This is a genomic window from Chryseobacterium sp. HNCC26DJ239, assembly GCF_057180445.1.
This window is the reverse complement of the sequence record NZ_JBXUGJ010000008.1, coordinates 1-57,671: the sequence shown is the minus strand read 5'-3', so window position 1 is coordinate 57,671 and position 57,671 is coordinate 1. Positions and strand designations below refer to the sequence as shown.

Annotated in this window: 51 protein-coding genes, 1 tRNA gene and 1 pseudogene (1 of these 53 running past the window's edge); 31 read left to right on the top strand and 22 right to left on the bottom strand. The window is 33.7% G+C overall.

The features are described from left to right. On the top strand, window positions 1-463 hold the 3' portion of the coding sequence (locus AC2A1D_RS16505) for a Mov34/MPN/PAD-1 family protein (RefSeq protein WP_484044680.1). The gene continues 23 nt to the left of window position 1, outside the view; 463 of the gene's 486 nt are visible here — the last part of the coding sequence; its start codon lies off the left edge, out of view; it ends in the stop codon at window positions 461-463. A gap of 173 nt (window positions 464-636) precedes the next feature. On the opposite strand, the gene AC2A1D_RS16500 is transcribed toward AC2A1D_RS16505, so the two are convergent. Next, entirely contained in the window at window positions 637-1,866 is a 1,230-nt protein-coding gene (locus AC2A1D_RS16500; protein WP_484044679.1) for a site-specific integrase, read from the bottom strand. Window positions 1,867-2,256: 390 nt separating this feature from the next. Between AC2A1D_RS16500 and AC2A1D_RS16495 the strand changes: the two genes are divergently transcribed. From AC2A1D_RS16495 to purF, 5 genes are all read left to right on the top strand, one after another. Continuing rightward, complete coding sequence (locus AC2A1D_RS16495; protein WP_484044678.1) at window positions 2,257-2,862, top strand: SatD family protein; 606 nt, start codon at window positions 2,257-2,259, stop codon at window positions 2,860-2,862. A gap of 2 nt (window positions 2,863-2,864) precedes the next feature. Continuing rightward, on the top strand, window positions 2,865-3,560 hold the full coding sequence (locus tag AC2A1D_RS16490) for a DUF3307 domain-containing protein (protein WP_484044677.1): 696 nt from the start codon (window positions 2,865-2,867) through the stop codon (window positions 3,558-3,560). 31 nt (window positions 3,561-3,591) lie between these two features. Then, window positions 3,592-4,314 (top strand): phosphoribosylaminoimidazolesuccinocarboxamide synthase, encoded by a 723-nt coding sequence (gene purC / locus AC2A1D_RS16485; RefSeq protein ID WP_484044676.1) that lies wholly within the window; start codon window positions 3,592-3,594, stop codon window positions 4,312-4,314. 37 nt (window positions 4,315-4,351) lie between these two features. Beyond that, window positions 4,352-4,711: a four helix bundle protein gene (locus AC2A1D_RS16480; RefSeq protein ID WP_484044675.1), complete on the top strand. Its 360-nt coding sequence runs from the start codon at window positions 4,352-4,354 to the stop codon at window positions 4,709-4,711. A 64-nt stretch (window positions 4,712-4,775) separates the two neighbouring features. Beyond that, window positions 4,776-6,275 carry an amidophosphoribosyltransferase gene (purF, locus tag AC2A1D_RS16475; protein WP_484044674.1) on the top strand — a complete coding sequence of 500 codons (1,500 nt, stop codon included), beginning with the start codon at window positions 4,776-4,778 and terminating at the stop codon, window positions 6,273-6,275. A gap of 70 nt (window positions 6,276-6,345) precedes the next feature. Here purF and AC2A1D_RS16470 read toward each other — a convergent pair whose 3' ends face one another. The 3 genes from AC2A1D_RS16470 to aroB all read right to left on the bottom strand — a co-directional run bounded on the left by AC2A1D_RS16470 (window position 6,346) and on the right by aroB (window position 9,039). Beyond that, complete coding sequence (locus AC2A1D_RS16470; RefSeq protein WP_484044673.1) at window positions 6,346-6,927, bottom strand: porin family protein; 582 nt, start codon at window positions 6,925-6,927, stop codon at window positions 6,346-6,348. 123 nt (window positions 6,928-7,050) lie between these two features. Continuing rightward, window positions 7,051-7,737: a porin family protein gene (locus AC2A1D_RS16465; protein WP_484044672.1), complete on the bottom strand. Its 687-nt coding sequence runs from the start codon at window positions 7,735-7,737 to the stop codon at window positions 7,051-7,053. Between the two features lie 255 nt (window positions 7,738-7,992). Next, on the bottom strand, window positions 7,993-9,039 hold the full coding sequence (aroB, locus tag AC2A1D_RS16460) for a 3-dehydroquinate synthase (protein ID WP_484044671.1): 1,047 nt from the start codon (window positions 9,037-9,039) through the stop codon (window positions 7,993-7,995). A 99-nt stretch (window positions 9,040-9,138) separates the two neighbouring features. On the opposite strand from aroB, the gene AC2A1D_RS16455 reads away from it, so the two are divergent. Next, a complete protein-coding gene (locus tag AC2A1D_RS16455; RefSeq protein WP_484044670.1) occupies window positions 9,139-10,269 on the top strand; it encodes a pseudouridine synthase in 1,131 nt (376 codons plus the stop codon). 451 nt (window positions 10,270-10,720) lie between these two features. Then, the gene (locus AC2A1D_RS16450) at window positions 10,721-11,443 is read left to right on the top strand and encodes an NUDIX hydrolase (RefSeq protein WP_484044669.1); all 723 of its coding nucleotides are present in this window, start codon (window positions 10,721-10,723) and stop codon (window positions 11,441-11,443) included. A 114-nt stretch (window positions 11,444-11,557) separates the two neighbouring features. Here the strand turns inward: AC2A1D_RS16450 and AC2A1D_RS16445 are convergent, their stop codons facing one another. Continuing rightward, the gene (locus AC2A1D_RS16445; RefSeq protein ID WP_484044668.1) at window positions 11,558-12,154 is read right to left on the bottom strand and encodes a hypothetical protein; all 597 of its coding nucleotides are present in this window, start codon (window positions 12,152-12,154) and stop codon (window positions 11,558-11,560) included. 158 nt (window positions 12,155-12,312) lie between these two features. Between AC2A1D_RS16445 and AC2A1D_RS16440 the strand changes: the two genes are divergently transcribed. From AC2A1D_RS16440 to AC2A1D_RS16430, 3 genes are all read left to right on the top strand, one after another. After that, window positions 12,313-13,185 (top strand): AraC family transcriptional regulator, encoded by an 873-nt coding sequence (locus tag AC2A1D_RS16440; protein WP_484044667.1) that lies wholly within the window; start codon window positions 12,313-12,315, stop codon window positions 13,183-13,185. Between the two features lie 108 nt (window positions 13,186-13,293). Continuing rightward, the gene (locus AC2A1D_RS16435; protein WP_484044666.1) at window positions 13,294-14,109 is read left to right on the top strand and encodes a Cof-type HAD-IIB family hydrolase; all 816 of its coding nucleotides are present in this window, start codon (window positions 13,294-13,296) and stop codon (window positions 14,107-14,109) included. A 127-nt stretch (window positions 14,110-14,236) separates the two neighbouring features. Continuing rightward, window positions 14,237-14,324: transfer RNA gene (locus AC2A1D_RS16430), tRNA-Ser, on the top strand. Window positions 14,325-14,746: 422 nt separating this feature from the next. Here AC2A1D_RS16430 and AC2A1D_RS16425 read toward each other — a convergent pair. Further along, window positions 14,747-14,830: pseudogene (locus AC2A1D_RS16425) on the bottom strand (hypothetical protein); the annotation flags it as partial. Between the two features lie 394 nt (window positions 14,831-15,224). After that, the gene (locus tag AC2A1D_RS16420; protein WP_484044665.1) at window positions 15,225-15,677 is read right to left on the bottom strand and encodes a ferritin-like domain-containing protein; all 453 of its coding nucleotides are present in this window, start codon (window positions 15,675-15,677) and stop codon (window positions 15,225-15,227) included. Window positions 15,678-16,205: 528 nt separating this feature from the next. On the opposite strand from AC2A1D_RS16420, the gene AC2A1D_RS16415 reads away from it, so the two are divergent. From AC2A1D_RS16415 to AC2A1D_RS16355, 13 genes are all read left to right on the top strand, one after another. Continuing rightward, window positions 16,206-16,616, top strand: coding sequence for an RrF2 family transcriptional regulator (locus AC2A1D_RS16415; RefSeq protein ID WP_484044664.1), 411 nt, complete (start codon window positions 16,206-16,208; stop codon window positions 16,614-16,616). Window positions 16,617-16,704: 88 nt separating this feature from the next. After that, a complete protein-coding gene (locus AC2A1D_RS16410; protein ID WP_484044663.1) occupies window positions 16,705-17,418 on the top strand; it encodes a phosphoadenylyl-sulfate reductase in 714 nt (237 codons plus the stop codon). 12 nt (window positions 17,419-17,430) lie between these two features. Beyond that, window positions 17,431-18,333 carry a sulfate adenylyltransferase subunit CysD gene (gene cysD / locus AC2A1D_RS16405; protein WP_484044662.1) on the top strand — a complete coding sequence of 301 codons (903 nt, stop codon included), beginning with the start codon at window positions 17,431-17,433 and terminating at the stop codon, window positions 18,331-18,333. A 145-nt stretch (window positions 18,334-18,478) separates the two neighbouring features. Further along, on the top strand, window positions 18,479-19,717 hold the full coding sequence (locus tag AC2A1D_RS16400; RefSeq protein ID WP_484044661.1) for a sulfate adenylyltransferase subunit 1: 1,239 nt from the start codon (window positions 18,479-18,481) through the stop codon (window positions 19,715-19,717). Window positions 19,718-19,720: 3 nt separating this feature from the next. After that, the gene (gene epsC, locus AC2A1D_RS16395; RefSeq protein ID WP_484044660.1) at window positions 19,721-20,554 is read left to right on the top strand and encodes a serine O-acetyltransferase EpsC; all 834 of its coding nucleotides are present in this window, start codon (window positions 19,721-19,723) and stop codon (window positions 20,552-20,554) included. A gap of 33 nt (window positions 20,555-20,587) precedes the next feature. After that, window positions 20,588-21,499, top strand: a complete 912-nt coding sequence (cysK, locus tag AC2A1D_RS16390) for a cysteine synthase A (protein WP_484044659.1) — start codon at window positions 20,588-20,590, stop codon at window positions 21,497-21,499. A 21-nt stretch (window positions 21,500-21,520) separates the two neighbouring features. After that, window positions 21,521-22,366: a uroporphyrinogen-III C-methyltransferase gene (gene cobA / locus AC2A1D_RS16385; RefSeq protein ID WP_484044658.1), complete on the top strand. Its 846-nt coding sequence runs from the start codon at window positions 21,521-21,523 to the stop codon at window positions 22,364-22,366. Further along, window positions 22,356-24,056 carry a diflavin oxidoreductase gene (locus AC2A1D_RS16380; protein ID WP_484044657.1) on the top strand — a complete coding sequence of 567 codons (1,701 nt, stop codon included), beginning with the start codon at window positions 22,356-22,358 and terminating at the stop codon, window positions 24,054-24,056. Before cobA ends, AC2A1D_RS16380 begins: the two co-directional genes overlap by 11 nt. Window positions 24,057-24,087: 31 nt before the next feature. Continuing rightward, the gene (gene cysI / locus AC2A1D_RS16375; RefSeq protein ID WP_484044656.1) at window positions 24,088-25,761 is read left to right on the top strand and encodes an assimilatory sulfite reductase (NADPH) hemoprotein subunit; all 1,674 of its coding nucleotides are present in this window, start codon (window positions 24,088-24,090) and stop codon (window positions 25,759-25,761) included. A gap of 139 nt (window positions 25,762-25,900) precedes the next feature. After that, window positions 25,901-28,774, top strand: coding sequence for a TonB-dependent receptor (locus AC2A1D_RS16370; protein ID WP_484044655.1), 2,874 nt, complete (start codon window positions 25,901-25,903; stop codon window positions 28,772-28,774). Window positions 28,775-28,779: 5 nt separating this feature from the next. Continuing rightward, the gene (locus AC2A1D_RS16365) at window positions 28,780-30,315 is read left to right on the top strand and encodes a TSUP family transporter (protein WP_484044654.1); all 1,536 of its coding nucleotides are present in this window, start codon (window positions 28,780-28,782) and stop codon (window positions 30,313-30,315) included. 173 nt (window positions 30,316-30,488) lie between these two features. Next, on the top strand, window positions 30,489-31,265 hold the full coding sequence (locus AC2A1D_RS16360; RefSeq protein ID WP_484044653.1) for an XRE family transcriptional regulator: 777 nt from the start codon (window positions 30,489-30,491) through the stop codon (window positions 31,263-31,265). 13 nt (window positions 31,266-31,278) lie between these two features. After that, window positions 31,279-31,920: an alpha-ketoglutarate-dependent dioxygenase AlkB family protein gene (locus AC2A1D_RS16355; protein ID WP_484044652.1), complete on the top strand. Its 642-nt coding sequence runs from the start codon at window positions 31,279-31,281 to the stop codon at window positions 31,918-31,920. A gap of 86 nt (window positions 31,921-32,006) precedes the next feature. On the opposite strand, the gene AC2A1D_RS16350 is transcribed toward AC2A1D_RS16355, so the two are convergent. Beyond that, window positions 32,007-34,226, bottom strand: coding sequence for a TonB-dependent receptor (locus tag AC2A1D_RS16350; RefSeq protein WP_484044651.1), 2,220 nt, complete (start codon window positions 34,224-34,226; stop codon window positions 32,007-32,009). 497 nt (window positions 34,227-34,723) lie between these two features. On the opposite strand from AC2A1D_RS16350, the gene AC2A1D_RS16345 reads away from it, so the two are divergent. Then, window positions 34,724-35,797 carry a hypothetical protein gene (locus AC2A1D_RS16345; protein ID WP_484044650.1) on the top strand — a complete coding sequence of 358 codons (1,074 nt, stop codon included), beginning with the start codon at window positions 34,724-34,726 and terminating at the stop codon, window positions 35,795-35,797. 87 nt (window positions 35,798-35,884) lie between these two features. Here AC2A1D_RS16345 and AC2A1D_RS16340 read toward each other — a convergent pair whose 3' ends face one another. The 14 genes from AC2A1D_RS16340 to AC2A1D_RS16275 all read right to left on the bottom strand — a co-directional run bounded on the left by AC2A1D_RS16340 (window position 35,885) and on the right by AC2A1D_RS16275 (window position 51,467). Next, complete coding sequence (locus AC2A1D_RS16340; RefSeq protein WP_484044649.1) at window positions 35,885-37,165, bottom strand: HupE/UreJ family protein; 1,281 nt, start codon at window positions 37,163-37,165, stop codon at window positions 35,885-35,887. A 154-nt stretch (window positions 37,166-37,319) separates the two neighbouring features. Next, the gene (locus tag AC2A1D_RS16335) at window positions 37,320-38,441 is read right to left on the bottom strand and encodes a DUF3500 domain-containing protein (protein WP_484044648.1); all 1,122 of its coding nucleotides are present in this window, start codon (window positions 38,439-38,441) and stop codon (window positions 37,320-37,322) included. Window positions 38,442-38,494: 53 nt separating this feature from the next. Next, a complete protein-coding gene (locus tag AC2A1D_RS16330) occupies window positions 38,495-39,958 on the bottom strand; it encodes a DUF3500 domain-containing protein (protein ID WP_484044647.1) in 1,464 nt (487 codons plus the stop codon). A gap of 93 nt (window positions 39,959-40,051) precedes the next feature. Next, on the bottom strand, window positions 40,052-40,741 hold the full coding sequence (locus tag AC2A1D_RS16325) for a LytR/AlgR family response regulator transcription factor (RefSeq protein WP_484044646.1): 690 nt from the start codon (window positions 40,739-40,741) through the stop codon (window positions 40,052-40,054). Beyond that, window positions 40,738-41,772 (bottom strand): sensor histidine kinase, encoded by a 1,035-nt coding sequence (locus tag AC2A1D_RS16320; protein ID WP_484044645.1) that lies wholly within the window; start codon window positions 41,770-41,772, stop codon window positions 40,738-40,740. The genes AC2A1D_RS16325 and AC2A1D_RS16320 overlap by 4 nt, the downstream gene beginning before the upstream one ends. A 493-nt stretch (window positions 41,773-42,265) precedes the next feature. Next, window positions 42,266-43,204, bottom strand: a complete 939-nt coding sequence (locus AC2A1D_RS16315) for a tetratricopeptide repeat protein (RefSeq protein ID WP_484044644.1) — start codon at window positions 43,202-43,204, stop codon at window positions 42,266-42,268. A gap of 185 nt (window positions 43,205-43,389) precedes the next feature. Further along, window positions 43,390-43,611 (bottom strand): helix-turn-helix domain-containing protein, encoded by a 222-nt coding sequence (locus AC2A1D_RS16310; RefSeq protein ID WP_484044643.1) that lies wholly within the window; start codon window positions 43,609-43,611, stop codon window positions 43,390-43,392. A gap of 2 nt (window positions 43,612-43,613) precedes the next feature. Then, window positions 43,614-44,093 carry a DUF2975 domain-containing protein gene (locus AC2A1D_RS16305; protein WP_484044642.1) on the bottom strand — a complete coding sequence of 160 codons (480 nt, stop codon included), beginning with the start codon at window positions 44,091-44,093 and terminating at the stop codon, window positions 43,614-43,616. A 191-nt stretch (window positions 44,094-44,284) separates the two neighbouring features. Beyond that, on the bottom strand, window positions 44,285-44,683 hold the full coding sequence (locus AC2A1D_RS16300; protein WP_484044641.1) for a VOC family protein: 399 nt from the start codon (window positions 44,681-44,683) through the stop codon (window positions 44,285-44,287). A 209-nt stretch (window positions 44,684-44,892) separates the two neighbouring features. Then, window positions 44,893-46,407 carry a peroxidase, FMP-type gene (locus tag AC2A1D_RS16295; protein WP_484044640.1) on the bottom strand — a complete coding sequence of 505 codons (1,515 nt, stop codon included), beginning with the start codon at window positions 46,405-46,407 and terminating at the stop codon, window positions 44,893-44,895. Window positions 46,408-46,537: 130 nt separating this feature from the next. Beyond that, window positions 46,538-48,034: a ferritin-like domain-containing protein gene (locus tag AC2A1D_RS16290; RefSeq protein WP_484044639.1), complete on the bottom strand. Its 1,497-nt coding sequence runs from the start codon at window positions 48,032-48,034 to the stop codon at window positions 46,538-46,540. 4 nt (window positions 48,035-48,038) lie between these two features. Next, window positions 48,039-50,093, bottom strand: a complete 2,055-nt coding sequence (locus tag AC2A1D_RS16285; RefSeq protein ID WP_484044638.1) for a GMC oxidoreductase — start codon at window positions 50,091-50,093, stop codon at window positions 48,039-48,041. After that, window positions 50,090-50,533 carry a hypothetical protein gene (locus AC2A1D_RS16280; protein ID WP_484044637.1) on the bottom strand — a complete coding sequence of 148 codons (444 nt, stop codon included), beginning with the start codon at window positions 50,531-50,533 and terminating at the stop codon, window positions 50,090-50,092. The genes AC2A1D_RS16285 and AC2A1D_RS16280 overlap by 4 nt, the downstream gene beginning before the upstream one ends. Window positions 50,534-50,867: 334 nt before the next feature. Next, on the bottom strand, window positions 50,868-51,467 hold the full coding sequence (locus tag AC2A1D_RS16275) for a Crp/Fnr family transcriptional regulator (RefSeq protein ID WP_484044636.1): 600 nt from the start codon (window positions 51,465-51,467) through the stop codon (window positions 50,868-50,870). 747 nt (window positions 51,468-52,214) lie between these two features. On the opposite strand from AC2A1D_RS16275, the gene AC2A1D_RS16270 reads away from it, so the two are divergent. From AC2A1D_RS16270 to AC2A1D_RS16245, 6 genes are all read left to right on the top strand, one after another. Further along, on the top strand, window positions 52,215-52,754 hold the full coding sequence (locus AC2A1D_RS16270; RefSeq protein WP_484044635.1) for a phage tail protein: 540 nt from the start codon (window positions 52,215-52,217) through the stop codon (window positions 52,752-52,754). Between the two features lie 41 nt (window positions 52,755-52,795). Beyond that, window positions 52,796-53,332, top strand: a complete 537-nt coding sequence (locus AC2A1D_RS16265; protein WP_484044634.1) for a phage tail protein — start codon at window positions 52,796-52,798, stop codon at window positions 53,330-53,332. A 35-nt stretch (window positions 53,333-53,367) separates the two neighbouring features. Then, the gene (locus AC2A1D_RS16260) at window positions 53,368-53,910 is read left to right on the top strand and encodes a phage tail protein (protein ID WP_484044633.1); all 543 of its coding nucleotides are present in this window, start codon (window positions 53,368-53,370) and stop codon (window positions 53,908-53,910) included. Window positions 53,911-53,962: 52 nt separating this feature from the next. After that, the gene (locus AC2A1D_RS16255; protein ID WP_484044632.1) at window positions 53,963-55,084 is read left to right on the top strand and encodes an ABC transporter substrate-binding protein; all 1,122 of its coding nucleotides are present in this window, start codon (window positions 53,963-53,965) and stop codon (window positions 55,082-55,084) included. Then, window positions 55,081-56,019: a formyltransferase family protein gene (locus AC2A1D_RS16250; RefSeq protein ID WP_484044631.1), complete on the top strand. Its 939-nt coding sequence runs from the start codon at window positions 55,081-55,083 to the stop codon at window positions 56,017-56,019. The genes AC2A1D_RS16255 and AC2A1D_RS16250 overlap by 4 nt, the downstream gene beginning before the upstream one ends. An 18-nt stretch (window positions 56,020-56,037) precedes the next feature. Further along, a partial coding sequence (locus AC2A1D_RS16245) for a SprB repeat-containing protein (RefSeq protein WP_484044630.1) occupies window positions 56,038-57,671 on the top strand: 1,634 nt, incomplete at its 3' end.

Sequence of the window (57,671 nt, the reverse complement as noted above, 5' to 3'; positions counted from 1 at the left end):
CTTTGATAAAGTAATGCTCCGAATTCATTCCGAAGTAATTTTAATATTCGAAAAATATAAGCAAGAAGGCATCAATAAAAAAGAGTCTGGTGGTGTTTTGTCAGGATTCTATCTTGATGATTATTCATATAGAATTACTGATGCTTCTGAACCTTCTAAATTAGATAAATCTAGTAAATTTTCTTTCAATAGAGCTAAAGAGAGTGCACAAGAATTTATTAATAATCTTTTTAAAAAAAGTAAAGGAAAAAAAATTTACTTAGGAGAATGGCACACACATCCAGAAGATATACCAACTCCATCATATATTGATATAAAATCAATAAAACAACAGATAAGGACTGTAAACTTAAATACAACCAAAATATTTTTAATTATTATTGGACGTAAAAAATCTTATGTAGGGTTATATAATGACAATGGTAAATTAATTGCAGAAAGGTATATCTCTATAGAATATTAATTTAACATCAAAAATAAGAACTTTAAGAATTCAATGTCTAAATGAACATACCTTTTGGATAAATTCAACCATATCTTATTTTTTATAGGTGCTGGGTTATGTGTTTATAAATGGAAAAAAAACAGAAACAGCTTTTAAAGCCATTCCTGTTTTTGCATTAAAACTAAATTTGCTTAAAAATTTACCACAAATTTTCTTTCGGTTTCCTTAATGCTTTCGGCAAAAATTGCCATATCCCTGCCAACCTTTTCGGTAGTCATTTTAGCATAAATTTGGGTAGTCTGTATATTTTTATGACCCAGCATTTTGCTTACACTTTCCAATGAAACACCTTTTGACATTGTTAAAGTCGCAAAAGTGTGACGAGAAAGGTGAAAAGTCAGATGCTTTTTTATACCGCAGATTTCAGCAATTTCTTTTAAATGCCGATTTACTGTTAAACTTCCTTTTACAGGAAGGAGTTTTCCATCTTTGAAGATATGGTTTTTATATTTTTCTAGAATTTTCTTTGGTATTTCCATCATAGGGATAAAATAATCCATATCCGTTTTTTCTCTTTTTCCCATAATCCATTGCTGTCCGTCAATGGATAGCTGGATTTGCTCTTTGGTTAATTTAAAGACATCAATATAAGATAAACCGGTAAAGCAGCAGAAAATGAAAACATCCCTTGTACGTTCCAATCTTTTATCCAATTTCCAATTCATTAAAATTTCGACTTCTCTTTGGGAAAGGTAACCTCGTTCTGATTTTTCATCTTCTATTTTATAATTGATAAATGGATTTCGGAAAATCCATTCGTTTTTATAAGCCAGCTCAACAATCTTTTTCAGGTTAATCAGATATTGGGCAATGGTGCTTTGTTTGTTTCCCCGAACCGTCAGCAAATACATCTCAAAATCTCGGATAAACTGGTAGTTGATTTCTCGGAGTGGAATATCTGAAAGATGATATTTTTCCGTTAGGAATTCTGACAACCTGATTCGTAGATAATAATATCTATGATAGGTAGATTTTACAATTCTTTTACCTATAAGATTAAATTTTTCCTCAACGTGTTCATCAAATGCTTTCATCAGCATATATTGCTTACTGTCTATTCCCAAGAAAATATTTTTTACTTTCTCGGCTGAAACTGCATTTTCCCGTTCCTGAACATCCCTGTAAATTTTGTGAATTCCTGCTTTTGTTTTTTCAAGCAGAGCATTGACTTCAGAAGATTCTACACTTTTCCCTGTTGCTTTTCCTTCTTTAATGTTCCATAGTTTCGGATCAATATATTTCTTCATTCCGAAACGGGCTTCTTTTCCGTCAATTGTAATCCTGCAATATACAGGTACACTTCCATCTTTTTTTTGTTTGTCTCTTTTCAAAAAGAAAAGGACTTTGAATGTACTTCTCATACGCTACATTTTTATTGTTGTAAAATTAAATTCAACCTCTAAAAATGAGCGGTTTGCAGGGTGGACAATATCAGTCTTTAATCGGTCAAACACAGCCATTTCAGCTCTTTTTGTGTCTCCCTTTTGTCTGCATAATAAAGGGGTACGATTTAGAGCGTCATCTTTGTCACTCACTGGCTGTTTTATGGCTTTTTATGTCTAAATTTGTACCCTATGAAATCATTAATATGTTGACACTTTCCTCTTTTTGTCGGGGTTTGTCTACATATAGGTGATTATTTAGTAATTTTAATACCAAATATAATATAAGCAAAATCGCTAATAATCATCAATTATAAGTGTTTTTGCTTATATTTTTTATTTATAAGTAATAATGCTTATATTTGCAAAATGATAGCGGTCATCACTGGCGATATTATCAATTCGCAGCAAACTGAAACAGAACTTTGGATTACGCAGCTTAAAAATCTTCTCGAAAAATGGGGAAGTGCACCCGAAATATGGGAAATCTACCGAGGCGACGAGTTTCAGTTGAAATGCCGTATAGACGATGTTTTCTGGCGTTTTCTTGCCATCAAATCTCTGATAAAAAGCAACGAAAATCTTGATGTAAGAATGGCAATTGGTATTGGAGACGAAAATTTTTCTTCTGAAAAAATCACCGAATCTAATGGATCTGCTTACGTAAATTCTGGAAGACTTTTGAATGATTTAAAAAGCGACGGGCATACCGTTTCGATTAAAACGTCAAACAGTTCTGTAGACCGCGACCTTAATATTCTTCTTAAATGGTCTTCAAAAGATTTTGATAGTTGGACGATGGCTACTGCAGAAATTATTCATGAAATGATTATGAATAAAGATACCACACAAGAAGATCTTGCAAAGAAATTCAGTATTTCACAATCCTCAATCAGCCAAAGATTGAAGCGTGCAAACTATGATCTAATCGTAGAAACCAACGAATATTTTAAAAAGAAAATCTCTGAGCTCTAAACATGATTTTTATTAAACTCATACTGGCACATTTACTTGGAGATTTTATTCTTCAGCCAAACTCTTGGGTTGCAGATAAGGAAAGAAGAACCTTCAAAAGTCCTTATCTTTATCTTCATGTTTTTATCCATGCTGTATTATGTTTTATATTGCTTTGGGATGTTCAGCTTTGGTGGGTTACGGCTTTAGTGGCTGTCTCACATTTTATAATCGATCTTTCAAAGCTTAGCTTTCAGAAACCTAATAATAAAAAGCTCTGGTTTTTTATAGATCAGATTCTACATATTGCAGTTATTTTTGGTATATCAGTTTACAGCAAAGAGTTTAGTTTTGATTTTGTAAACAATAAAAACTTTATGAAAATATTGGTAGGCGCGATATTTTTAACAGTTCCTTCTTCCATTTTCATTAAAACTATTTTAACATCTTGGTCGCCAAATCCTGAAAGCCAAACCAGCATACAAAGAGAATCTTTAAGTAGCGCCGGAAAATATATAGGTATCCTTGAAAGACTTTTGGTTTTTACCTTTATTATGGTAAATCATTGGGAAGGTGTGGGTTTTATGGTAGCTGCAAAATCTGTGTTCAGATTTAGTGATTTGGCACAGGCAAAACAGAGAAAACTTACAGAATATGTGCTTATCGGAACGTTATTAAGCTTCGGTACAGCAGTATTAACAGGAATTTTAATTAAATAAATAGAAAATCTAAAATAAGAAAAGTAAAATTATGAGTCAAAAGCTAGAAATGTTGTACGAAGGGAAGGCAAAACAAGTATTTGCGACAGATAACCCGGAAGAAGTTGTAGTACGTTTTAAAGACGATGCTACAGCATTCAATGCTCAGAAAAGAGGTCAAGTAGACTTGAAAGGTGAGATGAACAACGCTATTACCACTTTGATCTTCGAATATTTGAACGAAAAGGGAATCAAAACTCACTTCATCAAAAAAATCGACGAAAGAGAGCAGTTGGTAAGAAAAGTATCAATTATTCCTTTAGAAATGGTGGTAAGAAACTATTCTGCAGGAAGTATGGCTCAAAGATTAGGAGTAGAAGAAGGGATTAAATCTCCGGTTACTATCTTCGATATCTGCTACAAAAAAGACGAATTGGGAGATCCGCTAATTAACGATCACCACGCCGTTTTCTTAGGTGCTGCAACGTATGAAGAGTTAGATGAAATGTATGAGCTTACCAACGATATCAACGAAATTCTTATCGAGCTTTTCGATAAAATGAATATCATCTTGGTAGATTTCAAAATTGAATTAGGAAAAACTTCTACAGGAGAGATTATCCTTGCAGACGAGATTTCTCCAGATACTTGCAGACTTTGGGATAAAGATACTATGAAGAAGTTGGATAAAGACAGATTCAGAAGAGATCTTGGCGAAGTTACTGAAGCGTATGTGGAAATCTACAACAGACTGAAAACTGTACTTAATAAGTAAAGTTTTAGAGGTTAGAAGTTAGATATTAGAATGTAATATGAAATCGCATCGAATTGAAGATTTGAAAGTTTGGAGTAAATCAATGGCTTTAGTAAAAGAAGTTTATTTGGTTACTGCCGAATTGCCAAATGAAGAAAAATTTGGTTTATTTTTCCAGATCAGAAGATGTGCTGTTTCAATACCTTCCAATATTGCAGAAGGAGCGGGAAGAAATAATAAGAATGAATTTTATCAATTTCTTGAAATTGCGTTTGGTTCTACTTACGAATTACAAACTCAGCTACAATTATTAATAGATTTAAATTTTATTTCTGAAACTAAAATAGTTCCTCTAAAACAACTTTTAACTGAAATACAGAAAATGATTTATTCATTGAAGACAAGTTTAAAATTATAATTGAAGTTAACTTAGACTAATTTCTAACATCTAAAATCTAACTTCTAATTTAGAAAAAATAGAAATGAAAAGTTTAGACATTCATAAAAGTGAATATTTAAAACAATTTGAAACTGAAACCTACGGAAGAAACCTTTTCAGAACGCAGGAAGAAGAAAGATTAGACGCTCCAAATGAAGAGTGCGGTATCTTCGGAATGTATTCTGATGGAGATTTGGACACGTTTTCTCTTTCACAGTTTGGTCTTTTTGCTTTACAGCACAGAGGTCAGGAAGCTTGTGGTATTTCTGTTTTAAAAGACGGAAAAATAACCAACATGAAAGATGAAGGTTTGGTTTTGGACGTTTATAAAGAGATTCAAGATCCAGAAACTTTTATGGGAAACTCTGCAATTGGGCATACTCGTTATACCACTGCAGGAGATAAAAAGAAGTATAATTTCCAGCCGTTTTTCGCGAAAAACGAATACGACCAAATTATACTTTCGATTGCACACAACGGTAACCTTACCAACGCAAAAGAGCTAAAAGCTGAATTGGAAGCAGAAGGCGTTGTGTTTAGAGCAACTTCAGATTCGGAAGTAATCTTAAGATTAATTCAAAAAAATCTTGATTTAGGACTTCGTGGAGCAATTAAAGCTACAATGGAGAAAATTGAAGGAGCATATTCTGTTGTAGGAATGACGAGAAATAAATTCTTTGCATTTAGAGATTTCAACGGAATCAGACCTTTGGTTTTAGGAGCGATCAACGAAAATTCTTACGTTGTTGCTTCAGAATCTGTTGCATTAGACGCTGTTGGAGCACAATATGTACGTGATATTTTACCGGGAGAAATAATTTATACGAATGAAAACGAGCCAGGGAAACTTCACTCTGTAATGGTAGATGAAGCAAAAGCGAAGCAAAGAATTTGTTCTTTTGAGTACATTTATTTTGCAAGACCAGACTCGTCTTTAGAAAATATTAATGTATACGAAATCCGAGAAAAATCTGGCGAAAAAATTTGGGAGCAGTCTCCGGTAGATGCAGATATTGTAATTGGTGTACCAGATTCTGGTGTTCCGGCTGCCATTGGTTTTTCTAAGGCTTCTGGAATTCCGTTCCGACCAGTTTTAATTAAAAACAGATACATCGGAAGATCTTTCATTGTTCCAACTCAGGAAATGAGAGAAAGAATCGTAAACTTGAAACTGAACCCTATTATTTCTGAAATTAAGGATAAAAGGGTAGTTATTATCGACGATTCTATCGTGCGTGGAACTACTTCAAAAAGACTGGTTAAGATTTTAAAAGAAGCAGGAGTAAAAGAAATTCACTTTAGAAGTGTTTCTCCGCCCATTATTGCTCCTTGCTATTTAGGAATCGATACGCCTTCAAAAGACGATTTGATTTCTGCAAATATGACCACAGAAGAATTAAGAGATTATTTAGGAGTAGATTCTTTAGAATTTTTAAGCACAGAAAATTTGAAAGTAATTTTAGGTTCTGCAAACCATTGCTTTGGATGTTTCACAGAAGAATATCCTGTAGGTAAAGGTGAGGAGATTGAATTATTTAATTAATTTTCTTCCTATACAAACAAAAAGGTCAGGTTTTACAACAAAACCTGACCTTTTTTTAGACTTATTTATTTTAGAATTTATAAGCTAAACCAATTTGGAAAACACCATTTTTTACAGCATCAGCATCATTATTTTCAACAATATCTGAAGCTCCAGCAACATATCTAGCTGTAATTCCGTATTTGTTCATAAAATAGTAACCAGCTCCTAAACCAACTCCAAAATCGAATCCTTTGTAATATTGGTCTACATCCATAGAAGCTCCACCATCACCTTTTATTTTTCTGCTGATTGCAAAACTAAATTGTGGCCCTGCTTCTAGATAAAATTCCGGTAGAACATTATATTGGAACATTACAGGAACTGAAATATAATCAAGATTTAGTTTTATGCTAGAATAATCTTTGTTTTTTGCACCCATACCGCTGTATAAAACTTCTGGTTGTACACTGAAAGAAGTTGCAACAGGAATATTTGCAAAAGCACCACCATAAAAACCAGCTTTAGATTTTGCATCATCTGTATTAATAGTAGAAAGATTAAGACCTGCTTTGGCTCCAAATGTAACTCCTGTAGATGAAGTTTTTTTGCTTTCTTGCGCTAAAGTAAATGTACTTACCACTACTGTAAGTGCTAAAATGATTTTTTTCATTGTTTTAATGTTTATTATTTTGAGACTCCAAAGGTAGTGAAATTTGATACTCCGAAAATATGAAAAAGGTCAGGTTTCATTATAAAACCTGACCTTTTTTATTGAAATAAAGATTGTTTCTTATTAGAATTTGAATGCTAAACCAACTTGGAAGTTGTTATTTCTAATAGCATCAGAACCATTTGGTCTGTCTTTAGCCACATCTGTAACACCTGCTGTATATCTTGCTGTAATACCAATGTTATCTGTAAAATAATAACCTGCACCAATACCCACTCCGAAGTTGAATGTATTTAAGTTATCTTTATTGATATCATCTGTGTAACTAGATGTAGTTGTTGTACTATTAGATCCACTTGTTGTAGTAGTCGTTCTGTCTCCTTTGTTTTTAGCACTAATCATGAATCCGAATTCTGGCCCTGCTTCTAAATAGAAATTTGGTACAAAGTTGTACTGGAACATCAACGGAACTGTGATATAATCTAATTTAGTAGAGTAAGACTCAACATCTCTTGTTGTAATACCTGCAACAGTGTATTCGTTCACGTCTTCTACTTTAGCACCCAATTGGTTGTATAAAATCTCTGGCTGAATGCTGAATGACTGTGCAACAGGGATATTAACAAACGCACCTGCGTTTAATCCTATTTTAGAACTTTGATCTTCAAGACCTGCATCTTTAGATAATGAAGAAACGTTCATTCCGGCTTTAATACCAAATCTTGGTCCTGCGTTCGACGTTGATGGTGATGTTTGCGCAAATGCAAACGTACCTGCTGTAACTGCTAAGCTTAAGATTAACTTTTTCATAACTTTAAATTTTAATGTTTACTATTTCTAATTTTAAATTTTACTATTCTGTCTTTCTTCGAGTAAGACGTTTGCAGTCTTTCAAATACTTTGCCAAAAAGTAAATTTTATTGAGAAACAAAAAATAAAACCATCTGAAAATTCAAATGGTTTTATTTTTAAATAATTAAAAATCAGTATTTTAATTATTTTTTAAAAATTATGTTTTTAACATAACTTTGAGTGAACTTTAATCTGAAAATTGAATGCAATTTTTTAAAAATTGCTTAGTTTTTTATAATAATCTAACGATTTTAGTATGTTTTCGGTACTGCATTGATGGTCAAAAACACAAGATCCAATGCTATTAAGTAAAGAAAAATTGATTTTCTCGTCTTGATTTTTCTTGTCATTTAATAGTAATTCGAAAATTTGCTCCTCAGAAAAACCTGTAATATCTATATAGCAGAAGTATTTTGCAATATTATCAATAATAAATTCGGAATCTTCCAAACTCAACAGACCTTCTAAATAAGAAAGATGGGCTTCACATATCATTCCTAAAGCAACAGCTTCGCCATGAAGAACAGGATTTGCTGATGAAAGACATAGACTTTCGATTGCATGCCCAATTGTATGCCCGAAATTAAGAGTTTTTCTGATGTTTTTCTCGTAAAAATCGATATTTACAACTTTTTGCTTTATTTCCATAGATTTTTCAATAAACGGTTCAACACCTATAGGTTCTAAATGCTGAAGCTGAATTAAGTCTTCCCAATGTTTTTTATCGGCGATTAAACCGTGTTTCAACATTTCTGCAAAGCCACTTTTCAATTCTTTTGCAGGAAGTGTGTCTAAAAACCTTGGATAAGCAAAAATTTGCTCAGGAAAAGCAAAAGTTCCGACCATGTTTTTATAATTCATAAGATCGATCCCTGTTTTACCACCAATTGAGGCATCGCAAATAGACAATAAAGTCGTCGGAATATTAATGAAGCTAATTCCTCTTTTATAAGTAGAAGCTACAAAACCTCCCATATCGGTAATCACGCCGCCACCAAGGTTTATCATTAAAGATTTTCTGTCGGCTTGCATTTCGGTAAGAATTTCCCACAATTGATTGGCGGTTTGTATGTTTTTCATCTCTTCACCGGGTTCTACCTCAAGAATTTCGAAAGCAATATCCGTTTCAAGATTTCCTAAAAGAGTAGGAAGGCAATATTCATGCGTGTTTTCATCAACTAAAATAAAAATTTTGCTGAAAGAATTTTCAGATAAAAATTGGTTCAATTGAGAAAAATTGGAGTCTAATATCGTAATCATAACTATGATTTTGTATGTAAATGCTTTTTAATTCTACAAAGTTATGATTCTAAATTTTTAACTCGTTACTAAATTACTATCTTTGCACAAATATTTAGCATGAGCAGAGACAATAATTCAGGAAGACCAAAGAAACCAAGAAGTTCAACAAGAAATAATTCTGATGAATCTCGTGCTTCAAGATCTGGAAATTCCGGAGCTAAACCCTTCAAAAAATCTTTCCCAAAAACTGGTGAGAGAACTACCGATTCTAGAAAAAGTGGTACAAGCTACCAAGATCGAATGGATAAAAAATTCGGAAAAACCGAAAATGAGCCATTCATTACCAGTTCTGGAGAAGGTAAAAAATCTTTCGCACCAAAAAGAGGAGGAAGTAGACCGAATAATTTCGACGCTAGAGATAAGTACGAAAGAGGTAGCCTAAAATACGGAAGAAGACCAGGATCGGAAAGCAAAGAAGATAAAAACAAATCTTTTGTTCAGAAAAGAAGATTGAACAAAATCGACAAAGATATTCATAAAGATACTATTCGTTTGAATAAGTATATTGCCAATTCTGGTATCTGCAGCCGTAGAGAAGCAGATGATCTTATTGTGCAAGGTCTTGTAGAAGTAAACGGAAAAGTGGTTAATGAAATGGGATACCAAGTTCAGAAAACTGATAAAGTAGTTTTCGACGGACAAAGTATTACGCCAGAAAAACCTGTTTACGTTCTTTTAAATAAACCTAAAGGATATATTTCTACAACAAAAGATGATAAGGCCAGAAAAACGGTAATGGATCTTGTGGCAAATGCGTCACCTTACAGAGTATTTCCTGTAGGAAGATTAGACCGTTCTACAACGGGTGTTATTTTGTTAACAAACGATGGTCATATGACGAAGAAATTAACGCATCCATCATTTGATGCTAAAAAAATCTATCATGTAACTTTGGATAAAAAACTTACACATGAAGACATGAAACTTATTGCGGAAGGTATTCGTTTGGATGAAGGTGTTGCTGTGGTAGATCAAATTTCTTTTATTGAAGGAAAGCCTAAAAATGAAGTAGGAATTGAAATCCACATCGGATGGAATCGTGTTATCAGAAGAATTTTCCAAAGATTAGGATATGAAGTAGAAGCTTTAGACCGAGTAATGTTTGCTGGTTTAACGAAGAAAAACATTAAACGTGGACATTGGAGAATTCTTACAGAGCTTGAAGTAAATAACCTTAAGATGTTATAAAACTTAAAAGAAAAATAATACTTAAAACTGTCTCGATAGAGGCAGTTTTTTTATTTTTAAACAACAGAAAATTTTTTATTTTATCCTGAAGAGTTGTTTAACTGCTTTTTTAGGGATTTTTTTTGGAATAAAACAAAGAAGATTAATGTAAAATTGGCCTTAAAACAATTTTTGAAGTGGTTTTTCGTTAAAATGAAGCCAGATAATTATCATTATTTTCACGAAATAATGAATTTTATTTTTATGATAAGTAAAAGCTTTAAATAATTGTAAATGATCGTTTTTCTGATTAAAATATATGTGAGAAATGAAGGGGCTTATCATAAAATTTTAAGCTTTTGTATCATATAAAATAGATATATAATTACTTGATAAACAATATATAAGTAAATCCTATTCATTAATTAAATGGATTTTTTATATTTGTGATATTACGAAAATATTAATAACCATGATCCCCAATTTTATTCATACCTATGTTTCTGTAGACTGTGTTGTTTTTGGATTCGACAACGAAAACAGGCTCAACATTCTTTTGGTGCAAAAGCATTTTGAAGATACACCAGACGAAAAAAGCAAGAAACTTCCAGGTAGTTTAATTATGAGCAATGAAGATGTAGATGATGCCGCACAAAGAGTACTTACGGAGCTTACAGGGATTAAGAAAATGGTTTTAAAACAGTTTAAATGTTTTGCAGATCCCAATCGTGCTAATGAAAGCGATGTAAAATGGATGGACAAAGAGTACAGCCATCATATCGATAGAATCATCACGGTTGCTTATCTTTCTCTGTGTAAAATAGATAGAAAAATAAATAGTACCAAGTACGAAACTGTAGATTGGTTTCCTATTGAAAGTGTTCCAGATTTACCTTTTGATCATAATAAAATCATCAAAGAGGCACTTGTAGAAATAAGAAAGTGGATAGAATCTGATTTTTCTATCATATTTGAACTTTTGCCTAAAAAATTTACCATTAGACAATTATATCAGTTGTACAGTGCCATTAGTGAAAAGTATATCGATATTAAGAATTTTCATAAAAAAATATCATCATTTCAATACATAATTCCGCTTGATGAGATCGAGATCAATGTAGCGCATCGTGCAGCAAGATATTACAGGTTTGATCCCAAAATTTTTAAAAAAAATTACACTAAGCTCATTAAATAGTCTCTTTTTTTAGATTGCTTCGAATAAAAAAGAAAAATCAAGCTGGATACTGAAACTCAGAGCCAACTTGATTTTAAGAAACTATATAAAATTTTTGATTTTTTTGAAATACTACTATTTCAAAGAAATTATTTTTGTGAAAATATTGCCGTCTTCCTCTACGCTAATTATGTATTTGTCTGCGATCAAAGGATTTAGTTTAAAAATAAGGGAAAGATTTCCTCCTTCTGTATTTTTTATTTCGTTGTAATAAACATTACCGGCAAAATCGCTTACAGAAACTGTAGCAGGATTTTGTAGACTTTCCATCACTAGATTTACAGAGTTTTCTGAAATGGTATAAGAAGGTTTTTTAATCTGCGATACAGGTTTCTTATCGATGCTTACTTTATTTTGGTAGTCGATAGAGATTTTATATTTTTCAACTTTATTATCAGATTCTGCTATCAGATAATATGTTCCCATTTCTAGAGTTCTTAAGTCATAAGATTTTATAACAGTATTCGCAGCCTCTATTTTTTCCGAAAATACTTCACCACTTTTGTCGCTGTAAATAGAAAGGGAAATATTTTCCGCATTCATTACTTCAAAATTTAATGTGGTAGACGTAATTGCGCCAATAGATAAAGAAAAATCTTTGTCTTTGCTCATAAAACTTCCCGAAATTAATAGTGAACCGGTAAGCAAAATAGATTTTAATAAACTTTTCATAATAATAGGCTTTAGTATCAGTTAATTATAAGGCAAAATTACTTCAGTGAATGTATTTATTCTACCATCATGTTTTCATATTTATGTGCTATTTTAACTTCATTATTAATATGATTAAATAAAATTGTTAATTTTGTATATGTGTAAAAAGCGTAAAGATGAAACATTCCAATCCATCATTCGAAGCGATAAAACCCAATATTGGCAGTAGTTTCACAAGTTTAAAGTTTTTAAAAAATGAAAACTTAAAATCTCATGTTTGGCATTATCATCCAGAAATTGAGCTAATTTTTGTTTGCGGCGGTTCTGGGAAAAGACAAATTGGAAGTAATATTTCTTATTTTTCAGATGGTGATTTGGTTTTAATAGGAAGCAATTTGCCTCATTGTGGTATGACCAACGAAAATACCAATAACGATTACGAAATGGTTCTTCAGTTCAAGCCAGATTTTTTAGGTGATTCTATTTGGGAAATTCCTGAAATGCAAAAAATCGTAAGCTTGTTGGAAAGAGCTAAAGCAGGGATTGTTTTTTCAGATCAATTAAAAAAAATGGTGGGTAAAAAGATTGTGGAAATGCATGAGCTTTCTTCTTTGGAAAGGCTTTTGAAGTTTTTAGAAATTATAGAAATTCTCGCAACAACACAAGAATATAAAGTTTTAAATGCAGGGAAATATTATCTGCAAACTCAGATTGAGGATAATGAACGAATTAATGTTATTTTTAATTACGTAAAAGATCATTTTAAAGACCCAATCACTTTAGAAGAAGTTGCAAATTTAGCAGCGATGAAAGTGCCTTCTTTTTGCCGATATTTTAAAAAAATTACCAATAAAACATTCACGCAATTTGTGAACGAATATCGAATTACTCATGCTCTAAAATTACTCGCAGAACAACCTTTAAGCATTACGGATGTTTGCTTTGAATCTGGATTTAACAATTTTAGTTATTTCAACAAAACATTTAAAGAATATATGAAGAAAAGCCCATCTCAATACAGGAAGGAATTCAATCATTTAATTGAATAAATAGGAGAGAGGAAGCTTGTTTTTGGCTAAAACTTAACATAATAGAAATGGGATACTCAATATTAAAAGATATATTTGTATAGAATTCTAAACCTTTGAACAGAAAATATGAAAATGAACGATATTAGAATGATTGTAACCGACATGGATGGAACTTTTCTGAATTCTAAATACGAAGTAAGCCCAGATTTCCCTGAAGTTTACCAAGAACTTAAGAAAAGGAACATTGTTTTTGTTCCAGCAAGTGGAAGACAGATGTCCGGAATTACAAAATATTTTGGCGATATTGAACATGAAATAGGTTTTATTGCAGAAAATGGAGGCTATGTTGTGTATCAAAATCAAGAAATTTTTGCGGATCGCCTTAGTCAAAACTCTATTTCGGATATTATAAAAACAATAAGAGAAATTCCAGATGCAAGAGCTGTTTTAAGCGCAAAAGAAAGCTCTTATTATGAAAGTGATGATGAAGGTTTTGTAGAATATTTTAGTCGTTATTACATTAAAAATAAGAAGAGAGAAGATCTTACAGAAATCGTTGACGATTCTGTGTTTAAAATCGCGGTTTATCATCCTATAAGTTCAGAAGAATACCTTTATCCTGCTTTGAAAAAGTTTGAAAACGAAGAGTTAGTAGTGGTAGTTTCTGGTAAAAACTGGCTAGATATTATGAACAAGCACACCAATAAAGGTATTGCCATAGAAAAACTACAGCAATCATTAAGCATTCTTCCCGAGCAAACGATGGCATTTGGCGATTATCTGAATGATATTGAAATGCTCAAGAATGCGCAATATTCTTTTGCAATGAAAAATGCACACCCATCTGTAAAAGAGGTGGCCAAATATGAAGCATGTTCTAATGATAATTTTGGTGTTTTAGAAACTATCAAAAATTTTCTCGGAAAATTTGATGATATTTAAATCCTTAATATTCAACTGGAAAGCTATTTTAAGAAAATAAATTTTAAAATTTTCTTTGAAAAAGTTTGTAGAATACAAAAAACTTCCTATTTTTGCACCACTGAAAACGAGAGATCGTAGCAAGTAAGGAGAGTTGGCAGAGTGGTCGATTGCGGCAGTCTTGAAAACTGTTGACTGTAACAGGTCCGGGGGTTCGAATCCCTCACTCTCCGCCAGTTGGGAAACCAAAATAAGCTAAAACGCTGTAAACATAATGTTTACAGCGTTTTTTTTTGATATAGTGTCAAAATATATCAAAATATATCAAAATAAAAGTGACCTATTTAGTGACCTATTTGAAAATAGTAAAACAGGTCACTGAAATTTCTGGAAAACCCGCCTAATAGGCTGTTTAGTGATTGTACATCTTGCAAAAAGTGGTAACAAAAAGTAATTTATTAATCAATTAAAGTTATCACAAAATGAACAAAACATTCAACCTATTATTCTTTCTAAATCAGATGCAGAAAAGAGTAGAATGTAGCAGAAGTAAGATGTTGAGTTGAATATTTTCTGCCGTTCAACTCAAAACTCCCGATGTAAAAACCAGGTAATATATGCTATTAATTTTTGTATTTTTTGTGGTTGAATTTTTAAATCAGATGATTAGAAAAACAAAAGAAATTGCTTCATTTATGTTTGTAGAGCCAATCTTTTCAAACAATTTACTTCTATGAAATTTTACAGTACTTTCGAGAAGCTACTTTATCTATAAAGCTGAAATTCTGTAAATTATAGTTTTTAAACAAATCTTCGTGATACCATTTTTTTAACGTTAAGAAAGGTATCTGTAAAATTTGAGCAAGTTTTACTCTGGTGAGATTGTTTTTCTTTCGTGCTATTGCTTTTTTATGTCCTATATTTTTCACCATCATACAGTTAAAAAACCTTAGTTAATGAGCCAAATATAGCTGAATGTGTGCTTTTAACCGCTGTACTTTAATATAGTTTTTTTTGAAGGAATTTAGATTCACAAACTTTTAAAAAATTTGATCTAGTTTAAATCAAAAATCAATTATGATTTTAGTTTACATAAAAAAAGGCATTCACTCTAGAGAATGAATGCCTTTTTCTTTTTAATTTTTCAGCTCTTCCAAATTTTTAAATTTATGGTAAGAAGCTTTTAGATTTTGCAGTTGATCGAGTACTACGTGAGTGCTTTCCGAGCAGAGATTTCCGCTGTCTAAAGCGTCCTGATAAGCGTCGATTGCAGCTTTCTCTCCATATACCACATTTCCCAAACTTGCAGAGGCGTTATCGCCAGCAAAAGCATTTTTCACATCTATCCATGCACGATGTATAGATCCCGCTGCAGAACCCGAATTGTCGGGATCTCCGCCACGTTCTGTGATCAGATCAGATAATTCATTTTTCATATTTAAAGACTGCGAAACCATTTCATCGTAATCGGTGCGCAAAACAGGATAATGATCCCATACTTTGTCTTCAACTTTTGAAAATCCCTGAATTCTGTCGTTCGTAATGTTCAGTAAATCGTTTAATACTGAAACTGTTTTCGTATTGTCCATATTAATATTTTTTTGGTACTATTCACTTTACAAGGAGTGTGCCCTTCGTTGCGAAATGATAAAAGTGTGGTATTTAAAGTTTTTTTATAAAGAAAAAAATAACAGAGGAGATTTGAAAATAAAAAAACCTAGCCGAAGCTAGGTAAAAACTAATAACCATGAAAACTCAAATTAAACATGAGAATCGTTTCTATAAGAAGCAATAAAAATGCCGTAGATTCTTAAAAAATTATAATTATTTGTTATAACTTGTTAAAGTTTTATTTTTATTAGATAATATAATTGAATATGGATTGTCATTATGTTTAAAAAAAAATCGACTGTTAATTCTTTATTTCATTACTTTTCAATGGGGATTTTCATCTCGTTAAACATTCTTATAAAATGTATCATCATTAAAATAATATGAAATTATAGCTGAATTGTAAAAAATTATTCAGCAAAAAATATAATAGTTACGTTTCAGAAAAAATTCTTTTCGCGGATGAATTTTCAGAATCAAATAAATTATTATAAATTGCAAGGATTATGATGTCGAAACGTTGTAAATATGCTTTAAAAGCAATGGTAAGATTGGCAAGAAACTACAATAAAGGGTTTCTTTCTACTTCTATTATTGCTCAGGATGAAAATATTCCGAAAAAATTTTTGGAGCAAATTCTTCTTGAACTTAAAAGAGCAAAATTAGTAAACAGCAAACAGGGAAGTGTGGGTGGTTATTACCTTTTGAAATCTCCCGACGAAGTTTCTTTAGCAGACCTTTATCGTATTTTCGATGGCCCAATTGCACTTACTCCTTGTGTTTCTTTAAATTTCTACGAATCTTGCGATGATTGTGTAGACGAAGCTTCTTGCTATCTTAGAAATGAATTAATTAACGTTCGAGAAAAAACCAGAAAAAGCATGATGGAAGCTACTTTAACATCGTTTTTAAAGTAAATCTATATTTTTTTTGAATTAAATTCTACTAAATTGATAGGAGATATAGAAATAAGTTTTATATTTGCACCATCAAAATGTAAAATATATGGAAAACAGCCTGAAGTTAGAATTTGAAAATTTGATAAAAGAGTGGTCGGAAACCAATGAAAAAGACCATTTCTTATCTGAATTGGTTACAAGGTTTTCTGGAGAAACAATTTTTTCAACAAGTTTTAGCTACGAAGATCAAGTAATTACTCATCTTTTAAAAGATCTGGATACCACCATTTTTACCATCGATACCGGAAGATTGTTTGAGCAAACCTATGAAACTTGGGCTACAACCAAAGCATTCTTCAAAAAAGAAATTAAAGCATATTATCCAGATGCGGTAGAACTTCAGAATTTTGTTTCAGAAAAAGGTCCAGATTCTTTCTACCAGTCTGTAGAAAACAGAAAGCAATGTTGTACGATTAGAAAAGTACATCCTTTAAAAAAAGCACTTAAAGGATATAAAATTTGGATCACAGGTTTACGGGCAGAGCATTCTTTAAACCGACAAAATATTCCTCAGTTAGAATGGGATGAAGCGCATCAAATCATCAAGTTTCACCCTATTCTTCACTGGTCTACAGAAGAAGTGATTGAATATGTGAAAAAAAATCAATTGCCTTACAACTACCTTCATAAGCAAGGTTTTGCAAGTATTGGATGCGCTCCTTGTACAAGAGCCATACAGGAAGGAGAAGATATGAGAGCGGGACGATGGTGGTGGGAAGATGCCAATAAAAAGGAGTGTGGGTTGCATATTCATCAATAAAAAACAGAGAAAATGTCAAGATTAAATTATTTAGATCAATTAGAATCAGAATCTATTTACATATTACGAGAAGTTGCAGGACAGTTTGAAAGACCTGCGTTATTATTCAGTGGCGGAAAAGACAGTATTGTTTTGGCGCATTTAGCAGCAAAAGCTTTTAGATATGGGAAAATTCCTTTTACGTTTGTTCATATTGATACCGGTCATAATTTCTCTGAAGTGCTTGATTTTAGAGATCAATTGGTGAAAAAATTGGACGTTAATTTAGCCGTTCGAAAAGTGGAAGACACCATTAAAATTAAAAATTTAGCAGAACCGAAAGGTAAATTTCCCAGTAGAAACTGGTTGCAGACTTTCACATTATTAGACACCATTGAAGAGTTTGAATTTGATGCCTGTATTGGCGGCGCTCGTAGAGACGAAGAAAAAGCCAGAGCCAAAGAAAGAGTGTTTTCTGTACGAGATGAGTTCGGGCAATGGGATCCTAAACTTCAACGTCCTGAATTATGGGATATTTTCAACGGAAAAATTCACAAAGGTGAAAACGTACGTGTATTCCCAATCAGTAACTGGACAGAATTAGACATCTGGAATTACATCCAACGAGAAAAAATACAGCTTCCATCCATTTATTTTTCGCACGAAAGAGAGGTGATAGATTTGAATGGGCAGTGGATCGCCAATTCTTTATACGTTGCACTAGAAGATGACGATGTGATTACAACCAAAAAAGTACGTTACAGAACAGTTGGAGACATGACTTGTACTGCCGCAGTAACTTCAGAAGCCAATACGGTAGAAGAAGTTATTAACGAAATTATCGCAACCAGAATTTCCGAAAGAGGCGAAACCAGAATTGACGACAGAGTAACCGAAGCCGCAATGGAAGACCGAAAAAAGGGAGGCTATTTTTAAATAAGTAATGAGAAATTGGTAATCAGTAATGCCATTTTTCTGAAAATTTATTTTAAAAATATTTTTAAAACAAAGCAACAAAAAAGATTAATAGACTGGTAAATTACTCACTACCTATTAATTATTACTCATAACAAAACAACACATGGATATTTTAAGATTTATAACTGCAGGAAGTGTAGACGACGGGAAAAGTACGCTTATCGGAAGATTGTTGTACGACAGTAAAAGCATTCTTCAAGACCAGTTGGAAGTTTTAGAAAAACATTCTAAAAATAAAAACGAAGATGGAGTAGATTTAGCTCTTTTAACCGACGGTTTACGTGCCGAAAGAGAGCAGGGAATCACCATTGATGTGGCGTACAGATATTTTTCAACGCCGAAAAGAAAGTTTATCATTGCAGATGCTCCAGGTCATGTTCAATATACGAGAAATATGATTACAGGTGCTTCAAATTCAGATTTAATGATTATTCTTTTAGACGCAAGAAAAGGCGTTATCGAGCAAACCAGAAGACATTCCATCATTGCGTCGCTTCTTAAATTGAAGAAAGTAGTAGTTGCGATCAATAAAATGGATATGGTAGATTATTCTGAAGAAATTTATGAAAACATTAAGCAAGAATATGCAAAAATTGCAGAAAATTTAGGCTTACATGATGTTACCTATTTTCCGATTTCGGCTTTAAAAGGGGATAATATCGTTTCACTTTCCTCAAGAACAGATTGGTACCAAGGAAATACACTTTTAGAATATCTCGAAAATGTAGAATTTGATGAAGATTTAGGAAGCGGAAATCGTTTTCAGGTGCAATATGTTATTCGTCCGCAAACCGAAGAATTGCATGATTACAGAGGTTATGCAGGGAAAATTTTAAGCGGAGAATTTAAGAAAGGTGAAGCTATTCATATTCTTCCCGCAGGAATTTCAACTGAAATTTCGAAAATAGAAATCAACGGAATAGAAAGCGATATAGCCTTTGAAGGACAGCCGGTCGTTCTACATGTAAAAGACGATATAGACATTAGCAGAGGAGATTTTTTTGTAACGGAAGACCAAATTCCGAATGTAGAAAAAGAGGTCGAAGTACTGCTGTGTTGGCTGGATCAGAAATCATTGCAACCAGGCAATAAATATTTGCTTCAGCATCATAGCAAATTAATAAAATCTGTCATTAAAACCATAGAATATAAAATTAATGTCAACACGCTTGAAAAAGAAAACGCCGAAGAAGGAGTAAAACTGAACGAGATTGTAAAAGTGACTCTAAAAACCGCTCAACCTCTTGTTTATGATAGTTTTATCACCAATAAAAAAACAGGATCGGCAATTTTGGTAGACGAAAACTCCAATTCAACCGTTGCGGCATGTATAATACAGTAAATCATGCAAAATCAGTTTGATGACTTTATTAAAAAAGTCTTTCAAAAAAAGAAAAATAATTCTTTAGAATTTTTTGATAAAAAAGCTGCAGAACACTTTGTGGAAGAGCTTTACAGAATCGTTTTTCTTCCCGTTTCAATTGATACTCAAAAGCAATTAGAGCAAGATTTTAAGGCACTTCAACAGTTGCTTTCTGATGTTCTTTTAAATATTTCTCAAGATCAAAAAAGTACAGAAAAAAATGTAAAATTATTCTTTAATGCTTTGCCTGAGTTGTATGAAAAACTGAATTTGGATGCAGAAGCAATTTTAGAATTCGATCCTGCAACCGAATCTTTAGAAGAGATTTTGTTGTCGTATCCAGGTTATTTTGCGACTTATGTTTACCGTATTTCGCATCAACTTTGGAAACAAGGAATTAAAATTCTGCCTAGAGTTCTTTCTGAATACGCTCATTCTAAAACCGGAATCGACATTCATCCCGGAGCTGAAATTGGTGATTATTTCTTCATCGATCACGGAACCGGAATTGTAATTGGTGAGACTTCCATCATCGGAAATCATGTGAAAATTTATCAAGGCGTTACTTTAGGAGCTTTGAATGTTTCTAAACAAAATGCCAAACAAAAAAGGCATCCGAATATCGAAGATCACGTGATTATTTATTCGGGAGCCACCATTTTAGGCGGAAATACAACGATTGGAAGAGAAAGCGTCATTGGTGGAAATGTTTGGATTACCCAAAATGTGCCGCCGTATTCTCTTGTGTATCACAAAAGTGAAATTAAAATAAAGGATAACAGCAATTTACCTGAATCCTTAAATTTTGTAATATGATAAAAATAAAATTTAATATAAAAATCAACAGATATGAAATTCCAAAACGCACTAGAAACGATAGGGAACACCCCGATCGTAAAAATTAATACTCTTTTCGATTCAGACCATGAAGTTTGGATAAAACTCGAAAAAAGCAATCCCGGAGGAAGCATAAAAGACAGAATTGCTTTAGCCATGATTGAAGATGCAGAAAGTAAAGGTTTGCTAAATAAAGACACCGTAATTATTGAACCAACTAGCGGAAATACGGGTATCGGTTTAGCACTTGTTGCCGCAGTAAAAGGCTACAAATTGATTTTAGTAATGCCTGAAAGCATGAGTGTCGAGCGCAGAAAAATAATGCAAGCTTATGGCGCAGAATTCGTTCTTACACCAAGAGAAAAAGGAATGAAAGGAGCAATCGCAAAAGCTAGCGAATTATCTGAAGAAATCAAGAATTCTTGGATTCCGAGACAGTTTGATAATCCAGCCAACGTAAAAGTTCATGAAGAAACGACTGCCCAAGAAATCATCAACGATTTTCCTGAAGGTTTAGATTACCTCATTACAGGGGTTGGAACTGGTGGTCACATTACAGGAATTTCTAAAGTTTTAAAGCAAAAATTTCCGAATCTTAAAGTTATCGCTGTTGAACCAGAATTATCACCTGTTTTAAGCGGAGGCGAAGCTGGTCCGCATCCTTTACAAGGTTTGGGCGCTGGTTTTATTCCTTCTATTTTAGATACCAATTTATTAGATGAAGTGGTTAAAATTGGGAAAGATCATGCTTTTAAATTTGCCATTGATGCAGGTAAAAAAGAAGGACTTTTTGTAGGAATTTCTACAGGAGCTGCTTTGGCTGCCGTTGCTCAAAAACTTCCTGAACTTCCTGCGGGTTCAAAAATCCTTACCATTAATTACGATACAGGTGAAAGATACCTGTCTGTAGAAGGTTTGTTCTAACCTCAAAAAACCGTTACAAAAATGAAAACGAATATCAATTCACCAAAGGTTTACCTTATTGGTGCAGGACCCGGCGACCCTGATCTTATCACTTTAAAAGCCATAAAAGCCATTGCAAAAGCAGATGTAATCTTGTCTGACAGATTGGTGAGCCCAGAAATTCTGGAGCAATATGCCAACAAAAATTCTGAAATAGTCTATGTAGGGAAAGAATGCAGCAAAAATGCTTCTACACCTCAATCGATGATTAATGAAATGATGGTTGAATATGCTTTGCAAAATAAAACTGTGGCAAGATTGAAAGGTGGTGATGTCTCTATTTTCTCTAATATTTTGGATGAACTTCAAAGTTTAAAGCAAAACAAAATTCCTTACGAAATTATCCCGGGAATTACCGCTGCTTTAGGAGCTGCTGCATACGCTGGAATGCCTTTAACGGCTAGAAATCATGCCACTTCTGTAAGATTTCTCACCTATTATAAATCTGAAATTTTAGATGAAAAATATTGGCAAGAATTGGCTGTTACCAACGATACCATCGTTTTCTATATGTCTAAAGGAAATTTATCAAAATTAGTAGAAAAGTTTATCGAGCTGAACGTTTCAGGTGAAAAGAAAATTGCCATCATCGAACAAGCAACAACGCCATTCCAAAAGGTGTACACCTCATCTTTTAAAGAATTCGAAACAAAATTTGGCGACAAAGAATTTGCGTCACCATCTTTGGTTGTGATTGGCAAAGTGGTGTCGTTGCATGAAGAATTCTTTTGGCAAGAAAACTCAGAATTTGAAGGACTTTACTTTAAATCGGTTACCAACGGAAGTTTAATCCCTAAAACACAAAATTTTTTCCAATATGCTGTCTGAAAATCAATTAAATATTTTAAACCAAATCACAGAAAATTTTTCTAAAGAAGAAATTATTTGGACGAGCGGTTATCTTGCTGGTTTATTGAAAACACCTTCCGAAAGTGCAATTACAGCACTTTCCAATCAAGGAAATATAAATCATAAAATCACTTTAGCCTACGGAACCGAAACAGGAAATAGCAAAAAACTGGCAACAGAACTTGCAGGAATTATTAAAAAGAAAGGCGTAAAAGTAAAACTTGCTGATCTTTCACAATATAAGCCTAAAGATTTGGCTAAAGAAGAGTTTTTCTTCGTTATTATAAGTACTCAAGGTGAAGGTGAACCTCCAATTTTAGCTAAAAAATTCTACGATTATATTCATGAAAATGAATTGCAACTTACTCAATTAAAATATGGCGTTTTGGCATTGGGAGACAGCAGTTATCCTCTGTTTTGCAAAACCGGAGAAGATGTAGATGCGCGTTTTGAAATCTTAGGGGCAGAAAGAGTTTTGCCTCTGAAAAAGTGCGATGTTGATTATGAAACTGAAGCTCAGCAATGGATAGAGCATATTTATAATGTTTTGTCTAAAACTTCGGTTAATAATCAAGTGAATATTTCAGTTGCAAAAGTAAATTCAGGAAGAAAAAAATACATTGGAAAAGTTTCAACCATTATCAATCTGAACGATATTACTTCGGAAAAAGAAACCTATCACATAGAGATTGAAGCCGAAGAACCTATATCTTACAAACCAGGAGATGCTTTAGGTGTTTTACCATTAAATCCAAGTGATGTGGTGGAAGAAATCATTCAAATTACAGGGATTGATCCTGAAAAACAGATAGAAACTTCAAAACTTACCGCAACAGCAGAAGAGCTTTTGAAAAAGCACCTCAACATCAGCTTTCTTCTAAAAACAACAGTCGCTCATTATGCGGAAATTACTGGAAATCAAATTCCGGAAGTACGATTAAGTCTTCTTGATTTAATTAAAATTTACCCCGTAAAAAATGCGGAGCAATTTGAAGAAATTATTAAAATTCTTACGTTTCAATCGCCTCGATTGTATTCAATTTCTTCGTCGCCGGAAGCGCATGGAGATTCAGAAATACACATTACGGTGGCAAAAACTGAGTTTTTAATCGACCATAAAAAACAAAACGGTTTGTGCAGCGGATTTTTAAGTGAATTTAAAGAAGAGGAAGAACTTGAATTTTACATTCAAGAAGCGAAACATTTTAAACTTCCAGATCCTGAAAAAGACATCATTATGATTGGTCCGGGAACAGGTATTGCGCCATTCCGTTCATTTTTATGGGAAAGAGATGCGGTTGGAGGTTCAGGTAGAAATTGGCTGTTCTTTGGTGACAGGAATTTTACTTCAGACTTTTTGTATCAAGCAGAAATTCAGGATTTTCTGAAAACAGGAACGTTGACGAATCTAGATACCGCATTTTCAAGAGATACCGATCAGAAAATTTATGTTCAGAATAAACTTCAGAAAAAAGGGCAGGAAGTGTTTCAATGGCTTGAAGCAGGAGCTTCACTTTATGTGTGTGGAACGAAGGATCCGATGAGTAAAGATGTGGAAGAAACCCTTTTGGATATCATTCAGGAACAAGGAAACAAAAATAGGGAAGAAGCGCAAAATTACCTCGAAGAAATTGAACTGAGCGGAAGATACGCCAAAGATGTTTATTAATTGTAACCGACTTAAAATCTAAAACAACAACATGAATCATAAAGAAAATCTTTCTCCGGTAGAAAGGATAAAAACCGAAAGTAATGGACTTCGAGGAACGCTGAAGCAAAGTCTTGAGGATGAATTTACAGGTGCCATTCGTGAAGACGATCAAACGCTTATCAAATTCCACGGAATGTATCAGCAAGACGACAGAGACAGAAGGGAAGAACGTGTGGCTAAAAAACTAGAGTGGCTCTATTCTTACATGATTAGACTGCGACTTCCAGGAGGATTTTTAACACCGCAACAATGGGTAGGTTTAAACCAAATTGCTGAAGATCATTCCACAGGAACGATAAAAATTACGACAAGACAAACGGTACAGCTTCATGGGATTTTGAAGTCACATTTAAGACCGACCATTCAACAGTTTAATCTGCAACATTTAGATTCTATCGCAGCTTGTGGAGACGTTAATAGAAATGTGACTTGTACTTCAAATCCATCAGAATCTCCTGTTCATCAGGAAGTGCATGATTTGGCTGGAAAAATCAGCGAAATGTGTCTTCCAAAAACCAAATCTTACTATGATATTTGGATTGATGATGAGTTGTTGATCGACAGAAAAGCAGAGGAAGATCCTTTATACCAAGACCGATATTTACCTCGAAAACTGAAGATTGGAATTGCAATTCCACCCAATAACGATGTTGATGTTTTCATTAACGATATTGCTTTAATTGCGATTGTTGAAGAAGATAAAATTGTAGGTTACAATATTGCTGCAGGTGGCGGTTTGGGTGCAACAAACGGAAATGCTTCAACTTACGCTCGTCTTGCGTCTGTTTTAGGTTTTGTAGATTCTGAAGAGAAAGCCTTGAAAGCCGTTTACGAAATTATAACCGTACAACGCGATTTTGGAAACAGATCCGACAGAAAATTATCTAGGCTAAAATACACCATCGATAAATTAGGGATTGAAGGATACAGAACCGAAGTCGAAAAACGTACGGGTTTCAATTTTGAACCTGCAAGAGAATTCAAATTTACTCAAAGAAAAGACCGTTATGGTTGGGTTAAAAATCATGAAGGAAATTGGTTTTACACGCTTTTTGTAGAGCACGGAAGAGTTTTAGATATCGAAAACTATCCTTTAAAATCCGGTTTGTTGAAAATTGCTGAGACGGGAAAAGTTAATTTCAGATTTACGAGCAATCAAAATTTAATTCTTTCAGATATTAAAGAAGAAGATAAAGCTGAAATTGAAAGACTTCTGCAAGAATTCGGAATTTCTGAAGCCACCAACAGCGCAAGTGCTCTAAGAAAAAATTCAGTGGCTTGTGTTGCTTTAAATACGTGTTCGCTTGCTTTGGCAGAAGCACAACGATATTTGCCTTCTTTGGTCACGAAAATAGAGCCTATTTTGGAGAAATATGGTTTGCTTGAAGACGATATTACGATAAGAATGACGGGTTGTCCGAACGGTTGCGGAAGATCTCCAAATGCAGAAATTGGTTTTGTAGGAACAGCCTACGGAAAATACAATCTGCACATCGGTGGCGATCGCTTAGGACTTCGTCTCAATACAAAATACAAAGAAAATATCGGTGAAAACGAAATTCTGGAAACCTTAGATGAGCTTTTCAAAATTTATGTAAAAGACAGAAAATCAGAGGAGACTTTTGGAGATTTTTCTTATCGTTATTTACAAACTTTAGAATAATATATATATGAAAACAATTCTGTTTCAACAGATTAATATAAGGCAATTACATCTACAAATTTTAGGAAAACGAATGTGTATGTGCTGTTTAGAAATAAACAGCACATCAGATTCTCATTAACCTAAAAAATGTTATTCAATGAAAACCCACATTCAAAATAAATTATTTACAAAATTACCTTTACTATTTTTCACCTTTTTATTTTTCTCTTTTTTACCTGCGCAACAACTTATAGAGCTGAGTGGTACAGTACATCATATTGATACTCGTAAAGCTGTTCCGGGTGTAAAAATAACAGTAGAAAACACCCAGGATTCTGCTTTTTCAGATGATGAAGGAAACTTTGTCATTCGGACAAGAGTTCAGATTCCTTTTAGAATAAGCATCAACAAGCAAGGTTTCACAAATCAAACTATTGAAGTTCTTTCGCTTTCCAATAAAATTGCTGTTGAACTTAATCCGCAAAATACAATTATTAATGAGGTTGTTATTTCTGCATCGAAAGTTCCTGAAAAAGTTTTAAAATCGCCCATTGCCATTGAAAGAATTGATATTAAAACAATTCGAGAAAGTCCTGCTTCATCATTTTATGAAACTTTAGAAAATGTAAAAGGATTACAGCTTTTAACATCCAGTCTTACCCTTAAAGTACCCAATTCTAGAGGTTTTAATTCTCCGAATAATTTTAGATTTATGCAGTTGGTAGATGGAGTAGATGTACAGTCGGCAACACTGGGAGTTCCTTTAGGAAATGCAATCGGACCTACGGAGTTAGACATTCAATCAATGGAAGTTACTCCTGGTGCGGGTTCTGCACTTTACGGAATGAATGCCATTAATGGTTTGGCAAGCCTTCAAACCAAAGATCCTTTTACTTCGCAAGGTTTGAGTGTTTATTTTCGAGGAGGGGTAAATCATGTAGATAATTTGCGACATCAAATTTCGCCTTTAGGAGAAAGTGCAGTACGTTTTGCGAAAGCTTTTAATGAAAATTGGGCTGTAAAGATTAATGCATCCTATTTTAAAGGTGTAGATTGGATTTCAGATAATCAGACAGATCAAAATCCTAATTCGTTGTTAACTGCCAATCCTGGTTTTGCGCTTTCCAATAATCCTGCTGAAGATTTATGGAATAAATATGGTGATGAAAGAAACAACCGAGTTGCCGTAAAAGTAAATTATAACGGAAAACCAACTACTTTCAATGTTTCACGAACTGGTTATTACGAAAAGGATTTAGTAGATCCTGAAGTAAAGAATATTAAATTTGATGCTGGTTTATATTACAAATTTGGAGATCAATGGAGAAGTTCTTACGTGTACCGTTACGGATTATTGGACGGTACTTTCCAAAGAGGAAATAAAATTCGTCTTCAGAATGCAACGGTTCAAAATCATAAAGTAGAACTTACAGGGAAAGAACTTACGTTAAGAGCCTACGTTTCTATAGAAGATACTGGAGATTCTTACAATTTAAAACCATTAGCAGATAATCTCGATCTCACAAATCTTTCGAATGCAAATTGGAGAAATCTTTTTCAAAATTCTCTTCAAAATAGTCTTAATGCAGGTGTAAATCTAAATGAAGCTTTTATTCTTGCAAGACAGGAAGCCGACAAAAATAGAGTAGTTCCCGGAACTTTGGCATTTGAACAATTAAAAAATACAATAATAGGCATTAATAATTGGGACTCTGCAAATGGAGGTGTTGCGGGAGCTCCTTCAACTGGAGGTGCAAAATTACAACAAAAATCACGTTTTTATCAAGGAGAGCTTACGTATGATTTTAGTAGAATTGTAAAAGTTTTCAGTCTTTTGGCTGGTGTTGATTACCGTTTATACAGTATTATTCCCGATGGAAATAATTTTGTAGATTTTGAAAGACCTGTTGCAGAACGAAATATACCTTTAAATGATGGGAGCTTCGGAAACGATGTGATCTATCAGAAATACGGAATTTTCACTCAGTTTACAAAACTATTTTTTGATGAAAAGCTAAAGCTTAATATTGCTTTTAGATTTGATAAAAATCCAGAGTTTGAAGCAAAATTCAACCCAAGGTTTAGCATTGTTTATTCTCCTGTAAAACAGCATAATTTTCGTGCATCTTTTCAAAACGGATATCGTTTTCCATCATTATTTGAAGCTCTTTCGTTCGTAAACAACGGAAATGTAAGAAGAGTAGGTGGCTTAGCAAAGGTAAATGAAGGTTTAGGATATTTAGAAAATTCTTATACCTTAACTTCGATTGATGCTTTCACTGCTGGTGTAAATGCTTCTGTAGACGGAGGTTTAAGCCAAAATCAGGCGGCTTTAAATAACAAAAATCTTTTGGTAGTTGCTAATTTACAAAAGTTACAACCGGAGAAAATTAATTCTTTTGAAATTGGTTACAAATCGATCTTTCTTAATAACAAGCTTGCCTTAGATTGGGATTTTTATTACAATATTTATGAAGGATTTTTAGGGCAGGTAGAAGTTTCGGTTCCGAAAAATGTAAGTGTTGGTACAGATCAAGCTGCTCTTGCTATGTTAGACCGTTCACAACAAGATCGCTATAGAGTGTACACCAATAGTAATAAAGCGTATAAAAGCTACGGCTCATCTTTGGGAATTCGATACAATATTGTAAAGAATTATAATGTGAATGCCAATTTTTCTTACAACAATTTAATGAGTTCAAATACAGCAGATATTTTTATCACAGGATTTAATACTCCAAAATGGATTGTAAATGTAAGCGTTGGAAATAGAGAAATTATTAAAAATATTGGTTTCACGGTTGTTGCAAGATGGCAAGATCAATTTTTATGGGAAAGTCCTTTAGCAACAGGAAAGGTTCCTTCATATTACACCCTAGATTTACAGGCTACATGGAGAATTCCGGAAATTAATGCTCAGGTAAAAGCAGGAGCAACCAACTTGCTTAATCGTCGTTATTTTCAATATGCTGCAGGTCCGGAAATTGGAGGTTTATATTATTTATCATTCACTTACGATTTAAAACTTTAATAAAAATGACAAATACTTTGTATCCTGTATTTTTACAGCTCGAAAAACTGTCGTTATTAATTATTGGCGGAGGAAAAGTGGCTCTTGAAAAACTAGAATCTGTTCTCGCCAATTCCCCACAAACATCGATACGATTGGTAGCAAAGGAAATTATTCCTGAAATTAAGTTGCTTACAGAAAAGTTTCCCAATCTTAAGCTTGATGAAAGAGCTTATGAAAAAGAAGATTTCGAGAATACAGAATTGGTTATTGTTGCTGTAAATAGTATTCAATTATCTTCACAAATTCGAGCCGAGGCGCATGAATTTAATTTGCTGGTAAATGTTGCCGATAAACCTGATTTATGTGATTTTTACTTAGGTTCTATTGTACGAAAAGGTAATTTGAAAATCGCAATTTCTACCAACGGAACATCTCCAACGGTTGCTAAAAGAGTTCGTGAAATTTTAACGGAAACTATTCCTGAAGAAATCGATCAACTTTTAGAGAATATGCAGGAAATCCGAAATCAATTAAAAGGAGATTTTAATTATAAAGTAAAAGAGCTAAATCGTTTAACGACGGAATATTTGCATAAAGATTCTCATATTAATGTTTCACCCAACCCAGAAATAGAAAATCTACTGAAAATAACACAATCTGTACAAAAAAGAGCTAATATTTACCTGGGAATTATTGGTTTTTTTATCTTATTTGGAATTCTTGGAATCCTCATTCACGAGTTTCATCTTTCAGCAGACATTCAACAATTTTTAAATAAAGACAATTATATTTTTTATTGGATGTTGTTGGCTGGTTTTTTGGCAGAAATTGTAGCAGGATCCATGGGAATGGGGTATGGTGTAATATGCACCACTATTTTACTTTTGCTGAATGTACCGCCACCCGTAATTAGTGCAAGTATTCATTCTGCAGAATCTTTTACCACAGCAGCAGGAAGCTTCAGTCATTACAAACTTGGAAATGTGAACAGAAAATTGGTTTTTGCATTATTTCCTTTAGCAATAGTGGGTTCGGTTGTGGGAGCTTTAGCTCTTTCGCACTACGGAGAGCATTATGCACATATAATAAAACCCATTATCGCGTGTTATACTTTATATCTTGGATTAAATATTTTGAAGAATTCTTTTAGAGAAAAAAGAGAGAATTTTATAGACAAAAAACCAAAAACGAATTTGAAAATCTTAGGATTTACAGGTGGTTTTATTGATTCTTTTGCAGGTGGAGGATGGGGTCCACTCGTAACGGGAACTTTAATAAAAGAAGGACGTACACCAAGATTTGTGGTTGGTAGTTCTACAGTTGCAAAGTTTTTATTAACCATTACCAGTGCAGTTACTTTTATTTTCACCATCGGAATTCACCATTGGAATATTGTTTTAGGATTGCTTTTGGGAGGAGTTATCACAGCGCCATTTTCTGCAATGCTCACATCTAAATTACCTTCTAAAAAAATGTTTTTTGTAGTGGGAGTTGTTGTGGTTTGTATGAGCGTTATTAGTATTTTAAAATCAGTGATCTCTTACAATAAATTTATTTAGATTTTTTTACTCGTATAGAGTTTTACTTATCTGTTTATCAATAATTTAAGTTTATCGGATATAATTATTCGGTAAACTTTTTTTTGGTGGAAAACTAAAAAAAGGAGGAAAATACTTTTACTTGTGATACTTTTTGTATCATTTTTATTATATTTGCTGATACAAATTGTATCATGTCTATATTTTCAGATAATATTAAATTTTTAAGAACGAAGAAAAACATTACGCAACAAGAGTTTGCGGATAAAATTTCTTTGAGCAGAGTGCGCTATTCTAAATATGAAGATGGGCGTTCTGAACCTCCGTTTGAGATTTTAATTAATATCTGTAATTTTTTTCATGTAAGTATAGATTTGCTTTTAAAAGTAGATATTAGAAAGTATTCTATAGCCGATATTCTGAAACTTCCAGAAAACAGAACCGTACTTCCTGTGGTAGTAGATAATGACGGAAATAATTTCATAGAAGTGGTTACACAAAAGACTTCTATGGGATACTTGAACGGATACAGCGACCCTGAATATATAGAAAGTCTTCCAAGAATGGTTCTCCCTTTTTTGCAAAACGGAAAATATCGTGGCTTTATGGCAGAAGGAGATTCTATGCCGCCTTTTACCGACGGAACTTGCGTTATTGGCGAGTATGTAGAAGCTCTTGCCGATTTAAAAAAAGGAAAAGAATATATTTTTATTACATCTAATGGAAGAACTTTTAAAACCTTTGTAATGCAAAATGAAACGGCCATTACAGTAGCGGCAGATAATTCTTTTTATGAGCCCTATGAAATTCCGTTGGAAGATATTGTTGAAGTGTGGAGGTATAAACAAGGAATTTTACCTCAAGAATATAAACCCAATTTTTCTAATGAAACTCAAGAATTAAAGGAAATGATGATGGATATGAAGCGAGAAATTCAAGTATTGAGTTCTAAAGTTTCCCAATCCCGTTAATGTTTTTTTAATCATGAAGCAACTGAGTTTATTTGAAACAGGAGAGTACTACGAATTTCCAGAAAATCTCCTAGAATATCGAGAAAATTTTCTTACCATTGAAGAAGCAAACCAACTTCAACACTTACTTTTATGTGCAACTCCCTGGAAGCAGAAAGACCAAAAAATGTATTCCAAATCTGTCTTAACTCCTCGATTAACGGCTTGGTACGGAGACGAAAAAAAAGCATACAAACTGGGTGGAAGCGAGTTTGAAGTAAACAACTGGACCCCACAATTGCTTTCCGTAAAAGCTAAAATAGAAGAGCAGTTCGGATATGAATTTAATTCTGTTTTGTTGAATCTTTATCGGGACGAAAATGATTCTGTTGCATGGCATCGAGACAAAGATAGACAATATGGAAGCCGTCCTGTAATAGCTTCTATTAGCCTTGGACAAACCAGGAAATTCGATTTTAGAAACCTCGATAATCATCAAAAAAAATACAGTTTACCGCTTCCTCATGGTTCGCTCTTAATTATGAAAGGCGATTTGCAGGAACATTGGGAACATAGAATTGCCAAATCAAAACAGCCGATGAAGGAGCGAATCAATCTTACTTTTCGTTGTGTGAAAGAACTGTATTGTTCGGATTCCCAAGCTTCATTAAATTAATGATGTATTTATTGAAAAAAGTTATTTTTTACATTGGGTGAACTTTTTTTTTGTCTAAAATTTAGATGATTTTAATCTTATATAAACTAAAAATTATATTGAATCATACCCTTTAAAAAAAACGGAGTTCCTGGAGTAAAATGTATTTCTTCTATCGAATTGGGTTCGTTTTGTAATCGTGATTCTGTAGCAAATTGTGTCTCGTTCCAAACTGTGTTGAAAAGATTTTGAACCTGTATGCCTAAAGTTATACTTTTCCATCGATAGCCAATATTAAAATCTGCAACGGTGTATCCTTTTGCTGTAATTGAATAATCTTCGTTTGCAGGGCGATTACCTAAATGCCGGAGATTGAGACCTCCATAAAGACCAGATTTAAAAATAAAATTTAAACCACTTACGAAAGTAAAATCCGGTGCTAAAGGAATGTAGTTTTGTCCTTTAGGCGCTTCAATAGATCTTGCGTGCGTGTAATTGGCATCAACATTCCAGTACATCCAAGAAAAAGGTTGGTATCGGTAGCTTAAATCAAAACCTTGTCGACGGGTTTTTCCGCTGGGCTCTACAATACCTTCATCTCCCACGTATACAAATTCTTGTTTAAGGTAAAGATACCAATATGCAAAATTGAATAACATTTTAGGGGTAGGTTTCCAGATAAAACCAGCATCAAATCCGTAAGCCGCGGGTAGAATTTCGTGCCCTTTTTGCTCAACCACAACTCTGGTGTCATTAGAATGAAAACCTTTACCCATTTTTAAATACAACTGAATTTTAGATAGAGGTGTGTAGAGAATATTCAGTTTTGGACTTACAGTAGCTTTGTTTTCTTCTTGAGTTTTGTAAGTGTCAGAAAGTTTATCATTGTATTGAAAATCAAAATAATCTAAACGAACTGAAGGATTAAATGTCCATTTATTGATTGTAATATCGGTTCCAGCATAAGCTGCAAGATTGGTTTCATTAATGTCTCCCAATTTTATAGAATGTAAAACTGTAGTTCTGTTTAAGGTATGAGAAAGCTCATTGTCATTGATTTGATCATTTCGTAAACTGATTCCTGCCTGCCAATTTCCTTTTATCTTTTCATCAGAAAAAGCTTTGTTGTACTCAGAATTGAAACCATAAATTAAGCGGTTTTCTTTTTGTTTAATTTGATCTCCATTTATAGGATCTTCTAAGAAAAATGTGAAATTTGAATAGAGTTCAAAATTATATTCATTTAAAAAGATTTTATTTTTTATAATAGAGTTTTCGGTAATAATCTTGTCGTAAGTAAACAATATATTTTTACGGGAAGTACTTCCGCCTTCTTTATCATCAATAGCTCCAAAACGGGTAATAAGGCCACTATCCACAGCTCTTTGCGGAATTTGTCCTGAAGCATCCCATTTACTGTCGAAGTAAGACACGGTAACCCCAATTTTATTTTTATCATTAACGGCTCCGTTATATTTCCCGAAGATATTGATTCTGTTAAAGTTTTGCGGACTAACAAAAAAACCATCTGTAGATAGAAATTCTGTGGCAATATAAGCGTCTTGATTATTTTGGTTCAAAATATTAAACATGCCTAAAAAGCGATACGTGTTAAATTGCCCTGCTTCTAATTTTATAGAACTGTTCTGCAGTTCATTTTTAGTTAAAAAGTTTACGTATCCAGCAGTGGTAAAATTACCTTTATTCTCGTAATATGGGCCTTTCCCAAAATCTATTTTATCGATTGTTTCAGGAATTACAAAATGTAAATCTGCATAACCTTGCCCGTGTGCGTGAGACACCATATTTACCGGCAAACCATCTACTGTTACGCTTATATCTGTACCATGATCAATATCAAAACCTCTTAAAAATATTTGTTCGGCTTTTCCTCCACCTGCGTGTTGACCAATAAAAAGACCAGGAATTTTTCGCAAAATATCTTGCGAAGAATTTACAGGGTTGGTTTGGATATCAATATCTGTAATAATATGCAAAGCATCAATTTTTAAAGGAATTTGCACTTCGTGGATGTCTGTAGTTTTTTTATATAGAACAATTAAAGGATGTTCAGAGATACTTTTCACTTCAAACAATTCTGTTTGATATCCATTAAAAGAAATTTGCAAGATATCTCCTTCTTTGCAGTTTTCTAAAAGAAAATCTCCTTTTTCATTAGAATGGGTATGTGCTCCCGTTGTTTTATTTAAAATATTAACTTCTTGTATTGGATACCTTGATTCATCTTCTATTTTTCCTGAAATTGTCTGTGAGAATAAAAAAGTGCACGATCCTAATAAAAAGAAAAATGAAAGCTGTTTCTTCATAGCTTAGTCTTTAGGTTTCTTGGTAAAAGATTTATAATGCTAAATAACTTATTATTGAATCTCGAAAAATTTGAAATAGAAAATATACTGCAGTTTTAAATGAGCTTTCATGGTTATATTAATGTTTGGTTTAGAACTTTAAATATAGGAAAAAATCTCTTTATAGAGATTTTTTTAATAAAAAGTAAGGAAAACGTCCTGATATTATCGCGATAAATATTATTTGTTCACAATAAATAATAAGAAGACTTCAGATTTATTTCGTTTTAGTAAAAGCCAATCAAAGGCTAATAGTAAGAAAATCAATTAATAAAATAAAAAAAATGTTCTTTTTATTGTTTTTTTTCATAACTTAGAGAGTAATGAATAAGACTAAATGCAGACTTTAAAAATCATTAAAAACTATTACCATGAAAATCTGTAAAAATTGCTTTTTGCTTATTCTCTTTTGCCTCTTTACACAATCAACTTATGCACAGAAAAAAAACAAGGTTTCATTGAAAGATTCATTGGATGGTGCTGTAGATTTAAGTGATTTTTTAATGAATTCTCATGGTTTTGTGCCTGTAATTTCTCCCATTACAGAACCTGCAGTTGGCTTTGGTGGTGCTATTGCACCCATATTTATAGAAAAATCTAAATATGAAATGACCAATCGTGATGGCGAATCCGTTTATGTGCCACCAACTTTAAACGTTGCAGCCGCAGGTTGGACATCTAATAAATCTCAGTTTTATGGTGTGGGAAGAATGAGTAATGCTTTAAAAGGAAATCTACGATACAAAATTTTCGCAGGATATGCCGATGTTTTTATGAATTATTATCCCAACGAAAGTATTTTAAAAGGAAAAGAGATCGAACTTAATATGAAGCAAATTCCGGTTTATCTGGAAGGTACATACAGGATTAACAAGTCGCCTTTTTATGTAGGAGCTTCTTTTTTATATCGAAAAAATAAGGTTGAATTTTCAAATGTAAACTTACCTGTGGAGTTACCAGAATCTTTGCAACCCAAATTTTTAGACGGAACCAATTCTGGAGCGGGTGTGGTTTTTCAGTTTGATAATTTAGATAATACTTTGTCACCAACAAAAGGAACCCGCATCAATACTCATTTTAATTTTTATGGAAATTATTTGGGCGGAGATTTCAATTATCAAGCAGGTTCTGCATTTTGGATGTACATGCATCCTCTTGGCAAGAAATGGTTTGGAGCTGTACGAGTTTTGGGTCAGTTTGCGACAAAAGAAGTTCCTTTTTACTACAAACCCTATATTCAATTAAGAGGAACACCATCAATGCGATATCAAGGAATGCAAACTATAGAAATTGAAACGGAGGAGCGTTGGAATTTCTACAGACGTTGGAGTGTTGTTCTTTTTACCGGCGCAGGAAAAGCTTTTGAAGATAAAAAAGGTTCTGAAAATACTGAGCTCGTTTGGAATGCAGGAACAGGATTTCGTTACTTACTCGCTCGCAAATTTGGCCTTCAAATGGGTTTAGATGTTGCAAGAGGACCTGATCAATGGGGATATTACGTTGTTTTTGGCTATTCTTGGATGAGGAATTAATCAGATGACATAATTATAAAACTAAAAAACTCGACTATAATTTTTCTATAGTCGAGTTTTTTATGATGTTTTTCTTATGAAATTAGTTTAATTATTTACCTTCTTTTTCATCATTAAAGAATAAATAAGCGTAAAACATGCAAAAGCAAAAATGGCATAAAGACAATTCTCCGGTCTGATTTTTTGAAAGAAAGCTGAAATTATATTAGCTTTTCCGGAGTATCTTTCCATCATCCATGCAATCGCTGCGATTCCGGCAAGTAACGCGCCTAAAACTCTTACCCATTTATAAATTTTGAACGGACTCAAAAGAATTAACCACGGAATAATGATGATAATTACGAAGATTTGCATCAATTCAATCCCGATGTTGAAGCCTAAAAGACTTAAAATAAATTTTCCGGAATCTAAATGCAAATTAGAAAGTATCGTTGCGAAAGCCAATCCATGAATTAATCCAAAACCGGCAGCTACATAGATTTCTTTGTTCGGGAAAAGTGGTTTTATGGCGTGAATTGCCGTCACCAAAATTGAAAGTGCAATCAAAATTTCTACCCATTTTGTATTTGGATTTAACCAACCTAAAGAACCGATTAATAGCGTTATTGAATGTCCAATTGTGAAGGCAGTAACGATTTTCAGAATCCTCATCAAACTGTATTTTGCATCTCCAGTTTTCACCCATTTTCTACCTTCTGCAATTAACGGTGCGGAAAGTAAAAGAACCAATATAAATAATAAATGGTCGGTTCCTTCGGAAATGTGTTCCATTCCTAGATTCACCATTCTTTTGAAACCTGTCCAATTACTTCCTTCGGTAAGATTGACTTTAAATGGCGGAACTTTTGCGGTGTTAATATTTGCCATAATCGAACCAACTTCCGTATTTCCAATTTCTACTTTTCCGTTTTCCCAATCTTGACGAATTGCGACTAAAATTTTGTGCGTAATGACTTGATGAGCAATTCCGTCGTAATAAATGGTAAATTTTCGGATGTTGTCATTTTCCTTTGGAGTAATCGCGATGAAAGCAATCAGTTCCTGATATTGTCCTGTAGCTTCTTGTTCATCTGTTTTTACTTCGAGTTTATTCAACTTGATGTCCCAATTATTTCCCGATTGTCCTTTGATTTTGAAATGAGAAAGAATGTACTTTCTCAAATCATTTTCATGAATTTTCAATAAATTATCGGTTTTTTTGGTCACATCATACGGAACGGCAAATTGCATTTCTTTTAAAGGAAGTTGTAATTCACAATTGATATTTTTGGAATGAACATCCAACAACATCATCGTATTCGGCATTGGATGAGCTACAAAAACACAAAAGGGAAGAATGAATAGAAGAAAGGAAAAAACTTTTTTCATAAAGCTGTTTTTAGCTAAGTTATTTATTATTTAAAATTGATTTTGAAAAGCAATCGGAAAAAGGTAAATTTCAAATAAACCCCAAACAATAATTATTATGCTTGGGGTTTTTTAATGTTAAAAATGATATTAACTAGTGAATATGAAAGCAATTTTATTGATATGTTGTAGCGTAATCATTTACTTTATCTCTCCAGATCGAGTGATAGTGAACTCCGCTTAAAATAACTCCGCCTTGTGCACTGTATTCAATCCAAACGTGAGGGCCATTGATTCTGAAATAATCTCCCTGAGTTGTCATTGAAGTTGTTCCACTGTATAATACATAAGTGCTGCTTAATTCTGAAGAATAAGTCGACAAAATCGTAGCTGCATTGGTATCATCAATGTCGTTAACATACGTTTTGATGGCATTCAACAACAATGTTTGTTGAGTAGATGTCAAAGCACTTCCCACTAAACCTGAATACGTTGTAGGAAAGCTCCAGTTTGCAGTTGGACCGCAAACCAAATCTCCAAAAGATGAACTTGATTTTGCCGTTGCCAATTGAGTACTCGTTAAACTTGCTAAAAACGCCACGAAAGCATCTTTTTCCTGAGAAATTGGAGAATACGAAGTTCCGCTAGATGTAAATGTAGTTGGTTCAACTGCTGCAAAATGCGGTGTTGCTGCAACCAAAGAACCATTGTTGTATGTATTTGCTACGGTTTTATGGTGACCAGTCCACATAATTTCAAATTTCCCTGTTGTAGATGGTGTGCCGAAGAAAGCAATGTAGTAATTTCCAGAACCATACGTACTTCCACCTCCGTTTGCATACAAATAATCATCAGCCAAAAGAAGTTGTTGTACTTCTTCATAGCCTTCATTAGAAGTAGTTCCGCTCATTTCTTTTACAATAGCTTTTGCTAAAGCAACTTGTGTAGAATTCAAATCTCCTAAACGAAGTCCTAATCTTGATGACATTGCTGCTGGTAAATTAGACCATGTTTTAATGTTAGACCAATTATAACTTTGGTATAATGTAGATTGCTGACTTGTTGAAAGGGATGCTTTAAATTGCTCACACAAGCAAACTAATTTTGAAACACCACTTAAAGAGGTACACGATGAAGGCGAACTTGCCGTTACTGCCGAAACTCCTGTTGTTCCTACTGCATTGGTAGAAGTTGTAGAAGAGTCGTCTGTAGAACTACTACTTTTGTCTGGGTCGCACGATACTATAAAAATCGTGCTTATCATACCGATGATTGCGAATAATTTTAATTTTTTCATTGTATTTTAATTTTAAAACTTTATTCCTCAACATTTATCAATCTGAAAAGTTTTTACTTCTTGATAAATTTCGAGTTGAAATTCATTCCTTTATTTTGAATTTGGATAAGGTATGTACCGTTAGCTAAAGTATTTACCTTAATATTCTCTGAAGTTCCTGAAGATACTTTTTGAGATAACACTCTTTTACCAGACATATCTGTAATTACAATTGTCCCATTGCTGAAACCTTCCTCGTTAGTTACTGTAAGAATATCTGTGGTTGGGTTTGGATGAATTTTGATTTTTGTGCTATTGCTAACTGTAGAAAAGTCTTTTGTAGCTAAATTATCAATAGAAGAACCAGATAAATCGCCACCATAATCACTTACATGATCTCTCCAAACTGTATGATAATGGATTTGACTTGGGAAAATTACACCTGTTTGACATACAAACTCAATCCAAATATGTGGTCCATCAATTCTAACGTAGTTCGTGTTAGATGTCAAAAATGTACTTGCACTTCCTGCGGTTGCACTCCCTGTAAAAGCAATATAAGTTTGATCCAATTCACTTGTATAAAGTGCCATTAATGAAGCTGCTGTTGTTGCATCTAAATCTTCAACATAAGTTCTCATCGCTTCGATAACATAATTTTTTTGTGCTGTTGAAAGTCCACTGCAAACCAAACCTTGTTTAGTTGAAGGCATTGAGTTAGTGTTTCCGTTACTTTCACCAGGACTCATCAAACAATCACTGAATGTCGTAGATAATTTTGCGGTTGAAAATTGAGTAGAAGAAAGTGAACCTAACATATTTCTGAAGGCTGTTCTTTCGTCTTCCATTGGTGCATATGCAGTTCCGTTTACGGTGTAAGATGTAGGTTCTACACCCATAAAATATGGCGTTGCACCAATCACATGACCATTATTGAAAGCAATATTTGCTGCAAAATGGTGACCGCCAAATTGTAACATCCAAGCTCCAGTTGTAGAAGGTGTCCCTAAAAATGATATCCAATAATTTCCTTCATCATAATTAGTTCCTCCTGCTGTCGCTTGTAAAGCTTCTTCAGCTGCTCTAATTGCAAGAAATTCAGCATAGCCATTATTGGTTCCAGATCCAGTAGCTTCTTGTAATACAGCCAAAGCAGCTGTAAGTTGTTCAGTAGTTAAATCACCAAATTTAACCCCATTTCTACAAGTAGAACCACATGGTAAATTAGACCATTTTCTTGCTAAAGTTGCTGTGTAGGTTTGTTGTAAAGTAGATTGCTGTGTAGTTGTTAAGGTTGCTTTAAAAGCTAAAGCTGCTGTAACAACCGAGCTTACCGTAAAAACATCCTTTTTAGAATCTTTAGAAGCCGTAACTCCTGCAACATTATTGTTGTCTTTGTTAAAAGGATTTGAAAATTTCGAAAAATCTGCATTTTTATATAACAATACAGATAAAACTGCCAATGAAACTGTTGCTAAAAAATAAATATACTTTTCATGTTTCACGTGTTGCTCTTGAGGAAATAATTGAGTCTTCATGTTGCTATCATTTTAATACGTAAAACTATTTTAATTAATCTTTTAAAATAGTTTTTTGTGGTAAAATGATACTTTTCAGGGGTGAAAAAGTGTTTATTTTTTAAGTTTTTCAACGAAGTCTTTTTCGTAAGTATTCCCTACAGAAAGGGCAATCTCGTTAATGTAAGCTGTTTTGTTTTTAAATGCTGTAATTTGAGGCAAAGAAATAATCGTAGAACGGTGAATTCTGAAAAAATATTTCGCAGGAAGTTTCTCTAAAATTTCTTTTAGCGTCATCCTTATCATCATTGGCTTTTGGTTATGAAGGAAAATTTTAACGTAGTTATCATGTCCTTCAATGTAAAGTATTTCTTTAGAAATTATTTTTACTAAACCATAATCTGCCTTAAAGAATAATGGCTCTTCGTTGTTTTGGTGCAGAAGTTTTTTTCTTTCAATAACGCGTTCAACGGCTAATGAAAATCTTGAGAAATTAAATGGTTTTAGCAAAAAATCGACGGCTCCCACATCATAACTATCTACTGCATAATCTTTAAACGCCGTAATGAAAATTACAGAAATTTGCTCCATTCCCGTTAAACCTTTATAAAACTCAAAACCAGTTTTTGAGGAAAGATTTACATCTAAAAACAACAAATCTACAGGGTTCTTTTCCAAATATTCTCTTGCTTCTATTGTTTTAAGGAAAGTTTTTTGTAAACATATTCCATCGAGATTGGAACAGAAAGTTTCAATGATTTCCAGAGAAGCGATGTCATCGTCTAAAGCAATGGCGGTAATCATGGCAATACAATTTGAAGGTCTACTAAAAAGTTATTTTGCTTTTGTGAAATATACAATTCATGCTGTCCTGGATAAAAAAGATTCAACCTTTCTTTCGCATTATTGATTCCGATATTGGAAGATTCACCATTTTGAATCGAAACTATATTGTTTGAAACCAATAATTTAAGTTCATGGTTAAGCAAATATATTTCGATTTTTATTTCTGAATTTTCTTCTGGATTTACACCGTATTTAAAAGCATTTTCAATAAATGTAAATAGAATAAGCGGTGCAATATTTCTTTCTGAAAAATTTCCTTGCGTTAAAAAAACAATATCAACACTGTTTCGTAATCTATCTTTTTGTAGTTCGATATAATTTGAAATGTACTGAATTTCTTTCTCCAAAGAAACTTCCTTTTGATATGAATCTTGAAGCAAATAACGAATGAAATCTGAAAAAACAATAATAGAATCTGCTGTTTTATCGTCTTTTCTGATGGCAGAAGAATAAATACTATTGAGTGTATTGAATAAAAAATGTGGATGTATCTGCAATTTAAAATGAGAAAGCTCTGCTTGAAGTTTCTCGTTTCTGATGCGTTCCGTTTGAAGTCTTTCAAACCAAAAAGCAGTAAAAAATACCGTACCGAAATACATAAAAACCAATTGGTCTACATCCGAAAAAAACAATCTGAATCTTTCAAAAAAAGTTTCATCGTGGCGCGGCATCAAATTCGGATTGCCATGAAGTGGCGGTTTTGGCGCATCAAACAATAAACACGGAATCGCAAGTACAGCAACCAAACCTAGAAGTATAATGATGCTGTAAGTAAAATATTTCTTCGTAAATAATAATTTTGGAATGAAATATTTATAATTCAGAAAAAAGAATACGATAATGATGCAATTTCCTACCATATTAAATGCTAATTCGTTCATAAACTGAGGTTCATTGTACGAAGTTGGGCGGGAAGGAAGAAGTAAGGGTTGTAACAAAAAAAACAAAATCCCCAAACCAATAAAAATGTGTTTTTTGTTTAGTTTCATAAATAAAATGTAGGTTTAAACGTAATACTTAAGGAATTGCAACGATTTTTATAGGTTTTAACCGAAAATTGTGTGAGGTTTTTGTAGCAGTTTGAATTTTAAAAAAATTACAAGAAAAATAATGCTTCCAAGAATTTGAAAGCGGCTTGAAATAATTTAATTTTTGAATAGCCATGTAAACAATTGGCTGATTATTTTCTTTGTTCGTCATTGTGTGTTGTTGGAAGTGATTTTTACGGCCTAAAAATCAGGAGTTTAGATTTTAAATAGCCGAAATCGATTGTGAAATTAGGCATTTTTAAAAGCTTTACTTTCTTCTATTTAAGTAAACTTACAAAAAGTATCGGAAAATAAATCAAAAAAAATGCAACTTAGACAAAAAATAATGGAGTAGTGCTGCGTAAAAAATGCTAAACTTTTATCAAGTTTAGCATGTAATTGTTTAAGTAATAATGTGTTATTTGTGTGGTTGTTTATTTATTTGTAGTGGAAGTTACCATTTTTCTTCTTCCATAATTTTTGATAGGCGATGATGTTCTTCTTCCCAAAGGTCTTGTTTTCCCATTTGTTCTCTAAATTGGTCAATACCGTTTTTTGCATTCACAACAATGTCTTTAAACCAAGGAAATTCTTGAGATGCAGAAATTAATTTTGCCATTCCTTTCATGCTTTCTTCATTTCTTAACAACCAAAATGCGTGCTGACTTCTGAAATACGGACAATGGTAAAACTCTTCTGAGATTTTGGTCCAAGTTTCTTCATTTACTTCGTCGTCGGAAAGCAAAGCCACTGCATAAACAGAAGATGGTAAAATATCGCTATTAAAATCTAAAATTTCATAGATATTAATACTTTCAGATTTCCAATCTTTTATTTTGCTATTTTTTAGAATTTCATCATAAATTTCATGTGCTTCTTGATGTGAGCCACTTAGATGCAACGAATCTGCCAATGCAATTTTTGCTTTTTTGTTGTTTACATCAATTTCAAGAGCTTTTTTAGCAAGAGAAATACTTTTGTCTAAATCTGTACAAAAGAAATAACATTTGGCAAGAGAGGCAAGAAAATCAGAATTGTTAAAATCTTCTTCGGTTGCAAATTTTTGTACAAATGAAAGTGCTTTGTGAGGATATCTATCAATAACAAATCTTTCTATAATTTGATGTTTAGGATTCTTATCAAAATAAACTTCGTCTAAAGCAGAAAAAATTACACCACGTTTATCCCACACAGATTGTATTGTTTTCCATTCATTATAAGTTCCTTCAAAAGCATAAGATGGTGGGATTAGATTGCCTTTGTTGTCTTTAAATTCGTATTCAATTTCACCATCGGGAACGCCTAAGTATCTTTTGAGTGCATCATTAAAATCTTTAGTAAACTCTTTATCTTCAACAATTGCCTTTTTTTTATTAAAGAAATTTTTAAACATTTTTACGTTATTTTTTTTAAGGTTCTGGAAATATAAACTTTTTCTTCTAGAAAGTAACTTTACTTCAAATTACTTTATCGTAAAACGAACTTACAAAAAAAATAGATTGAAAAAGAAAAATATTCTAGTCGTTGTGATAAAAGAAGAAAATAGCGTTTTGTTTTGTATTCTTGAAAATCATACAATTATTTCCCCATTTTCTCATCATCCACATATTCTAAAATATCACTTGGTTGACAATCTAAAGCTTTACAAATTGCTTCCAAAGTACTGAAACGAATTGCTTTTGCTTTTCCTGTTTTTAGGATAGAAAGATTGGATAAAGTTAAATCAACCCTTTCCGAGAGCTCGTTCAGCGAAATTTTGCGTTTCGCCATCATTACGTCTAGATTTACTACAATGGGCATAATTATACAGTTAGGTCGTTTTCAGATTTAATTTCTACGGCATTTTGCAGCACTTTTTCAAAAATGGCTGCAGCTGTTGCAACTACGATGGATACGAAAGTGGTAACAATACAAAGTCCGAGAAAACCAGCGGGATCATCTTCTTTTGCATGATTAAACTTAATAAAAACCGCCGCACTTATGATGAAAACACCTAATAATAGTGCACAAATTTTTATGTTTTTCAATGTTTTTACGGAAGAGATTGAAAAAACTTTGTTTTGCCCTATGAAACCTAATAATTTAAAAGCATTGAACAATGCCACAAAAAAAGGAATCGAAGCGACGTACATCAACAGAATAAATGGGTCGCTATAAATTTCCCAAGTACTCAAGTTAACCGCTCTTCCTTCCTTTGGAGGGAAATAAAGCAAAATAAAAAGTGCTAAAATGGCAACCAAAATAACCACAGCTTGAAGAAAAACAGTCGGAATTTTTTTCATGACGTATAATTTGAGTTTTAATTATACGGCAAATTTATATAAATTTATTGATAATCGATAAATTTATATTGATATTTGATTAAAATTTATTTTTTTTCAAACCAATTTTATAAAATCTTACATGATTGAATATAATTGAAATTTATTTCTCAAAATAAGTTTTGCTCCTAAAGAGTTGATGAAACCTTTTTTTAGGGCTTAATTTTTTCTGCAAAAGCAATAATATGACCATCGTGGTCTGCAAAATAACAGACTTTATCACCCCAATCACGGTCTTTAATTTCGCTAATAAGTTTTGCTCCTATTTGCGTTGCATTTTCAAATTCTACTTCAATATTTTCTACGTAAAAATAGAGTTCACATCTTGGTATACCGTTTCCTTCAGAAGGATGTGGGGTTTTATCACTCAGAATTTTCGCGATACCATTGTTGGGCATCAAACCAAGTTTACAGCTTTCAGAAAGTTGAAATTCTGTCATTCCTGGAACATTCAAATCAGGGATCTGTCTAAAAAGTTTTGTATAAAAATCTGTACTAGTTTTTTGATCTTGTACATAAAGAATTGTTTCAATAAGTTGAATATGCTTCATTTTTAATTTTGTTTATATAATTAATTTAGCGTTAAAATTTTCTACTAAACAGGGGATAGAAAATCTTTTTTTACAATGGTTATAGATTTACTTGGTGGCTAAAGTATACAAAAAAAAAGACAGTCAAAAATTTATAGATTCTAGTTTATCAATATAAATAAAGCTTAGACAAAAACGTCTAAGCCTTAAAAATATCTAAAATTTAAAAACTAGCCTTTGTGATATGGGCAACCAGAACTTACATTCATCGGAGCGGGAGCGTTGAAGAATTGCTCTTCAATTACTTTTCGTTGATCTGCAGGAATATCCTCAATTTTTCTCAAAGTATTTACCTGAATGTGTGGCCAACTTGTTGTTCCGCCATCGTTTCCAAAATCAAATTCAAAGAAAATAATCTGCTCATATTGAAGCTGAAGAATTTCTTTTCCATCTTCAATTACCGTTTCAATCCAAAGATTAAATTCAACTTCAACAGTTGGTACAAAACGGTTCACAAAAGGAACATTTAGAATTCCACCTTGTGCGCCGGTTGCTTTTCTTGATGAAAGTTGCACCAAAACGTAGTTTTCTACTTTCTGACCGCTAATTGCATCGCGCAATCTCATGTCTGGTCTTACGCAGTAAGGGTACAATTCATTCGCAAGAATTCTCTGCGTGTAGATTTTATTAGATCCTGGATCATTTTCATCCGTCAAAGTTTCGTGAACCCAAGCTGGAGCAGGTTCGTCCAGATTGATTGGATTTTTCACACTTGCACCTGCACCTCCCATTGTTGGTGAAATCGCAAGATGAGGAGGATCCCAAGTTGCATTTCCTGTAGGAAATTGAGGCGCACCATTTATTAAATAACTAGAACCGCTCGGCGAAATATCTCCCAATAAAGTAATCGTACTTCCGTGCGGAATGACGCCACTACGAGAAATAGAGTAGTCTGGAATAAAATAAGGACCTGTAATTCCGTCTCCGGGTTTAATTTCTTGCGCAGGAATAATCTCGTAATATTCTTGCCCTTCCTTGAGTTGACTTAAAAGAATGTACGATGGGTTTCCGTTTTCGTCTTTCACTTGAACTAAAGGTTCATTTCTATAATCTCCTTTATAACCGTATTTTTCATAATCTTCCTGAGAAAAAGCATGAATTCCACGATCTCTTTTAATGGTTTCATCTGTTGCTGCATAGTTGTAAACATCGCTCAACCAAAGGTACATTCCGTTTTCTTCGTGAATTCCTGCATATTGTAAATCTGGATTTCCTTCAACTTTGTTTACACTTTTAATAGTTTGGTCGTACTTTACAGCACCGCAAAACAACTCGCTTGCGCCACCACGATTACGAACTCCACCCGGAACGATTTCGAAAGTTAATTTCTCGATATATTCTTCCGTATCAAAGCTAAATTTCCCTGGAATTGTATTTTGATCTGTTCCCGGAGAAGGCATAATTGTTGTGTGAATACCACTTCCCAAAGATGGTCTGTCGATATTTTTGTTATAATTTGCGTTATAACTTACCCAAGTTCCGTTAAGAGCTGCTAAAACGCCATAATCTACATTATTAGCGATTTCCGCTAGTTGATCTTCTCTGAATGGTCTTACTGGATCATCAATTAAAAGCTTAGAATATCCATTCATTAACGTAGCAAGATATCCTTTTTGCTGAGCCGGAGCTGCGGTTTTTAAGAAGGAGCTTACATTTTCTAAGCCTTCGATTTTTTTCTTTAACATGATATATTCGTTTTTGATGGTTGTTGTTTTTTCTCTAAAAAACCTAACCACAAAATAAAGTTCTAGGTTTCAAAAAACTTTTATCTGCATTAAAATGAGATGCTTTTGTGGTTAAATTGAGGTATAAAAATTAATTAGTAGGATATTCAAAAGTAGGACCTGCATTTTGCGTAGCATTCAAGGGTTGGCTCATTAAACCAATGGCTTGTTCCTTTAAAGCATACATATACATAATCGATTTTTCTAATTCTTTTGCGTCGCCTTCTACAGAGGCTTGTATCGCATCCAATAAGCTTTTATAGGTTTGGTTAAATGCTTTTGCTTGTGCAAATAATTCCGGATTGGATTGATAATCGGACATTTTAGGGTTGGGTTTCATCGGGTAAGCCGCACTCCAGTCTACAGGCAAAGGCTTTCCAACAGGAGGCGTTGTTACAGGCATCATTCCGTTTTCGTCGGTGAAAGGTCTATAATCTCCACCAAGATAAAAATGCTCATGAAAAACTTCTTTAAATCTGAAATAATGCGCCAATTCTGCACCTTCCTCAAACTGAGACGGGTCTACATCAAAAATAGAATCATCTGCACCTTCACCTTGCCCTTTTATTTCTTGAAAAACAGCAATTACACCTGCTAAAGCTTCGACAGCGTGAAGTTTTCCTCCGCTTCCATAATATTGTTCTGGACGAATTTGCTTCGCCGGATTTCCAGTGAAAATTCCGCCTGTATTTATTTCTTTAAAAGTTTGTGGAAGTTTACCATGTTCTTTGTAATACGCAGCGATTTGAAAAGCAACAATGTAAAAGAAAACCACATCGTAATATTCGCCAATCGTGTGAACATTCGTCATGATAAAATCTTTCATATTTGCTAATGTCCAAAAGTTATTCTCTTCTGTTAGAGCACTTTTAAATAGTTGATTCGTTTCAATAACAGGCTCTGAATATTTTGGAGCTTTTACCAAAGGGCTACTCGGACTTTCAATCGCAATAAATGTAGCAATACTGTTAGTGGAAAATGTTTCTAAACCTACATAAAAATCAACATTCATCGGCAGTTTCATAGGGTAAGTAGGATAGTTTTGCGGTCTGTTTACCGAAGGTTGAATATTAATAGCATTCAAAACATTACAAACCATGATCAAGTGAAGCATTTCTTCAACCGCTACACTTCTGATAATTTGCGATGCTAAAGCATTCGTTCCATCTTTAATGGAATATAATGCTGTAAGATAGGGTGGAATGGTAGAATGCTCAATTAAAATCGCAGTCTGCAAAAGATCTTGTAAAACAGGGCGGTAATCAACACTTGAAATTCCTCCTTTTTTTGAATCTGAACCTTTTCTTACAGATAAATCTTCAGGTAAAAATTCTAAAATTTCTCCGCTTAATTGATTTTTTAAATAATGATCGAACGCTTCAATTTGATCATTCAATAAAAAACTTGCAATGGTGTTGCTGTGATGTTTCACGCTGTCCATCCATTCGGCTTTGCCAATATTTCCGTCGAATAGTAACGAATGAAGAGAAATCGCATCGTCAACTGCGGTGTTTCCAGCCATTGCTTTTCCGCTTTTTAATAAAGAATTTTCTTGAGGTTCTGTTTTATTGATAAGTCTTTGTCTCATGTTTTTAGTTTTTAAGTTTAGTTTCCAAATCAGCTAAAATTGATTCTACTGAGCGAATCGTAAACGCCGATAAAGTCAAAGTAGGGTTTGAAGTTCCCAAAGTGGTCATATTTCCTGCGCCAACAATGTATAAATTGGAGTGATCCCAAGATTTACAATAACTGTTGGTAACCGAATCTTCCGGCGAAGAACCCATTCTGTGCGTTCCTACAATATGTCCCGCTCCATTGTAAGAATAGCGAACATTATTGTACACGAAAGTGTTATTATCGGTGGCGTTGTATTTTGTAAAATCTTCAATTCCTAATCTTTCAAACATTTGATCTGAAGCCAATTTCGCTTGTTCCATCGCTCTCATTTCATAGTCTGTAAGTTCGTAATTCACCACAGGCCTTGGTATTCCAAGCGCATCCAAATACTGGTCGTTAATTGTTACTCTATTATTTGGATTGGGTAATTGTTCAATTTCAAAATGAAACAAAACTTGTCTAGTTAATCTTTGTGCTAAAGCTTCCTTTAAATCTTCTCCAAAAAGACCTTGTCCTAAAAATTCAGAAAGATCTGAACCAGGTGAAAAAGCCGGCCAACTCCAACCCCAATTATCAAGCGGAGAAATCCAAGCCGAAAATTCGCTTCGGAAATTTCCATCTCTAAAAGACGAAATATTGGTTGTAGAACCTGGTCCGCGATACGAATAAATTGGTTCTGGAAACAATCCCCAAGTAAGCATTACCATGTGATCCATTAAGTTTCTTCCTACTTGATCGCTATTATTCGCAACGGTTTTTACTACTTGTTTTCCGTTTTCTGTAACGGTGTATTTTGAATTTAAAAGGATTTTAGGATTCTCAAAAGCATTCGCTGCAAGAATTACAATAGAGTCTGAAGTATCGATGGATTCTTCCACAAAATCTGTTTTTTCCTGAGAAATGTACTTTCTTAGATGAATTTTAGAAATGCGATTGTTATCATTTTGATCTACAGAAAGCTTATACACCACACTTTGCGCTTTTACTTCAATACTTGAAAGACGAGAAAGATTCTCATTGTCGTTTACTTTATATAAAGCTTTTTTCAAAGTTTTTAAAGCGTTGTATTTTGCCTGAACCGGACAAATCGGTACGCAAGAAGCATTTCCCTCGCAACGTTCTCCCATGTAAGGATTCCAAACAGAGCCTAAAGCTTTATATTCTTCTTTTCCTGAATGATCCAAAACCAATTGATAGCCAGATTCTGAAGATTCTGCCTTAATGATTTTAGTATTCCCATACTTCGGATTTGGAGTTGAATTTCTTCCTTGAGGAGACGGAACGAGCGTTAAAGGAATGTTTTGAAAATTCAGTTGAACACTTGTTCCTGCAAGTCCTTCAATGATTTTTTGATCCATATAACTTTGCGGAATTTCTTCCATCGGGAAAACATAGTCGCCATAATATTCTTCCATACTTTCCTGAATTGGATATTCCTGTTTAGAAACATTTCCGGAAACACCAATTTCAAATTCAGCCATTTCGTAATAAGGCTTTAGAACATCATAAGTAATTGGCCAATCCATCGCTCTTCCGTATTTTTCTTTTAAATGAAAATCGTTGGGAAGCATTCTAGGAGTCGTTCCTAACCAGTGTAGAGTAGTTCCTCCACCTACTCGAATGGCATCACTTGCGAAAGGCATCGGTCCAAACTGTACTAAATATCCTTTTTTATCAGGAAAAGGAGGTGTAATAGGTTGCATATCCAAAACATTTGGCGATGGCGCTTGTTTTAGATCTGGATAAGGAGAGTTGGGAACTTTCGCTTCTTCCATGTAAAATTTACGAATGTATTCATTGTAATTCGTCATTGAAGAAACCGAATCCAGCTCTAAACCAGCTTCTAAACCAGCTTCATACATCAAAATGGAAAGTTCTTTAATTTCATCACCTTTTTTTGCATCTGCACGATGAATCATTTTTCCTTTTTTCAAATCAAAAACATGATCTGTGAGAAGTTTAGCAATTAAAGATCCCGCAATTCCGGTTCCTACAATGATGACGTCTTTTTTGTTGGTAGATTCTTTCATGAGTTGCTGTTTACAGGTTTAACATTCCAAGATTTGAAGCCGGGTTGTTTTGCTCCAGGAGGATGCGCATGCATTACATTCCAAACCAAACCTTCTTTGTAAGAAAGATCGTTGATGTAAGCGCCTTCCCAAGTTCCGAGATACCAAAGTGTAATTACTTTTTGCGCCACATCAGAAAGTCCGGGATTGGCTAAAATTTCTGAAGCAATAGCGTTTTTCAGTTGATCTCCGCTGAAAGAATTTTCCAGAATATTTTTTGAAACCGTAAGAAATTCAACAAAAGTTGCGGCATCAAAATTTCCAAGAATAAAAGAGTAGTAGGTTTCAGCTAAACCAGTAGCTTGAAGTTCGTTTCCAGAAAACCCTGTGAGAGATTCTGAAATGGTCATAAACACGTCGAAATAGTAATCGTCGACATTGAGATTTTTTTGGATAATCATTTCGTAAAATTTGGTGTTTGAGGTTTTGTTTTCTCATCAATTAAGAAAACGTAGAATATAAAAAACCTTCACATAATCATACGATTGTGCAAAGGTGAAGTTTTTTTGAATCAGCCATAGTTTTTAGTTTTATACTTCAAAATTATAAAATTATTTGCTTAGAAAAATCAGTATTTCTACCTAAAACTGAAGAATTAACATATTTGTAATAATTCTACGGAATCATTCAATAAAATATATTATTAATAATTTTTTAAATCTAATTTGTAGTGGCTGTAAATAACTTGTTTGTGGAATTATAAAAGAATGAAGAAGGTACAGATTTCAAAAAAAATTAGTAATATATCTTCGATCGTTCAATTTTAACGATGTTATTAGTGTGCATTTTTTTCAGGGTACGAATTACAGTTTCTACCCGCAGACCAATTAATGCGCTAAGCTGTGCTCTTGTAAAAGGAACCAGAAAAGAGAATTTTTCTTTAAAGCCAAAATATTCTTTAAGATAGTCTAATAATTTAATAAGTCTCTCGCAAGGATTACTCACAATCATCAAAGAAGAAATTATATATCTAAAATGCAGTCTATCTGCTGTGTAATGATTAACCTTTGCGGAAAGATCTGGATGTTTTTCTATCATTAAAGCAAAAGCATCTTTTGGGAGTTTAATAATTTCGCATGGAGAATAGGCAATGGCGTTGAATGCGTATTTTTTTGTAGTAAAAAGATAAGATTCGCCAAAACAGTGGCCCGAAAAGGGGAAGCCATGTACAAATTCTTTCCCTTTTTCAGAAAAATTTGTAAGCTTTACTGTGCCTTTTACAATTTGGTAATAATATTGGCATATGGTATTCTCAGAGAAAATTACTTCTCCTGTAATGTAATTGGAAGTGGTTGCTCCGTAATCAAAAAGAACATTCTCTTCTATCACAGTCATAACATTAGTTTTTTTTGCTAAAGGTAATTTTTTTTTCAAATTCTTGAGTCTATTTTTGAATAAAAGTGCACTCATCATGCTTTGAATAATAAAAATTTAAACACAATGTATATATGTTGTAAAAAAAAATCCAGTATAATAATAACAATCGAAAAATATAAAAACTTTCTTCTTCAATAAGATTTTTACTACGGGTTTAGCGATTAAGATATAAACTGAAATTTTCTTTTAAACTCTGTAAATTAGTATTCTATCCTAGAATTTCAGTATAAATACTTAACATAATTATCACCGAAAAATATAATTTTGAAGAGTAGTTTACGGTGAGATTTTATTAAATGGTGTTGCTAAAATCTTTGTGCAAGTTTTTATCGTTGATGTATTTTAATATTTAAATTAATTTGAAGTTATGATATTAAAATTATTAATAATAAATGTATATTTGTAAGGATTCAATACGTAATGATTTTTATGATTATTACATATTTGAATAAAAGCTGAAACTAAAACCAAACTAAACTTAATTAATATGAAAAACTCTCCCAAAAAGAATTCTCTTTTTAAAAATTCGTAGCAAAATTTTACTCATTTTTTAAGCTTACTTATGTGAGCTAAAGATGTTTTGTTGTACAAAGCAACAATCAATATGATATTCTGTAAACAACAGAAATATCATGTTATGGTATCGATATTCACACACAAAAAAAACTATATTTTTTTAAGTTTCACTTTAAATCAAAATTAATCATGGACGGAACAATTGGAGAAATCCGACTTTTTGCCGCAAATTTTGCTCCTAAAAATTGGGCATTTTGCGATGGATCATTAATACCTATAAGCAGAAATACTGCATTATTTTCAATTTTGGGAACCACTTATGGAGGTGATGGCAAAACTACGTTTGCATTACCCAATCTTAAAGGACGTTCTGCAGTTGGAGCAGGACAAGGACCCGGTTTATCTTTTTATGAACTTGGTGAGCAAACAGGTGTTAATGCAGTAACGTTATCTACGCTAAACTTACCACCTCATACGCATTCAGCTTCAGGATCTATCGTTGTACCGGCGTTTTCAGACGGCGGAGATACAGGAAGTCCGGGAGGAAATGTTTTAGCGGCTAAAGCAAATATGTACACTTCGGAAGCAGGAGATACAGCCATGAAACCTGCAAATGTTTCTTTAACGGTTGCGGCAAGTGGTGGAAGCATGCCTTTTAGCATCGAACAACCTTCTCTTGGGATGAATTACATTATCTGCATGTACGGAATGTATCCACCAAGAGGCTAATTTTTATTTACTAACAAAATTTAATCTAAAACAAAATTATTATGGAAGGATATATAGGAGAAATTCGTTTATTCAGCGGAACTTTTGCACCACAGGGATGGGCTTTTTGTGATGGAAGCCAGATAAGTATTTCGAATTACGAAGCTGCGTATTCAATTTTAGGAGACATATATGGCGGAAATCAACAAACATTTCAGCTTCCTGATTTGCGAGGTCGTGTTCCTGTGGGAACTGGGCAAGGTGCAGGTTTGCCTGTTGTAACTTTAGGACAAACTGGAGGTACAGAAACTTCTACAATGACAGTCAATCAAATGCCTTCTCATACGCATATGGCATCAGCAGCGGTTTCATTTCCTGCGTTCTCAGATTCTGGGGATGTTGGTTCTGCTGCAGATGCTGTTTTTGGAGCATTAACAGAGGCTTATTCTACACAAGCTCCCGATACGCATATTGGTCCAGTTGCAGCTACAGGATCTCTTACTAATACAGGAGGAGGGATGGCCTTTACAATTGTACAGCCTGTTTTGGCAACGAATTATATTATTTGTCTTGAAGGAATTTATCCATCTAGACCTTAATCTGTATAAGTTTTAATTTAAAAAAGAACAAAATTATGGAAGGAACAATATCAGAAATAAGATTATTTGCAGGAGATTTTGCACCTAAAAATTGGGCTTTATGTCAAGGTCAAATATTACCAATCAGTACGAATCAAGCTTTATTCGCTCTTCTAGGAGTAAATTACGGAGGAAATGGAATATCAACATTTGGTTTGCCAAATTTTGCAGGCAGAATGGCAATGGGAACTGGTTCAGCGGTGGGAGTTCAATCTTACACTTTAGGGCAAATGTCTGGAAGTCCTACAAATACCTGCTTGCAAATTAATATGCCAATGCACACACACACACCAATTTCTGAAACCGCTACAATTAGCACATTTTCAGATGGTGGTTCCACAGGAGTTCCTACAGATAACAATTTAGCATCTCTTCAAGGTTTGTATTCAAATCAAACAGCGGATACGTCTTTAAAAGCGATAAGCACAGCATTTAATTTGAGTGCAGCCGGAGGAAGTGCACCAATAAGTGTTCAACAACCTTATTTAGGACTGAATTATATTATTTGTCTTATGGGAATTTTCCCAAGCAGAGATTAATTAAAATCAAAAAGCCTCTAGCAAAATTTGTTAGAGGCTTTACTACAAAAAAATGAAAATAGCTTTACTCTTACCACGATCTGTTATTTATCCATCTCTTTCATTTGATATTATGGATGGCTTTAAAGAATCTCTCAAAACGATGGGATTAGAAGGTCGTCATGAAATCATTTCAAAAGGAATTGGTGTTGCCGCCAAACAACAAGAAATCTACGAAATTTGTGAACAGTTTCTTCTGGAAGGCGCAAATATTATCATAGGATATATCAATCCGCAAATTGCTCAATTTATACATTCTTTATTTGAATCTTCAGGTAAAGTTCTTTTAGTTTTAGATAGTGGTTATCATTTTCCAAATTTTAAAGGAAAGCTTTCTAATGCCTATTTTATTTCGCTTCAAGGGTGTTTGTGTACAAGAGTAATTGCCCAAAAAGCCATTGAAGACGGCTTCAGAAAGTTTGCCTTCACTTGTTCATTTTATGATGCAGGGTATCGCCCATCTTATGTTTTTTCTGCTGCGGTGGAAGAGAAAGGAGGGGCTATAGTTTACAATCACATTACAGCTTTGCGCAAAGAAGATTTTACTGTAGCACCTTTATATAATTTCCTTCAGGAAACTAATGACACTGCTGTTTTAGCCACTTTCTGCGGAGATATGGCAGAAGATTTTTTTAGAAAAAATAATGGGATTACAGAAAACTTCCTTGTGTACGGGACAAGTTTTACTTCGGAAGAAATTTGGCTATCGAAAATTCCTTATCCCGGAAACGATTGGAACTCGGCAGTTGCTTGGGCACAAGATATTCAAACTTCAGAAAACAATGTTTTTTTAGAAACCATGAACAAAATTAAAGAAGGAAAAGCCAATCTTTTCTCTCTTTTAGGTTGGGAAGCTGCGCTTTTTATTGGTTCTGAAAATAGAAAATTTGATAATCTTACCATTGCATCTCCGAGAGGAAAAGTATGGATGAATCCTGAAAACAGATTTACCGAAGCTCCTGTCTATTACGCTCAAGTTTCAGAAGACAAAAAAACAGGAAACTGTATGTTGAAGAATGTTTACGAAGCAACAGTAACAGAAACTGAACGAGAAAATTTACAACATAATATTGAATACATCCAAAGCACCTCAGCAAATACTTGGTTGAATTCTTACGCATGTCTAGAATCATGATAAATACATCTAAAATAGCAGTTTTATGTAACAATCGTATCGCAATTCCGGCGTTACAGGCGCTTCTTGCACAAGGGAAACTTGGCGCGATTGGAGTTCCTGAAGGAAATACCGATATTATTGATTTTTGTGCCTATTTATCTTCGCAATCAGATGTGCCCGTTTTTATTTTAAAAAAGGAAAATTTTGCGCATCAGATGGATGAAATTATAGAAAAATCTAAAGCACAATATGTGTTTACCATGACTTTCCCTTGGAAAATTTCTTCGGATATGATTGAAAAATATCCTGATTGTTTCTTCAATTTTCATTACGGTCTTTTGCCTCAAATGCGTGGCGCAGATCCTGTTTTTCAAGCGCTGAGAAGTAATGCCACAGAAACCGGAATTACCGTACACGCAATTGAAAATAAAATTGATCAGGGAGGAATTATTCACAGTAAAATTTTACCACTTTCTGTAAAAATGACTCATGGATCACTTTGTACAAATCTTGGTTGGCTGGCTACAGACGTTGTGAATGAAACGCTTTTGATTCTTCAACAAAATAAAAAAGGAAAAGTTCAAGATGAAACTAAGGCTCGATATTTTAAAAGACCTGCAGCACAAGATGTTTGTATTTCTTGGAAAAATAATGATGCACAAACAATAGAATCTTTAACCAGAGCTTGTAACCCGTGGAATAAAGGTGCATACACGCAATGGAATGGCTGGAATATTAGAGTAGTAGAATCTACTGTGTTAGAAAATGTTTCGGAAGAAAATTCAGTTCCGGGAACCATTATTTCAGTCGACGAAAAAAACGGATTAATCGTAAAATGTAATAATGAAACTCAACTTCGGGTAGACATTGTTTATACCGATGAAGGCTTTATGAGTGGTCACAAACTGCTTGCTTTCGGACTAAAAAAAGGAAGTCAGTTTGCCAATCTTTAAACTAAAAATTAATTAGATATGAAAAGTTTTTATTCAAATTTTAAAACACTACGGAATACCATCCTCACCATGTGGATGCTATTGATGGGAAGTGTGGCGAATGCGCAAACAACGCTCGCCCCGGGAGACATTGTCTTTACAAGTTTTGATGTTACTTTAACATCGAGTGCAACTGTTGCAGATAAGTTTTCATTTGTTTTGTTAAAAAATATTTCTGCGGGAACGGTCATTAGTTTTTCTGATCGAGGTTATAATGGTTCAGGATGGCAAGTTCCTGGTTCTGCAGAATCATGTATTACTTGGACAGTTTCTTCTGCAATACCAATGGGTACAGAAATTTATGTTGTGGGACTTCAAGTATTTTCTTTCAACCAACCCAATGGAACTTCCACACAAATCGGAACTGCGACAGTTACAGACGGTGGCACCAGTATAAATGGTCTTACGTTATCTACAGTTGGAGATCAAATTTTTATTTTTCAAGGAGGAAGTGGAAATATTTCAGGAAGTGGAGTGACATTAATTGCAGGGCTTAATACTTATTATTCTGCAAGTAGTACAAGTACTGCTTGGAATGTTGGAGCAAGTTATCCTAATCCCAATGCTTCTTTAATGCCTCCAGGTTTAACGGGTGGTGTAAGTGCATTTTATCCTTATCCTACTGGTGCTACAACACAGGTTGGTTATGGGAAATTTAATTGTACAGGAGTTCCATCTTCGGCTACCGGTACTCAAACAGCAGTTATGGATGTTGGGAATTGGTCTATAGCAACGGGCGCAACTGTTCAATATTCAGGATGTCAATTTCTTGCTACTCTGCCTGTTATTACTACCCAGCCAACCAATAAGATCATTTGTGCGTTGAGTAATACTACATTTTCAACAACTGCAACTGGAGCTACTTCTTACCAATGGAGGGTGAGTACAAATTCAGGAGGTTCGTTCAGTGATGTTGCAAATGGGGGATTTTATTCAGGTGCTACTACAGCTACGCTTTCTATTACAGGCGCAGCTTCAGGATTAAATAACTATCAATACCAATGCGTAGTTACTAATTCTTCGGGATCGGTTACATCTACTGCAGCAACACTTAGTGTAAGAACAATTGCTTTAGCGAGTTCACAAACGAATATTGCGTGTTATAATGCGGCAACGGGAGTATTAAGTGTTTCTCCATCTGGAGGCACTACACCTTATACGTATTCTTGGTCTAATGGATCGTCTGCTTCTATGATAAGCGGTTTATCAGCAGGTGCATATTCTGTTACAGTTACAGATGCTACTGGATGTACTGCTACCCGTAATTTTACAGTAACTCAACCAGCATCTGCAGTTTCAGGAACAACTGTAGTAACTAATGTTGCTTGTAATGGCGGTTCTACAGGTGCAATTAATTTAACACCAACAGGAGGAACTGCTCCTTATACTTTCCTTTGGAACGGTGGGATTACAACCGAAGACAGAACAGGTTTAACAGTAGGTTCTTATTCAGTAACCATTACAGATGCGAATGGTTGTACAGGAGTTGTAAACGCAACGGTTACACAACCTACAGCAATTACTGGAAGTACTGTGGTAACAAATATCGCCTGCTTTGGCGCATCAACAGGAGCAATTAATTTAACACCAAGTGGAGGTGTTGGTCCATATAC

Coding starts and splice junctions, on each gene's coding strand:
- AC2A1D_RS16370 (WP_484044655.1), top strand. CDS start 25,901: ATGAAAACCCACATTCAAAATAAATTATTTACAAAATTACCTTTACTA.
- AC2A1D_RS16435 (WP_484044666.1), top strand. CDS start 13,294: ATGAAAATGAACGATATTAGAATGATTGTAACCGACATGGATGGAACT.
- AC2A1D_RS16340 (WP_484044649.1), bottom strand. CDS start 37,165: ATGAAAAAAGTTTTTTCCTTTCTTCTATTCATTCTTCCCTTTTGTGTT.
- AC2A1D_RS16500 (WP_484044679.1), bottom strand. CDS start 1,866: ATGAGAAGTACATTCAAAGTCCTTTTCTTTTTGAAAAGAGACAAACAA.
- AC2A1D_RS16335 (WP_484044648.1), bottom strand. CDS start 38,441: ATGAAAAAATTAAAATTATTCGCAATCATCGGTATGATAAGCACGATT.
- AC2A1D_RS16415 (WP_484044664.1), top strand. CDS start 16,206: ATGATGTCGAAACGTTGTAAATATGCTTTAAAAGCAATGGTAAGATTG.
- AC2A1D_RS16420 (WP_484044665.1), bottom strand. CDS start 15,677: ATGGACAATACGAAAACAGTTTCAGTATTAAACGATTTACTGAACATT.
- AC2A1D_RS16265 (WP_484044634.1), top strand. CDS start 52,796: ATGGAAGGATATATAGGAGAAATTCGTTTATTCAGCGGAACTTTTGCA.
- cysK (WP_484044659.1), top strand. CDS start 20,588: ATGAAATTCCAAAACGCACTAGAAACGATAGGGAACACCCCGATCGTA.
- AC2A1D_RS16260 (WP_484044633.1), top strand. CDS start 53,368: ATGGAAGGAACAATATCAGAAATAAGATTATTTGCAGGAGATTTTGCA.
- cobA (WP_484044658.1), top strand. CDS start 21,521: ATGAAAACGAATATCAATTCACCAAAGGTTTACCTTATTGGTGCAGGA.
- aroB (WP_484044671.1), bottom strand. CDS start 9,039: ATGATTACGATATTAGACTCCAATTTTTCTCAATTGAACCAATTTTTA.
- AC2A1D_RS16325 (WP_484044646.1), bottom strand. CDS start 40,741: ATGATTACCGCCATTGCTTTAGACGATGACATCGCTTCTCTGGAAATC.
- AC2A1D_RS16495 (WP_484044678.1), top strand. CDS start 2,257: ATGATAGCGGTCATCACTGGCGATATTATCAATTCGCAGCAAACTGAA.
- AC2A1D_RS16355 (WP_484044652.1), top strand. CDS start 31,279: ATGAAGCAACTGAGTTTATTTGAAACAGGAGAGTACTACGAATTTCCA.
- AC2A1D_RS16315 (WP_484044644.1), bottom strand. CDS start 43,204: ATGTTTAAAAATTTCTTTAATAAAAAAAAGGCAATTGTTGAAGATAAA.
- AC2A1D_RS16360 (WP_484044653.1), top strand. CDS start 30,489: ATGTCTATATTTTCAGATAATATTAAATTTTTAAGAACGAAGAAAAAC.
- AC2A1D_RS16295 (WP_484044640.1), bottom strand. CDS start 46,407: ATGTTAAAGAAAAAAATCGAAGGCTTAGAAAATGTAAGCTCCTTCTTA.
- AC2A1D_RS16310 (WP_484044643.1), bottom strand. CDS start 43,611: ATGCCCATTGTAGTAAATCTAGACGTAATGATGGCGAAACGCAAAATT.
- AC2A1D_RS16400 (WP_484044661.1), top strand. CDS start 18,479: ATGGATATTTTAAGATTTATAACTGCAGGAAGTGTAGACGACGGGAAA.
- AC2A1D_RS16455 (WP_484044670.1), top strand. CDS start 9,139: ATGAGCAGAGACAATAATTCAGGAAGACCAAAGAAACCAAGAAGTTCA.
- AC2A1D_RS16320 (WP_484044645.1), bottom strand. CDS start 41,772: ATGAAACTAAACAAAAAACACATTTTTATTGGTTTGGGGATTTTGTTT.
- AC2A1D_RS16410 (WP_484044663.1), top strand. CDS start 16,705: ATGGAAAACAGCCTGAAGTTAGAATTTGAAAATTTGATAAAAGAGTGG.
- AC2A1D_RS16380 (WP_484044657.1), top strand. CDS start 22,356: ATGCTGTCTGAAAATCAATTAAATATTTTAAACCAAATCACAGAAAAT.
- purC (WP_484044676.1), top strand. CDS start 3,592: ATGAGTCAAAAGCTAGAAATGTTGTACGAAGGGAAGGCAAAACAAGTA.
- epsC (WP_484044660.1), top strand. CDS start 19,721: ATGCAAAATCAGTTTGATGACTTTATTAAAAAAGTCTTTCAAAAAAAG.
- AC2A1D_RS16330 (WP_484044647.1), bottom strand. CDS start 39,958: ATGAAGACTCAATTATTTCCTCAAGAGCAACACGTGAAACATGAAAAG.
- AC2A1D_RS16255 (WP_484044632.1), top strand. CDS start 53,963: ATGAAAATAGCTTTACTCTTACCACGATCTGTTATTTATCCATCTCTT.
- AC2A1D_RS16440 (WP_484044667.1), top strand. CDS start 12,313: ATGAAACATTCCAATCCATCATTCGAAGCGATAAAACCCAATATTGGC.
- cysD (WP_484044662.1), top strand. CDS start 17,431: ATGTCAAGATTAAATTATTTAGATCAATTAGAATCAGAATCTATTTAC.
- AC2A1D_RS16305 (WP_484044642.1), bottom strand. CDS start 44,093: ATGAAAAAAATTCCGACTGTTTTTCTTCAAGCTGTGGTTATTTTGGTT.
- AC2A1D_RS16365 (WP_484044654.1), top strand. CDS start 28,780: ATGACAAATACTTTGTATCCTGTATTTTTACAGCTCGAAAAACTGTCG.
- AC2A1D_RS16270 (WP_484044635.1), top strand. CDS start 52,215: ATGGACGGAACAATTGGAGAAATCCGACTTTTTGCCGCAAATTTTGCT.
- AC2A1D_RS16480 (WP_484044675.1), top strand. CDS start 4,352: ATGAAATCGCATCGAATTGAAGATTTGAAAGTTTGGAGTAAATCAATG.
- AC2A1D_RS16285 (WP_484044638.1), bottom strand. CDS start 50,093: ATGAAAGAATCTACCAACAAAAAAGACGTCATCATTGTAGGAACCGGA.
- AC2A1D_RS16465 (WP_484044672.1), bottom strand. CDS start 7,737: ATGAAAAAGTTAATCTTAAGCTTAGCAGTTACAGCAGGTACGTTTGCA.
- AC2A1D_RS16300 (WP_484044641.1), bottom strand. CDS start 44,683: ATGAAGCATATTCAACTTATTGAAACAATTCTTTATGTACAAGATCAA.
- AC2A1D_RS16450 (WP_484044669.1), top strand. CDS start 10,721: ATGATCCCCAATTTTATTCATACCTATGTTTCTGTAGACTGTGTTGTT.
- AC2A1D_RS16445 (WP_484044668.1), bottom strand. CDS start 12,154: ATGAAAAGTTTATTAAAATCTATTTTGCTTACCGGTTCACTATTAATT.
- AC2A1D_RS16290 (WP_484044639.1), bottom strand. CDS start 48,034: ATGAGACAAAGACTTATCAATAAAACAGAACCTCAAGAAAATTCTTTA.
- AC2A1D_RS16350 (WP_484044651.1), bottom strand. CDS start 34,226: ATGAAGAAACAGCTTTCATTTTTCTTTTTATTAGGATCGTGCACTTTT.
- AC2A1D_RS16280 (WP_484044637.1), bottom strand. CDS start 50,533: ATGATTATCCAAAAAAATCTCAATGTCGACGATTACTATTTCGACGTG.
- AC2A1D_RS16490 (WP_484044677.1), top strand. CDS start 2,865: ATGATTTTTATTAAACTCATACTGGCACATTTACTTGGAGATTTTATT.
- AC2A1D_RS16470 (WP_484044673.1), bottom strand. CDS start 6,927: ATGAAAAAAATCATTTTAGCACTTACAGTAGTGGTAAGTACATTTACT.
- purF (WP_484044674.1), top strand. CDS start 4,776: ATGAAAAGTTTAGACATTCATAAAAGTGAATATTTAAAACAATTTGAA.
- AC2A1D_RS16275 (WP_484044636.1), bottom strand. CDS start 51,467: ATGACTGTGATAGAAGAGAATGTTCTTTTTGATTACGGAGCAACCACT.
- cysI (WP_484044656.1), top strand. CDS start 24,088: ATGAATCATAAAGAAAATCTTTCTCCGGTAGAAAGGATAAAAACCGAA.
- AC2A1D_RS16250 (WP_484044631.1), top strand. CDS start 55,081: ATGATAAATACATCTAAAATAGCAGTTTTATGTAACAATCGTATCGCA.